The sequence below is a fragment of the Thermodesulfobacterium thermophilum DSM 1276 genome, from assembly GCF_000421605.1.
GTDB lineage: Bacteria > Desulfobacterota > Thermodesulfobacteria > Thermodesulfobacteriales > Thermodesulfobacteriaceae > Thermodesulfobacterium > Thermodesulfobacterium thermophilum.
This window is the reverse complement of sequence record NZ_ATXI01000012.1, coordinates 1-57,671: the sequence shown is the minus strand read 5'-3', so window position 1 is coordinate 57,671 and position 57,671 is coordinate 1. Positions and strand designations below refer to the sequence as shown.

Sequence of the window (57,671 nt, the reverse complement as noted above, 5' to 3'; positions counted from 1 at the left end):
AAGATAGGTTGTCAAGGATCTCAACTTAAGATTTTGAACAACGAACTTCCTTATGGGTATGTTGGTTCTCAATACAATGCTACAGTTTATGCCCAAGGAGGTGTTCCTTTTTTAGTAGGAAACGGGAAGTATAGATGGTGTGTGCAGGGGACGATACCTTCAGGGATTACAATAGATCCTAATGTTATTTCAAACGACTGTTTGAGTCTGGATGAAACATCCTGGGGACAAGCTGATGTTTTAACTTTAACAGGATCCCCTTCTCAACAGGGAAGTTTCTTTTTAACCATCTTTGTAAGAGATAACCAAGACCCTAACGGAGGTAACGATAACATCGCTCAAAAGGCCTTGGTGCTTACGATAAATCCGTCAACTTCTTCTACAGGAGGACCTCAAGGAGCTATGGTGTCTTTCGATAATAACATCAATCAATTTTTACAAACGGAAAACAACCAAAATGCAGTTAATGTAGTTGGTAATGTTTTACAATTGGGAGGTAATACATACTCATCTTATGGTTGTTTTTGGTTTCCTTCTTCCTATCAGCTTGATGGCAAAACGATGAGGACTTACTTTGAGTTTAGGTTCCTAAACCCTGATACCTCCTCTGATTCAAGAAATTACGCAGATGGTTTTACTTTTGCTGTGGTTGCTGATAGTATGCCTACAACTGCCTGTGGGGGTACTGGAGAGAGGTTAGGTTTTGATGGTTTGTCCTATGATTCTGTGGCGGTTGAATTTGATGTCTATCCGAATGGAGGAAGGAACGATCCAGGGACTTATAATCATATTGCCATCGTTAAAAGAGGTAGTGTGACGCACGGTGGTTCTACTCCGATGGGTACAAACCCTGTATGTAATAATCAAGATTCAGGGTGTCGTTATACCAGCAATCCTACCTGGTTAGAGGATGGTGTGAAACACTCGGTAAGGATAGAAATCCAAACAAAGTGTAATCCAAACTGTAATAATTGTGGTTCCAATCCTCAAAACTATGCCCTTATCAAAGCATGGGTTGACTGCATTAACTGTAATGATTTAACCCGTGATTACTCGTCAACCCCCACAATTTCTCATTGTTTTGAATTACCTACTTCTATGAGTTCGGTTAAGTTTGGTTTTACGCAGGCAACCGGAGGTAGCACTCAAACTGTTGAAATTAGCAATTTTGGGATAGGATTTTATTAAAGGTTCAGGAAGGTATGGAAAGAAAGCCTATAGGGCAGCTTCTTAAAGAGGAAGGGTTCATCACTGAAGAGTACATACAGTTTGCTTTACTTGAACAAAAAGCTACAGGAGAGAAATTAGGAGAGGTTTTAGTAAGAACCGGTCTGGTAACAGACCTTGAAATTGCTATAGTTTTAGCTAAGCAATCTCGACTACCCTTTGTAGATCTATCTCAGACTAATCCTTCTAAAGAGGCTTTAAATAGTATTTCACCTTCTTTTGCAAGAAAATATGGGGTTCTTCCGATAAGGATAACCGCAGACAGAGCCCTTGAATTGGCTATATATGACCCTTTTAACTATCAATTAATCGAAGCAGCATCAAGAGTTTCAGGATTAAAAGTCTCTCCGGTTGTTGCTTCTTCTGCACAGATTAATAAAGCTATAGAAAAATTTTATTATTTTTTAGAAAATCCGGTTGAAGCTCAGATTTCTACTATAGTTGAAAAATTAAAAGTTAATCCTCAAGCAGATTTTAATGCGGAAGAACTTTTAGAGAAAATTTTGATCTTAAGTATAATGAAAAGGGCTACAGACCTACATATCAGCCCTACAGAAAGAAGTGTTCGTATTTATGTTAGGATAGATGGGGTGCTTGAACCCTTGATAGTTTTCCCTAAAGCTGTATACGGTAAGTTGATAAACGTAATTAAAATAAAGGGTTTGATGGACATTGCAGAATCAAGGCTTCCTCAAGATGGAAAAATGCAGTTTTCTTTTTTAGGGGAAACTTTTGATATAAGGATTTCGAGTGTAAGAACTCCTTTTGGAGAAAATTTCGTTTTAAGGTTTTTACCTTCAGGAGCTTATGTCCAGCATCTTGCATATTTAGGATTTTCTGAGGATCAGGTTGAACTTATTAAAACGATAATGTCCTCTCCTTATGGGATGTTTTTGGTTACAGGTCCTACAGGTTCTGGTAAGACAACTACCTTGTTTGCTTGCCTTAGGACACTTAATCTTCTTGAGAAAAACGTACTTACGGCAGAAGATCCCATAGAATACGGGTTACCTTTAATAAGGCAGACCCAGGTACACGAGGACATTGGTTATAATTTTGCTAAAGCTATAAGACACTTTTTAAGACAAGACCCTGATGTAATCTTGGTAGGGGAGATAAGAGATGAAGAAACTGCTCAGATGGCAGTAAGGGCTGCTCTCACAGGTCATCTTTTCCTTTCTACCTTACATACCAACAATGCCCTTTCTACGATTTTTCGTTTGAGGGACCTAAACATCTCCTCAGACTTATTGGCCTCAACCTTAGTAGGTCTTTTAGGGCAAAGATTAGTTAGAAAAGTCTGTCCTTACTGTAAAGAAGAATATCTCCCACACCCTAAACTACTCGATTATTATGAGCTACCTAAAGAAGGTATTTATTATAAGGGTAAAGGGTGTGAAGCCTGTAGGTTTAAAGGATATCTTGGAAGAACGGTGATAACAGAAATTGTGTATATAGATGAAGATTTTATTAAACTTCTTTCTAAAGATGCTACTTTTCCAGAATTTTTAGAACTTATGAAGGCAAAAAATATTAAGACGTTACGAGAAGATGCCAAAAACAAGGTTTTACAAGGGATAACCACGGTTGAAGAAATAAGAAGGGTGGTTGGTTAATGCCAGTATATAAATATCAGGCTTTGAACCAGGAAGGGTTAAAGGTAAAAGGAGAGGTCGAGGCTTTAAATTTAGAAGATTTTTTCAATTATATTTCTAAAGAAGGGCTAATCCTTTTAAAATATAGAACAACCTTTTTAAGTGGAAAGTTTGCCTTTAAAAGGATAAAAAGGAAAGATTTGGCTGAGTTTTGTCATAATTTAGCTTTTTTAATCTCTGCTGGTGTCCCTGTTCTTTCTGCTCTTAAAGATTTGCAAGAAACGGTGGTTAATCCTCTTTTAAAAAGAAAAATAGCTCAAATCATAGCTGATATGTTAACAGGAACTCCTCTTTCAGAAGCAATAAGTAAAACACGTATCTTTCCTCCTGTAGTAATTTTTTTGGTTAAAATAGGAGAAGAGACAGGAAGACTTGGAAAAACCTTAGAGGATGCAGCTAAACATCTCTATAGGGTAGACGAAATCATTTCTCAGACCAAAAGAGCTATGATTTATCCTGTATTTGTCTTATTTTCTATTTCTTCAGCTTTTCTTTTCTGGTTACTCTATGTATTACCTAAAATTTTAGATATTTTTAAACAAATGCAGATTAAACTGCCTTATACTACCATTATCCTAATGAAAGTTGTAGAAATTTTTCAAAGGCACTATCTTTTGATTTTATCTATATCTGTGTTGTTAACTATGATGGCAATAGTACTGTATAAATACCATAAAACCCAAATATTTATCGAAAAATGTTTGCTTAAGATTCCTATAATAGGGTTTGTAAAAAGATCCAATTTTCTGGCTTTCTTTTTTGAATATTTTTCTTTACTTTTAGAAACAGGGATAGATATTTTAAGAAGTTTTGATTTAATGTATAATTCTTTAAGGACCCAGCTTACGAAACAAACAGTTTTAAGAGTAAAGGAAAAAATAACTGCTGGAATATCTTTAAGTGAAGCTTTAAAACAGGAAAAGATTTTTAATCCCTTTGATATTAGAGTAGTTGATGTGGGTGAAAAAACAGGAAGACTTCCTGAACAAATGAAAATACTTGCAGACTATTATTTTACCCAGATACAAAACTTAATTCAAACTATAAGTAAGGTTCTTGAGCCTCTTATTATCGGTATAGCTGGTATAGTTTTTTTGATCATAATCATCGCACTTATAGGCCCTATATATGAACTTATTTCTCAACTTGGGAAGCTTTAGGTTATATGATACTGTTTTTATTATTAGCAATTATCTTGATAGCTTTAGGGTATTTTTTTATTTTGAGTATCGACCCTAATTTAAGCTATGAAAAGGTGTTGTTTCAAGTTAAGACAGGACAAATTTGTGTAATTTTGGGGAGTTTTTTGTTAATATTCTATATTTATAGAAGATTGTAAGTATGAACTTTGGTACTAAGGAAGAAGAAATCTTTAACTATTTAACCTTTTTTGGGCTTAAAGAGCCTCCTTTTTCTCTTACCCCTGACCCAGCTTATTTTTTCCCTTCGTCTAACCATATGAAAATTATAGAAATCTTAAAATATGGGATTTTTAAAAAAGAGGGTTTTATAGTACTTACTGGAGCCCCAGGTCTTGGTAAAACTTTAATCATTAAACTTCTTTTAAATTTTTTACCTGAAGACTACCAAAAAGTTTTTCTCCTTACCCCTACTCTTTCGCCTCAAGAAATCATATCAGCCCTTTGTCGAGCATTAAACCTTTGTCTTGAGGAGGATTTTTCTCTTTCTAAAGAAACAACGTTGAACTTATTATATAAAGCCCTGAAAGAATTACAACAACAGGGTAAAACTTTGATTATCATCATAGACGAAGCCCAAAATCTTCCCATAGAAACCCTTGAAGAACTTAGACTTTTAAGTAATTTTGAGACAGAAAAGAACAAGTTAATACAGTTTTTTTTGGTTGGACAACCCTTATTAACTGATAAACTAAGGAATGATAAGCTATATCAACTATCTCAGAGGATTACCATATGGGAAAATTTAACACCCTTTAACTTAGAAGAAACCGGAGAGTACATCAGATTTCGCTTAGCTAAGGCAGGACATCCTGTGATAATTTTTGAAAGGGGTTTTGAAAAACTTTTATATAAAATGACTCAAGGTATACCACGGCTTATAAATAAGCTTATGGATAGAACCTTACTGGTAGCCTATGCAGAAAGGTCTCAAAAAATCAAGAAAAAACATCTTAAGATAGCCAGAGCCTCTTTCCCAGATGAAGTTTTCCCTATAAAAACAAGAACTTTTTTAGGGATAAGGATTAAATGAGTAGAAAAAATGTGTGGGTTGTAACACCTGTAAAAGAAGATTTGTTTGCAGGATTTTATTTTAGCAAAAAAACTAAACATTTTGAGTTTTTTCCTGAAATAGAGCTTATTCAACTGAAAAAACAAAAAGTTTATTTGGTGTTGGATTCTCAGGTTTTTTTTTGCAGACCTTTTAGACATTCCAGGTAAAGTATCTGAGTTTATTAAAGTACAAGCAGAGAATCGAGTTAAAGAGAGTGGGGTTTTTTTAACTACTCCCAAGGTGGTCTATAAGGTTGTCGAAACCTTAGAAACTACTTCAAAAGTCTTTGTTTTTGGTATAGAAGAAAAAGATATTAATAATTATTTGGAAAAGTTAAAAAATATTCATGCAAAAGTAGAATTAATTACCCATAAAGTTCTTTGTATTTTCTGTTGTTTTCAAAGGATTCTTTTTTCAGATAAGATGGGTTCCCCTGTATTACTGGTTATTTTTGATAAAACCAGAATTTGGTATATAGTAGCTTCTAAACAAGCTCTTCTTTATGTAAGGTTTACAGTAATAGATGAATTTTTTGGAATTTCTTCCCAAACTATTTTAGAAAATGTCTTGATGGTGAAAGATTATGTGTATAGATTTTTTCAGGAAGACTTAAAAGGATTAGCCTTTTTAGGCAAAGGGATAGAACAGGTAAACTTAGAGGAAATTTTAAGAGGAAGTAACTTACCTTTGATTAACTTTGACTCCAAACTTCCGGTTGAAGTCATGGAATATCCAGAATTTTTTGGAGCAACAGTATTAGACCCTGTTTTTAATTTTTTGCCTTTTTCAGAAAAACTATTTTTAACTCAAATAAACTGGGTTGAAAGGTTAATGCCTGTTTTTTGGGGATTAACAGGGATTAACCTTTTATTAGGACTATTCCTTTATAAACATAATTTAGAGTTACAAAAACATATCGATTCTGAAGTTTTGTCTGTAAAAAAGATAATCAACGAACTTAGTTATAGAATACCAGAAACTTCGCTTCCAAAAATCAAAACCTATCTTGAGTTAGAAAAAGAAAAAAGAACTACTTTAAGACTGGATGAATTTTTACTATGGCTTTCCCAAATCTGGGATAGTGACTTTATTTTAAAAAATGTAACAATAAGAAATAACAAAATTATAATAGAAGTTGAAATAAAAGGAGAGTTGATGATTGCCCAAAAAAGGGTAGAAGACTTAATTTCTCATTTTGAAAAACATTTTAAAACAGAAAAAAGTAGCTTTAACTTTTCAGGAAAAGAAAATAAGGGCATTTTAAAATTAGAAGCGGTTATAAAGAGATGAGAGAGCTGTTAAAAAACTATAAAAAACAAATTATTTTGTGGTATGTGAGCTTACTGCTTTTCTTATTTTCTTTGCTGTTTTTAAGTTATCAATTGGGAAGGTTATTAAATAATCAAAAAAAATATAACACCCTTATACAAAACAAACAAATTTTAACCTCTCAAGTTCAACAAGTTTACTTTCTTATGACTGAGATTAATCCAGAAAAGTTTATTGCTCTCCAGACTATGCCTATATCTGTCTCTATTGAGATAAAAAATCTTAATTCTTTACTTTCTATTCTTTCTTCTTTATCCTCTGAGAAGGGAAGCTTGTTTAGGATAAATGAAGCTACTATTTCCTCTTGTGAAAAAAAAGATAATGCCACCTTGAAGGATTGTTTTTATATAATGAACATTACTGGAGAAAAAATAAAATACATTTCAGATTAAGTTATGAAAGAGAAGTACAAGATATATCTAATTTTTTGGGGACCCTGTGTAGTATTGTTTTTGAGCTTTTTAATCTATTTACTTTCTACAAAGAAACAACTTGAGTCAGACCTATATCGTACAATTACTTTGTCTTCAACCTATATAGAGGTCATCCATGAGTTTAATAATCTACGCTATTTGACCCCGGTTAAATTAACAGAAAAATACACCATAAATAAAGATCCTTTTTTACTTCCATTCCAAGATCTTCCCAAATCTTCGTCTTTATATACGTCTTCGTATACTTTTGTTGAAAAATCAAAAATGACTTTAAATATGATTTATATAGAGGGGAAGAATAAAAAATGTGTAATAAACGGAGGAGTGTTTGCAGAAAAAAGTGAGATTAACAAGGATATAAAGGTTTTGAAAATAGGAGACTATTATGTGGACTTACAGGTTAAAGGACAAAATAAAAGGGTTTTTTTGGGAGAAACTGTTAGTTTTTAGCTTTGTTTTTTTAGTAAGTTGTGCGGCTAAAGACTATGAAGTGGAAAAAAACTCTTCTGATTTTTTAAAACTTCATTCTTTTAATGAAACTCAAAAACCTGCCTTTAATTTTTCTAATTCTTCGCAAACATCTTCAAAACAGAAAGTATTAACCCCGTTATATAAAGAAGTTTCTCCGCTTGAAACCAAGATGCTTACGGTTTCCTTTAAAGATGAGAACTTTGACAACGTTCTTTATTTTTTGGCTAAAGAAGCTGGTCTTAACATAGTGATTTCTCCTGAAGTATATAAATATGTTCCTCAGGAAAATAGAAAAATAACCTTTCAGTTCAAAAACCAACCATTAAAAAACATCTTAGAAGCTGTTGTTGAATCCTTAGACTTACACTATCAAATCAAAAAAGGAGTTCTTTATATTACTCCTTTCGAAGAAAGGACTTTTCATTTAGATTTTTTACATTTAGTTCAGGAAAGTGAGTTTAATTTAGGAGGAGATGTACTGGGTGGAACAACAGGGATGGGAACTTCTTCAGGCAGTTCTACCGGAGGAACTTCTTCATCTGGTAATTCTGCGTTGAAAGGAAAATACGAAATAAAAGGACAAGTAGAAAAAAAACATATAGATGTATATACCCAGATAGAGAATTCACTCCAAGATCTAATTAGTGAAGACGGACTTTATACCCTTAATAGACTTACAGGTACTTTATACGTCAAAGATAGATCGAGCCATCTTAAAATGATTGCCAATTTTATAGAAAACTTAAAAATAAAATATAAAAAACAAGTAGTTATTGAGGCAAAAATCATAGAGGTAGTATTGAATAAAGAACATAATCTAGGTATTGATTGGTTAGAAATCGCTAATTTACCTTTAGGTCAAAATTCGATACATTTGGACGAGCTAACCTCTCGTTTAACCACAAGAAATAACGAACCCACCATATCTCTTTCTTTTAGAGGGACACCTAATCTCAACCTGATTTTAAACGCGTTAAAACAGTATGGGAATATAAATCTCCTTTCAAACCCTCGTTTAAGAGTCATCCATGGACAACCTGCTTTGATAAGTGTAGGTAAATCTGTAGAGTTTGTAAAAGAAATTACCAGAAATTTGGTTTCAGCTCAACAAACCGCCCAGGTCCAAACTAACATAGAAACATCGTCTATTTTTGAAGGGGTTTTGTTAGCTGTAACTCCTTATCTTACAGAAAATGATGAGATTTTTCTTCACGTAGTACCTATAAAAAGTGACATCATTTCTTTAAAAAAAGAAGATTTTGGACAAGATACCTCTATAACTTTACCGGAAGTAAACCTTCAAGAAGCTACCTCTATAATAAAAGTAATCCCAGGAGATATAATAGTTTTAGGAGGACTTATTCTTGAAAAAGATATAACCAACGAGAAAAAAATTATAGGAATAGGGGATGTACCTGTTTTAGGAAACCTTTTTAAAACCAAACAGAGTTCTAAACAAAAAACTGAGCTGGTAATAATCATAAAAGTAAACTTAATATAAAAAATGAGTAAACTTTACGACATTTTACAAAAAATAAAAGACAGAGAAACTCCAAAGGAGGATTTAAACAGGCAGCCTTTAATAAGAATAAGGCAGTTTTTGAAAATAAGACCTATGTTTTTGGTCTTGGGATTCTTAGGATTAACCGTTATTTCAGGAATAGGACTACTTTTTTTAAGTCATTATATTAAATCTTCTCTTTCTTTAAACAAAACTAAGAACTATACTTTTGTCAATCAATTTTCTTCAATACCAAGAAATAACATCTATAATAACACAGACTCCTTATCGACAGACACAAATCCTTCTTCTATGATCAAACCCATACCCTCTAACCCCTCAGGAAAACCTAATAGACCATCTTCTATGATGAACAAACCTCAAAAAAAAAGTCTATAATTCTTATTCTTCAAGTCTTCCAAGCCTTTCCTATTCGTCTTTTTCTCAAAAACCGAATAAAGAACAACCTGTAGAAGGTTTTCTTTTGACCAAAGAGGATTTGTTGAATAACCTTTTAATTATGGCTGAAGAAGAGAGAAAAAAAGGAAATTATCGAAAAGCAATTTTTTATTACAAAAATTATCTAAAAGAAAAGAAGGACCCTTGGGTGATGAACAACGTAGGAGCTTGTTTGATCGAATTAGGAGATTTTGAGGAGGCAATAAACCTTTTTCGTAAATCCCTTTCTTTAAAAAATGAGCCTATAATACATTACAACTTAATAATAGCCTATTTTAAAAAAGGAGACACTACCAAAGCTTGCATAGAATTGAAAAAATTAGAAAACCATCCTGATTTACATCAGCAAATAGCCCCTCTTAAAGAATTTTGTCAAAATTAATCCCATTTAAAGTTCTTTGATTTCTTCCCAGGATAAAAGAGAGACCCCTTTTTCCTGTAATAAATCTATGGTTTTGTCTAAGTTGTTAGTTCTTAAAACTACCACCGCTTTTTCTCCAGATTTTTCTACAAAAGCATAGATATACTCTACATTTATGTCTGCATCGTAAAGATGTTTAAGTACTCCTGCCAAACCTCCAGGTTCATCTTTGATCCCTACGGCAACCACGTTGGTTATCTTAGTGGTAAACCCCGCTTCCTCTAAAACCTTTTTAGCCTCCTCAGGTTGTGGCACTATCATCCGGAGGATTCCAAACTCAGAGGTGTCAGCTATAGACAAAGCTCTTATGTTTATCCCGCGGTCTGCTATAGTCTTTAAAGCTTCATAAAGCCTACCTTTTTTATTTTCTAAAAACACTGATATCTGTTTAATCTTCATACTAGCCTCCCTTGTTTATTTAAGATTCCGTTTATCGATAATCCTTTTGGCTTTCCCCTCACTTCTGGGGATAGATTTAGGTTCAACCAACGTTACCTTAACCCTTACCCCAACCGTTTGTTCTATCTTTTTTTCTAAACGTTTTCTTAGGGTTTCTATCGTTTTTACGTCGTCTGAAAAGATTTCCTTAGACATCTCTACTTGTACCTCCACTTCATCCAGATAATGAGGACGGGTAAGGATGATTTGATAATGAGGTTCTACCCCCTGTACCTCAAGGATAGCCTGTTCTATTTGATATGGAAAGATCATCACCCCTCTTACCTTGATCATGTCGTCAGACCTTCCTTTAATCCGTTCTATCTTTGCCAGGGTCCTTCCACAAGCACATTTTTCTCTATGGAGGGTGGTGATATCCCTTGTCCTAAACCTTATCATCGGCATACCTTCTCTGGTTAAACTAGTTAAAACTAACTCTCCTTCTTGTCCTTCAGGAAGAGGTTCTCCTGTTTCAGGGTCTATGATTTCTGGGTAAAAATGGTCCTCCCACACATGAAGGCCTTGCTGAGCAGGACATTCATGGGCTACTCCAGGCCCGATAATCTCCGTTAATCCATAAACATTGTAAGCTTTAATCCCCATTCGTCTTTCTATCTCCTTTCTCATCTCTTCAGTCCACATCTCTGCGCCAAAACTTCCTATTCTAAGCTTTAAGGTTGAAAGGTCTATACCCATCTCTTCTTTTGCATACTCAGTCAGATAAAGAGCGTAAGAAGGTGTACAGGCTAAAAAGGTGGTTCCAAAGTCTTTCATCAGTTCTATCTGTCTTTTTGTATTCCCGGCTGAAGCAGGAACTACCGTTGCTCCTATTTTCTGAGCTCCATAATGAAAACCTAACCCTCCGGTAAACATACCGTAACCATAGGCTATCTGAACGATATCGTCCTTGGTAGCCCCTACCATAACCAAACAACGGGCCATTACTTCAGCCCAAAGGGCGATGTCTTTAACCGTATATCCGGCAACCACAGGTTTTCCGGTGGTACCACTTGAGGTATGAATTTCGACTATCTCTGAGAGAGGTACGGCAAACAATCCAAAGGGATAAGCCTCTCTCATATCAGTCTTACTGGTAAAAGGAAGGTGTTTAATATCTTCTAAAGACCTGATATCTTCCGGCTTAATCCCTGCTTCATCAAATTTTTTACGATAAAAAGGAACTTTTTCGTAAACTCGTTTAACTACCTCTTTTAACCTTTGAAGCTGAACCTCTCTTAATCTCTCTGGTTCTATACATTCTAACTGCTGGTCCCAAAACATCAGACTTTCCCTCCTTCAACACATGTTTTTAATATTAAACCAGCTTTAAAAGTTCAAATCCGTTGTCTTTTAGTTTTTCAAGAGATTCCTCAAAATTTTCTACCTCAAAGATAAAATAGGCTTTTTCCCTGCTTTCTGCTACATAAACCAAAGCATTTTCTATGTTTATTCCTTTAGAAGAAATAAACTTTACTACTTCATAGAGACCACCTGGTTTATCTTTCATCTCTATCCCTAAGGCAGGGTTTAAGGCTACCACAAACCCATTTTTTTTGAAGAGCTCATAGGCTTCTTTAGGTTTGTCTACTAAAAATTTTATGATACCAAAATCCCTGGCATCTGTGATAGAAAATCCAAGTATGTTTATATATGCCTCTGCCAGAAGTTTGGTAATTTTTTCAAGCTTACCAGGTTTGTTTTCCACAAATATAGAAATAATTTCTACCTTGTACATAAAAGCCTCCTAAATGTTTCAAAATTTATAAAGTCCTTTTATCTATAACCCTTTTAGCTTTACCTTCGCTTACAGGCAAGGTTCCAGGTTCTAATAATTCTACCTTAGGTTTAACCAAAATGGCTTCTCTCAGTTTTTCTACAATCTCTTCTTTTAGTTTGAGCAACCTTTCTATCCTTCCGTCAAAAAATTCTCTGTCTATTTCTACCCTTACTATCATTTCATCGTAGTTTTCAAGTACTATTTGATAGTTTTCAGCTACTCCTTTGATACCCATCAACACTGCTTCTATCTGCTGAGGGAAGATGTTTACCCCTCTGACGATGAACATATCGTCTGCACGTCCTAAAATCCTGCTAATTCTTCTATGGGTCCTTCCACAGGCACAAGGTTCTGTAAAGAAAAACGTGAGGTCCCTTGTCCGGTAGCGAATAAGAGGCATCCCCTCACGGTTAAGCGAAGTTAACACCAATTCTCCTATTTCACCTTCCTTAACAGGCTCTCCGGTTTCAGGATTTATGATCTCTACCAAAAAAGCGTCTTCCCATATATGTAGTCCCTCTTTATACACACACTCAAACCCTACTCCAGGGCCTCCCATCTCAGACAAACCATAACAATTGTAAACATCTATCCCTAAAAGGTCTTCTATCTTTTTTCTGGTTTCTTCAGTATAGGGTTCTGCTCCTAAATAGGCTCTTTTAATCCTCAGGTCCCTTCTTGGGTCAAGGCCTTTGTTTAAGATTACAGAGGCTACATAAAGGGCATAGCTTGGGGTCATGTGAAAACAAGTAGTACCAAAGGTCTTCATAAGTTCTATCTGTCTTTCCGTATTCCCAGGACCAGCAGGAATTACCAAAACCCCTAATTTTTCAGCTCCGTAATGCATTACCAAAGCTCCGGTAAAAAGTCCATAGGTCATAGAGTTTTGAAGCACATCTCCTCGAGTAGTACCTGTCATAACTAAATTCCTTGCGATCAACTCTGCTTGATCATCTATATCCTTTTTGGTAAAAAATAACGCCTTTGGTTTTCCGGTGGTACCACTTGAGGTATGTAATCTTACCACCTCTTCTAAAGGTACGGCTAAAAGCCCATAAGGATAGTCTACAAACAAGTCTTCCTTAGTGGTAAAAGGTAATCTCACCACATCTTCTAACGACTTTATGTCTTCAGGTTTTACCTTTGCCTTTTCAAATTTTTTGCGATAATGAGGAACCCTTTCATAAACTAACGTTACCACCTTTTTAAGTTTTTCTAACTGCAGAGCTTTTAGATCTTGTTGAGGCAGAGTTTCTATCTTTGGATCCCAAAAGTTTACTTCCACCTTTCTTACCTCCTAAGGGTTATCGATTTTTTAGTTTTCATAAATGATTTCTCCCATATGCCTTACGTCATATCCACCTAAGTTTACCACCATTTTTTTAAACTCTTCTTCATTTCTGATGATATCTAAAAAGGCCTGAACCATCTCTAAGTTTAAAAATTCCTTGGGGATAAGGATGTCATAACGTTCCTCTGCGACAGGTATAAAATCTAAATCTAAAGCCTTAGCCGCTGCATAAATCCCCAGTCCTACATCAGCCCTTCCACTTGCAACCGCCTGAGCTACTCCCATATGAGTATATTCTTCTTGGTCATAACCTCTTATCTGAGAAGGATTTATTCCTAAATCCTTCAAATGTTTGTCAAGAAGAAGCCTTGTTCCTGAACCAGCTTGTCTGTTGATAAACACCACATCTTCTCGAGTAAGGTCAGAAAAACTAAAGATGTTTTTAGGATTACCTTTTTTTACGATAAACCCTTGTATCCTGTAAACTAAGTTTATCAATACCACCGAACGTTCAGGTAAAATTTTTTTAATAAAAGGTATGTTATATTCTCCGGTTGTTTCATCTAAAAGGTGTGTTCCTGCAAGATGGGCTTCTCCTTTCTTGATGGCTATAAGACCTCCCATAGATCCTACATGAGCTGAAGAAAGAGAAATATGAGGATATTTCCTACGTAAGAAGTTGTAGACCACATCAAGGGTATTATCATGACTTCCTATACATACTAAGGTATAATCTATCTCTTCTTTATTTCTCCAAAGAAACACCTCCACCTCTTTCCCAGGAGAAATTCCTTCAGTACCTGATGGTATCCAAAGATAACCGTCTGCCCTAACCACTGACATTAGAAGTCCAGCTCCTCTGCCTAAAGGAGAAACTATATATTTTTCTCCTACCTTTCCTACCTTTACCCTTACAAATTCATCTACCCCTACAGGAGACGAAAGTTGGCGCGAAAGAAGGCCTTTTATCTTTTCTTCCTTAGGTAATTTAGCTCCTAAGTAAAGTTCAACAAGAGGCCTTACAAAAAGTTGATAACAAAAGATGGCTGAAACCGGATAACCAGGGATTCCTAAAACAGGTTTGTTTTTACAAAAACTTGCGATAAAAGGCTTCCCTGGTTTGATAGCTACCCCGTTAATTATAACCTCTCCTAACTCACTTAACACCTTATAGGTAAAGTCTTCCTTACCATAGCCTGAACCAGCATTTAGAAGTACCATATCATTCTCTATCAAAGCTTTTTCTATAGAAGATTTTATAGAAAACTCATTATCTTTAGCTATAGGATAAACTTTAACCTCAGCTCCGTCTTTTTCTAAAAGACCCTTCAAAACAGAAGAGTTATACTCTATCAAGCAGGGAGGGGTAAGACCTTCTTTTTCAGCCTCTTCAGGATTTAGCAATTCAGAACCTGTAGGAATGATACCTACCTTAGGTTTTTTTCTTACTGCAACTTCTAATATACCACTTGCCAGCATAGCCCCGATTTCAAAAGGTCTTATAAAATGATTTTCCGGAATGATCATTTCAGTAGCAACGATGTCTTCTCCCACAGGGCGGACGTCATGGTAAGGGGGATAAGATTTGTATATCTCGATAAAACCTTCTTTAACATTAACCTCTTCTACCGGAATAACTGCATCAAACCCCTCAGGTAAAGGGTCACCTGTCTCTATCCAGAGGGCTTGCTCTCCTATTTTTAAAAGCACAGGGTCTTTTTCTGTAGCGTTAAAGGTATCTTTAGAATGAACAGCATAACCATCCATCGCAGCTGAATGGAAATAAGGAGACGAACGTTTAGCAAATACAGGCTCTGCTGTGACCCTTCCTAAGGCTTCTTTAACCTTTATCTTTTCTGCAGGAAGAGGATGAAATACCCTTTGTTTAAAATTTTGGATCAAGCTGTGTAAAGCTTCCTCAAGACTTAAGATTTCATGAAAAACCTTTTTACCCATTACTTAAATCTCCCTTATCCCTAAAACGTTAGGAGACCTTCTAATAAAGCCACGTTCCTGGGCAACTACCTCTAAAGGAAGGCTTATCAGGTCTATAAGATAAGGGTCAGGATATTTTAAATACAGGGGAATGGTTTCTTTAAAACTTTTTACATAACTTTTGCAGTCCTTACAAAGTTCAACCCTTATTTCATCTTCATCTACCAAAAGGTCTATCTTTTCACAGATAGTATGACCACAATAACCGCATCCAATCCTTGGTCCTTCTTCTTTATAACCACAAACAGGACAAAGAAAATAACGTTTGTTGTTTTCATCTATAACCGATAAAGAATAAAACTCTCCACATACAAGGCATCTTTTCCGATCTTCTGAATTGGGCTTATTCTTTCTATCTTCTAAAGCAAGTTTTCTAAAAAGAGGCATACTTAACAAAAAGAGCATTCTCTTTATCTCTTCCTCAGAACTTTCTTCCCCAAAGAAGGTTATTTCCCATAATTTTTTAGGATAATACAAGACCTCTTCTTCTTTACCTTCTAACCCTTCTTTTAAAAAAGAAATAAATTCATAGGGTACCTCAAAGGTTTTTCCAAAAATCTCTAAAAGTTTATCCAGGCTTTTTACAGGATCCTCGGTTTTAAGAATTTTTTCACATTCTTTGTTAAACCCTGCTACCTTCTCATACAAACTTAAAACCTCTTTTAAATGTGGTTTTTCTGTGATAAGTTCTTCTATCCAAATTTTTAAATCCATCTTTTTCTCCTTCTTGTTTGGGATTAAATTTTTGACTACATTACTTCTATAATAACTTAAGATAAAAAAGAAAAAAGGGGGAGAAAACACCTCCCCCTTTCTGTACGATTTTAGCTTTTTCTTTTCTTACTCTATCCTTTTATCAACCCTATGTCTTTAAGCACAGAAGGTGAAAGGGCAACTCCTTTCTCGATGAGGGTTCTTAGCATCTGTCCCATAGCGATCAGGTTTTCAGGTTTTTTCGGGTTTTCTGCTAAGTTATACTCTTTAGGAGAGGCTTTTAGAGCATACACTACCCCTAAACCTCCTAACTCTGTTTCTCCGTAAAGTACAGAATATCCTTCTGCTTTAGCCTCTTTGATTATTTCTTCGCGGTTTCCATACTTGATGGCTCCGGTAGGACAGGTTTTAACACAAGCTGGACTAAGCCCAGCTTTAACCCTGTCGATGCAGAAATGGCACTTAGAAATCTTTCCGTTTTTATCATACCTTGGTATGTTAAAAGGACATGCGGCTTGACAGGCCTGACATCCGATACACTGGTTTTTATCATAATAAACTATCCCGGTTTCAGCGTCCTTTTTCAGAGCCTTCACAGGACAGATTTCTACACAGGCAGGTTCTCCACAGTGTAAACACCTGTGACTTACAAACAACCATTGAACTTCACCTTTTTCGTTCACTTTTTCGATAAACCTGATACGGTTATAGGTGTATCCGGTGAGGTCTGGTGGGTTTTCATGGGTTCCGTTGTTTTTAGTTTTCTCTGCTGGCAGGTCATTCCAGGACTTACAAGCCACCTGACATCCTCTACATCCTATACAAAGGTCTGGAGTTATTAATAAAGCTTTACGTGCCATACTTTTCCTCCTTTTAATTTTTTCAAGGAGGTAGGGGAACCTACCTCCGTTTTATTTGTTTATGCCTTTCTTATGTTTACCACAAAACACTTTGTTTCTTGTATAAAGGTATTCGGGTCAACCACATTAGGTGTAAGAAGGTTAGCACTATCCCCTCCATTCTTAGGGAACTTCCATCCATAATGCCAGGGGATACCTATCACATGACACTTTTTACCCTGAACGATAAGTGGGCTTATTCTTTCTGTAACTATAGCTATCGCCCATATTTCCCCTCTTGGACTGGTTATTATCACTTTATCTCCATTTTTTATTCCTTTTTCTTTGGCAAGCTCTGGGTCTATCTCTGCAAAAATCTGAGGTTCAAGCTCTAACAACCATGGAGTATGTCTGGTCATAACACCGGTCTGCCAGTGTTCGGTAACCCTGTAAGTGGTACCTACATAAGGATATTTAGGATCAGTACCTACTACAAATTTGTCATCTGGACTATCGTAAGTTCTGGCTACAGGATTAAAATAGACTTTCGGATAAAGTAGGTTCTTAAAAGGTGACTCTACCGGTTCATAGTAAGTGGGGAAAGGTCCGTCTGCCAAACCAGCTCCAAAGATAGTTCCTACACCTAAAGGTTTCATAATAAAAGGTAATACTCCTCCTTTCATCGCTAAAGGTGGTTGTGGGCCGTCAGGAACATCTCCAACCCATTTTTTATTTTGGGCATCCCATTTAATAACAGGTCTTTTCGGATCCCAAGGATTACCCATTGGATCAACACTTGCCCTGTTGTAAAGAATTCTTCTGTTAACAGGCCAGCACCAAGCCCAGTTAGAATACAGACCAAGACCTGTGGGGTCTTCTTTCCCTCTTCTTTTCATCATGTTGCCTGCTTCAGTAAAAGCACCAGAATAAAGCCAGTTCCCACAGGCAGTTGAACCATCATCCATTAAAAATACAAAGGAGGCAACCTGTTGCCCTTTTTTGTAAGCTTTTTTGTCTATAGGATGAGAAGCTACATCCTTGGTGTAGTAACCGTTTATTTCTTTGGCTACTTTTTCTATGTCTACATGTTTATCTCCATAATTCCAGTTAAGTTTGAGTATTGGGTCAGGGAAAACTCCACCTTGTTTTTGGTAAAATTCCTTAATCTTATGATAAAGCTCATTCATGATCTCGGCATCAGGCATACACTTTCCAGGAGGTTCAACGGCTTTATACCTCCATTGAGCTAACCTTCCAGAGTTGGTTATGCTACCTTGTTTTTCTACTGAGGAAGCACAAGGTAAGAAAAACACTTCAGTTTTGATCTTCTTAGGATCCATCCCAGGGCCTTTCCAGAAAGAAGAAGTTTCATTGTCCCAAAGGTTTACACAAACCAGCCAATCAAGGTTAGCCAAAGCCTTTCTGACCTTATTAGCGTTAGCACTGGAGCAGGCTGGGTTTTGTCCCCAGGCAAAAAATCCTTTAATCTTCCCTTTATACATAGCATCAAAAATATCGTACCAGCTATAAGTGCGGTTATCGTCAAGTTTAGGTAGATAGCTATAGCAAAAATCGTTTTCTTTGGTGGCATAATCCCCATAAAAAGCCTTAAGCAAGCTCACGATGTATTTAGGTCTGTTTTTCCACCAGTTAAGACTCTTAGGTTCTGCAGTTTTTGGGGTATTTACCTCTATGTAGGTTTTTAGATCCACCCATGAAGCTTTGGGAGTGGGCAAATATCCAGGCAAAATATGGAAAAGAAGTGCAATATCTGTTGAGCCTTGGACGTTACTTTCACCTCTTAAGGCATTAACACCACCTCCAGCCATTCCTATGTTACCAAGAAGTAGTTGAATGATAGACATCGATCTTATGTTCTGAACTCCTACGGTATGCTGGGTCCATCCCATCGCATAACAAATGGTAGCCGTTTTATTGGGTTTTCCGGTTGAAGCTATAATCTTATAAGCCTCAAGCACCTTTTCTTTAGGTGCTCCGGTAATCTCCACCACCATGTCTATGGTATATCTACTGTAATGTTTTTTAAGGAGCTGAAACACACAGTTAGGGTCTTTAAGGGTTGGATCCTTTTTAGGAACCCCCTTTTCGTCTAACTGGTATTTCCAAGTAGCTTTATTATATTTTCTGGTTTTTGGGTCATACCCTGAAAAATATCCATCTAAGTCTTCGGGACCTTTAAAGTTGGGGTCTACTAAATAAGAAAGGTCGGTATAGTTGATCACATAATCTTTGAAGTAGAGTTCATTATCTATGATATATTTGATAAGACCACCTAAGAAAGCTATGTCAGTTCCTGGACGGATAGGAACATATAGGTCTGCTTTAGAGGCTGTTCTGCTAAACTTGGGGTCTATGACTAAAAGTTTAGCTCCTCTTTCCTTTTTAGCCTCTAATATCCATTTCATCGATATAGGATGGTTTTCAGCAGGGTTACCTCCCATAACGATGATTACATTAGAGTTTTTAAGGTCAACCCAGTGGTTGGTCATTGCGCCACGGCCGAACGACTCTGCCAGAGCCGCCACGGTGGCGCTGTGTCATATTCGCGCCTGATGCTCGATGTAAACTAATCCTAAAGCCCTCATCAGTTTTTGTAAGAGATAACACTCCTCATTATCCAGGGCAGCCGACCCTACATGAGCGATAGCCTCAACCCTGTTTACCACCCGTCCTTTCTCATCTTTAAGGATAAAATATTTGTCTCTTGTAGCCTTCACCCTTTTTGCTATCTCAGAAAGAGCCCATTCCCAAGAAACCTTTTTCCATTCGGTAGCCCCTGGGGCACGATAAAGAGGTTCCATAACCCTGTAAGGATTGTTGGCCATTTGCAATAAAGAAGCACCTTTAGGACATAAGGCCCCTTGGTTGATAGGGCTATCTGGATCACCTTCTACCTGTACTACCTTGCCTCCCTTTGCATAAACAATCAGACTGCATCCTACAGAACAATAGGGACAAACAGAAGTACTCTCCTTAGCGTTTCTGATCTTAAGTTCTGTAGCTGCATAAGACTTAACAGGTGTAAGGTCTATTGAGATGGAACTTAAAACCAGAGAACCTAACGACAACTTTAAAAAGTTTCGCCTACTTATTCCACCCATAACATACCCTCCTTTTTATTTCCTTCTTTAATTATTTTAGTATGATTTTTTATTTTTAAAATCAAGGGTTATAATGAGCAATTATAGTTAATTTTTGAAAATAATTGTTTGATTTTTTTTAGTTTTTGTGTTAAAAAGCAATTTTTTATATATTTGCTTTAGTTATAAGTTAATGCGGTTCAACAACGATCTTTTTAACTTGCTTTTTAGAAGAAAACAAGCTAAAATAGTTATTAAATCTTAAAATAGGAGGATTCCTATGCTTTCAAAGATACCTTTTGACCTTTCAAAGATCGATCCAGAGGACTTAGATAGACAGATTCTCAGGATAGCGATCATGGCTGAGCTTGATGCCATCAACCTTTATGAACAGCTTGCTTCTTTAACTGAAGATGAAAACTTACAAGCCGTACTTCTTGACATAGCCAGAGAAGAAAAGACCCATGTAGGAGAGTTTTTATCGATGCTTTTAATCAAAGATGAAGAACAGGAAGAAGAGCTTGAGGCTGGGGAAGAAGAAATAAGTGAACTCTTAGAAGACGAAGAAGAAAACTAACGATCGTTTAGGATTTTTTACTCTAAAGCTATCTTTTATCATGGGCTTTCGGGTTAAGTTGATTTTTTCAAAGGTATTTTTATGGTTAATTTCGGTCTGCTTCTTTTTTGTCCCTGTTCAAGCTTTTGGTTCTGTTTCTAAACCTTTGGAGGTTACTGCTCAAAAGGTAGAAGCCTTTAATAATTTTAAAATTTTGGTAGCTGAAGGGGATGTGGTAATTCAGACTAACAGTATGCTCATCTGGGCTCAAAGGGTTAAATATGAAGTTTCTACCCGCTATTTAATCCTTTATCAGTATAAAATTTTCGATTTTACCAAAAATGCTATCCTTGAAGGAGATCAAGCCTTCTTAGACTTGAGAAACGAAGAGTTTTGGGGACAAAACATTTTTATGTTTTTGAAAAAAGAAGGGATCAGGATTAAAGCTAAAGATTTACATAAAAACGCCTTAAACGAATACTTGGCTAAAAGTGCCTTGGTTACCTCTTGTGAGTTTGACTGTGAAAACGAAAAAGATTTTCCTCCCTGGAGCTTAGAAGTTCGAGAGTTTGTTTTGACCCCAGAAGGGATAAGTACAGGAGAGGCTACCAAGTTTAAGATAAAAAAACAAACTGTGGTTTCTGTGCCTAAAACAGCCTATGTTCCCAAGGTAACCCTCCCGATGGTTCCTCAAAGAAGTACAGGTTTTTTATTTCCTAAAATAATTCAAGGAAATAGATTAGGGTTAGGCCTTCAACTACCTTTTTTCTGGCCATATACCGACCAGGTTGACTTTACCTTATCGCCTATGTTTCTGACCAAAAGAGGTTTGTTGTTAGATTTAGAAAGCCAGTTCAGGCTGATGGAACCTTTAGAAGGGGTTTTAAAGTTAAGATATTTAAAGGATAATAAAGAAACTTTACTTGGCGATACAGAAAAAGAGGAAGAGAAAAAACATAAATGGTGGGTTGCTGGGAAAATCGATTACACACCTAAACCAAACCTTGATTTTCATCTGGACATAGATGTGGTCTCCAATAAAGACTTTTTGGAAGAGTTTGATGTAGGAGAAAACGGGTTTTCCTCTTCAAAAAGTTTTTTTTTAGAAAGGTTTCATCGCACTTTAGAAGAAAAAAATCAAGAATATAGAACATCTCGTTTTTGGGCTCAATATTATCGTGGTAGTCTTTATTCAAGGATAGAAAGTTCTTATCTTGACTATCATGGCCTTTCTGACAAAGACACGGTTTTACAACCTCTTTGGGGTTTTCGTCTAAATTTGTTGCCTTTTAAGACCATAGGAAACCTTATGACAAACTTTAGTTTGGTACATAACTATAGCTTTAGAAAAGAAGGATATTATGGGCATAAACTAAGCTCAAACTTAGAGTTGGCTTATCCTTTTAGAACCTCTTTTTTGTTTAACGAGTTTAAGGCAAGTTATTTCCTAAACCATTTTATCCTTGACGATTCTACAGGTTTTTCAAAAAACAGTTTAAACAATCATTACTACGATGTTTCTTTTACCACCTACACTCAGATTTTTAAGTTTTACGAAATACCTCTACCTTTAAACCGCAATTTAACCTTCTTACATGTCTTAAAGCCATATGTAAGCTATTATTTTAAGAAAAAACCTTCTGAAACCAACCTACCGGTTTTTAACTATGAAGACCTTTCTCATGAAGAGATAAATACCTTAGAGTATGGGTTATGGCAACTTTTTAGACTTAAAAACCAGCCAGACTTTTTAAGAGTAAAGGTTTACCAGCAGTATCAGTTTAACGCAGAGGAAACTCCTACCGCTACCTCAAGTGAAAAGAGAAAATTTTCAGACTTAGGCCTTCAGGTGTTGTTAAATTACACCCCACATCTTTCTTTAAGATATGATGGAAGTTATAACTTTTATGGATTAGGTTTTAAAAAACACTCCTTTTACCTTGGGTTAACTGACTGGATGGTTGACCGTTTGGGGCTTACTTTTCAAGATGATAAAGCCTGGAATACAAGACAACTTACCCTTTCCCTTTCTCACCGATTTTTTCAAAGGTTGCAAACAGATTTTTATCTGAGTAGAAATTTAAGGCTTAAAGAAAATACCGAGATGAGGTTTGGTCTTTCTTATGTGCATGATTGCTATCTGTTAGGGGGAGGTGTTTCAGTCACCCCTAAGGACACAAAATTTTTCTTTAGGGTAGAATTAAAAGGTTTAGGAGGTTACGGATTAGAAAAATAAAGGTTTTAGCTCCAGGGCCTTTAAAGTTCAGTTTTATAGAAGAAGGAATTTCTTATTATGCCAAAAAAATTTCACCGCTATGTCCTGTAGAGGTATGTCTACCCAGGGTTAAAGGTGGGGTAGAGAAAAAGGAAGAAAGACTGAGGATAGAAAAAAAGGTATTAGAAAAGTATTTTACTGAAGACGAATTTTTGGTGATTTTAGATGAGAGAGGACAATTCCTTAATACCATAGAGCTTGCCTCTAAAATCGAAAAATGGCTTGAAGCCTCAAAAGATTTATGTTTTTTAGTAGGAGGTCCTGAGGGAATATCTCCCGAGTTAAAACATAAAGCCCATTTTCTTCTTAGTCTTTCTCCTCTAACCCTTAACCACGAAATAGCTATTTTGGTGTTGATGGAAGCCCTTTACCGAAGTTTTACCATATTAAAGAAAATTCCCTATCATAGGGCATAATAAATAAAAAATAAGATAAAAAATACAATTTTTAGCTAAAATCGTCGAAAAACACTCTTGACTTTTATTCTCATTATCGCTAAATACTTTAGCTAAGATGTCCTGGGTAGACCTTCGAGTATTAGAAAAATATGCAAATTTTTCAGAATTGGTGGTTAACTCTTTAGGAGATAAAATAGCCACGGTTGTTGAGGATGAAGAAGGACAAAGGTTTATTTGGGTTAATGGTAAGACCATAGATGGGCCTTTTGAAAGGGTAAATTTCCTTCAGTTTACACCTAACGGAGATTTGATAGCTTCTGTTCAAAAAGACGGATTGTGGACAGTTTGGAAAGAAGGTGTTTTATGGGAAGAGTTTTTTGAATATCTATGGAACCTAAAAACAGATAACTCAGGGCAGAAGGTCTTAGCTAACGTTAAAATCGACGGAAATTATACAGTCTGTGTAGACGGAGTTCCTTGGAGTCATAGTTTTTATGATACCAGAGATCTTTTTGTGTCTCCTACAGGGGCTAAAGTAGCTACTTATGTGAGGTTAGAAAACTATCCGGTGTTAGAGATTTTTAACTTTGCCAAAGGAATGTGGTCGCTTGCGGTAAACGACGTTTTTTGGGATAAAAAGTTTTTAGCCCTTTTTGGTTGTTGCTTTAGCCCTAAGGAGACAAGGGTAGCTACAGCTGTAAGACTTACTGACAGAAGCTTTACCATAGTGGTGGATAATGTGTGTTGGGAAAAAAGTTTTTACCAGGTTTGGGAACCAAGGTTTTTAGATGAGAATCAGGTGGTTGCTCCTGTAAAAACTTCTCGAGGATGGGAGTTATACTGTAATGGTAGTCCTTTTTGGGAAAGGTCTTTTACCCAGTTATGGAACCTTAAGGTTTTCCCTGAAAAAAAGAGGGTGGCAGCGATTGTGGCCTTAGAGCTTGGAAAGTGGACCTTAGCTGTAGATGGGAAGACTTGGAAGCCAACCTTTGGACAGATGGTGTTAGAGCCCCATTTTAGCCCTGATGGAGAAAGGATCGCCGCGGTAGTAAGACATCAAAACCGATGGGGGCTGGTGGTAAACGAGGTTTGTTGGGACCTTGTTTGGGAAAGGATAGGAGACCCTGTATTTAGTCCTAAGGGTGGCAAAATAGCAGCTAAAGCCGAAAAAGATGGAGGATATTATCTCCTGGTAGAAAATAAGGTTTTAGAAGGCCCTTATACCTATTTATGGGACCCGGTGTTTTTAGAAGAAGACACCCTTTTGATAAGAGGGATAAAGGAAAAAAGCTATTTTACAAAAGAAATTAAGGTGTAAATCTTATGACCTTTTTTGAGATAGTAAGGGGGCCCTTGGCTTGGGTGTCTTTTTTGATCTTCTTTTTAGGTTTAGTTTATAATCTTTATAACTTTTTTAAAAAAGCTAAAAAAGATAAGATACTTTATGGATATTTTAGTTTTAAACATACGATTAGGTCTTATCTTTTTTGGCTTTTACCTTTTGGTAGCTATAGCATGAGACAAAGACCTCTTTTTACCGCGATAAGTTATGTCTTTCATGTAGGACTTTTGTTAACTCCTATATTCTTTTTAGGTCATATCGAGCTGTGGAAGGAATCCTGGGGGATAAGCTGGTGGGCTTTACCTAATATTGTTTCTGATTTTTTAACAGTCTTAACCATTATCTGTGGAGTTATTTTACTTTTGAGACGTTTTTTGGTTAAGGATGTTAAGTATCTAAGCACCCCCGTAGATTATGCTCTTTTAGTTCTGGTGATCTTAGTTTTTTTAACCGGGTTTTTAGCAAGATATCAGCTGGTTTTTACCTATCAGGTTATAGCAGGTTTACATATTTTGTTGGGAGAGGTAATGTTAATTTTTATTCCCTTTACCAAGCTTTCGCATATCTTTTATTTTTGGTTGATTAGAGCCCATACTGCCTCAGAGTTTGGTGCAGTTAGGCGCTCAAAAGACTATTGAGGAAAAAAATGGAAGGCTTTGTAAGAAAACCGGTTTTTGATATAGGGATAGACAAAACGATAGAACGATTAGACAAACAAAAGATTAAAAGGGCTATCGAGAGGGTTTTAAACGAAGAGGCTACAGTAAGATTTAAGATCTTTTTAGAAACTTGTATGCGGTGTGGAATGTGTTCTGAGTCTTGTCATCACTATCTTTCCCATGACAGAGACCCAAGTTATGCGCCGGCCTCTAAAGTAAAGCTCACCTTAGGAGATTTAATTGCTAAAAAAGGTAAAATAGAAAAAGCCGATTTAAAGCGATATGCAAGGATTGCTTTTACCGAATGTAATCTTTGTCGCCGGTGTACTCAGTTTTGTCCCTTTGGGATTGACATTGCCTACTTGATCTCTTTGGTGAGAAGACTTTGTGGAGTTTTAGGAGTAGCTCCTCAGTTTATTCAGGACCAAGTCTACAGTCATATGTCCTCTTACAACATGCTCTGGTTTAAACAGGATGAATGGATAGACACGATACAATGGATAGAGGATGAGCTAAGGTATGAGATAAAAAATGCAAGGATCCCTCTTGGGAAAAAAGATGCAGACATTCTGTTGCTTATCCACGGTCTTGAAGCCAAATATATGACCCCTTTACTTTCTAACATGCTTAAGATTATGCTTGCCTCAGGGGTTGATTTTACTTTACCTGACACAGACGGTTGGGATTATACCAATAAGTCTCTCTATATGCATGATTTTGAGACGATGACGTTGGTAACCAAAAGGCATTACGAGATAGCCTCTAAACTAAGGGTTAAAAGGATTTTGATTACAGAGTGCGGACATGCCTATAGAGCAGCGCTTTATGAATCAGCAAGACTTTTAGGCTGGAAAGAGGCCCCTATACCTTTTATCCATGCGGTAGAGTTTTTCTATGAAATCTTAGTCCAGGGAAAGATAAAGATCGCTCATAAGGTTAAAGAAAAGGCTACCTTACAAGATCCTTGCAACATAGTGAGATACAGAGGGTTAGGACCAAAACTTAGGTTTATAGTTAGGCAACTTTGTGAAGATTTTGTGGAAATGACCCCTAATCAAGAATACAATTATTGTTGTAGCTCAGGCGGGGGGATGGTTGATGCAGGGCCTCCCTGGAAGGGGGCAAGGATAGAAGGAGGAAAAGTCAAGATAGAACAGATAAAAGAAACAGGGGCATCTTTAGTGATAGCACCTTGTCATACCTGTCATAAGGGGATAGAAGATTTGATTGAGCACTATAAAGTAGACGCTCATGTTAAATTTTTGGCAGACCTAATAGCAGAACATATGGAAATCCCTGAGAGGTTAAGACCTTAGGATGAAGAAAGAAACAGTCTTGTTGATTTTAGGGTTAGGTTTGACGGTTTTATTCTGGTGCTGTTTGAGTAATCCCTTGGCTTTAACTGAACCCTTTAGAAAAGTGGAAAAAACTTTAACTCCTACAGAGGTACAGAAAAATCTTCTTCTTATTAAACATCCTGAGGTTTTTGGGAGGTTAGAGTATGCCCCTGTTTTGTTTAACCACCTAAAACATGTTAAGGCGTTAGAAAAAGAAGGTTGTGGGGTTTGTCACCCGGTAGATAATAACAAGAATCTACGTTTTGTTTTTCCTAAGGAGTTTTTATCTGTGAAAGATCCAGAAAAGTTAAAAGACCTTTACCATCAAGCTTGCATTAAATGCCATCAACAGAAAAAGCTTGAGCAAAAACCTTATGGTCCGGTAAGATTTTCTTGTGGGGATTGCCATGTAAATATTTATGCGTACAAGGATATAAACTATCCTAAGTTTGATTTTGATTTTGTTTACCATGAAACCCATGTCAAAGAATTAGACCAAAAATGTGAGAAATGTCATCATACCTATGATTTAGAAGAACTTGATAAAGGGAAGGCTCTAAAATATATCAAAGGTAAAGAAGAATCTTGCTACTATTGCCATGATTTTACTAAGAAGAGAGGTCCTGAGTTAATCAAGATATTGAAGATAGCTCAAGAAAAAAGTTTAAATCTTTCTCAAGCCTTTCATGGGTTATGTTTGAACTGTCATGTAGAATTAAAAAAGGATGGGAAAAAGGGTGGTCCGATAATCTGCAGTGATTGTCATAAAGGAGAAAAAAGGTCTTTAGAAGATCTGTCTAAAGCTCCAAGGCCAGATAGAGGCCAAAAAGAGCTTTATTGGATGGAATTCCCTAAAGCTTCTAAGATGAAAGCAGTAGTGTTTAATCACCGAATTCACCAGTTTACAGCCCAGAAATGTAGAGATTGTCATCATGAAAGGCTTAAAGGGTGTCGGAATTGTCATACTCTAGAAGGTAGTCCTAAAGGAAATTTTGTAAATGCTGTCACAGCTTTTCATTCAGTGTTTTCAGACAGAAGCTGTCAAGGATGTCATCAGAAGGAAATAAATGCAAAAAAAGAATGTTTAGCTTGTCATCATCTTGACAAAAAAGAAACCTCTCGCACAGAAGTTGCTTCTGAAACTACTTGTGTTAAATGCCATACAGGTAGAGCGAGGTCTGATATTAAAAATTTAAAACCCTATTCAGGAGAGATAAAAACTCAAGTAGAAATAGAGGTTTTATCCAAGGAGTTTGAAAAGGCAACCATGCCTCATCAAAAGATAGTGAAAAGTTTGGTTGCTAAGACCTCAGGCAATAGACTTGCGGTATACTTCCACGATAAGGAAGAAACCCTCTGTAAAGGATGTCATCATAAAACGAACCCTGAAGGGAAAATAAAAGGACAAGAGGTTAAATGCAGTTCTTGCCATGGAATAGGTTTTGATGCTTTACACCCTGAAAGGCCAAGATTGCAGGCAGCTTATCATGGACAGTGTATTAAATGCCATGAGTATTTAAAGATAGAAAAGGCTATGAGTTGTGATAGTTGCCATAAACCTAAAAAAGAAAGAGGTTTATTCAGTTTTTAGGGAGAAAAAATGTACATATGGGAAAAGCTTTTTAGTTATCATGGTGCGGAATATGTGATTTCTGGAGCCGCGTTTTTTATGTTCATCCTGCTTTTTTTATGGTTTAAGCCTAAGAAAAAGTTTTAGGAAATGGGTATGAAGAGAAGGGATTTTTTGAAAGGTTTTTTGGGTTTACCTGGGATTTTGGGAATAGGTTCAGCCTCTAAATTTATCGAAGAAGAAAGAGCTTTTAAAACCACCCGTACCCAGGCCAACGCTAAGAACTGGGAGATCTACCTAAAAAGAAAAGAGAGCAAGTACGAACCTAAAGAAGGAAGTTATGGCGTACTTTTTGATGCTACTAAATGTATAGGGTGTCGTAGATGTGAATGGGCCTGTAATGAATGGAATAAAAACCCTAATCAGCCGATAGAAAATTTTGAAAGGTCAAGATTTGAAACCAATTCAGTTTTTGAAAAAATTAGAAGACCTTCTGCCGGTGCTTTTACGGTAGTAAATCGGTTTGAGGTTGATGGAAAGGTTATCTATGTAAAAAGACAATGTATGCACTGTTTAGACCCAGCCTGTGCTTCTTCGTGCTTTGTTGGGGCTTTTACAAGGACAGAAGAAGGGGCGGTGATTTATAATCCTACGGTATGTGTAGGATGTAGGTATTGTATGGTTGCCTGTCCCTTTGACATTCCTGCCTATGAATACTATGACCCTTTAACCCCACAGGTTACTAAATGCACGATGTGCTTTGACAGGATGGTTGAAGGCAAAGTACCTGCCTGTGTGGCTGTTTGTTCGGCTGATGCCCTTAAATTTGGGAAAAGAGAAGATTTATTGAAACTTGCCCATAAGCTGATAGCCGACAATCCAGATAGATATTTTCCTAAGGTCTATGGGCAGGACGATTTTGGTGGGACAAGCTGGTTATATCTCTCTCCGGTACCTTTTGAAAGGATAGAATTGCCTACTGGACTTAAAAAAAGTCCGGCGGTTTATACCAGAAACTATCTTTTTGCGGTAAAGGTGTTAGAAATTTTAGCCTCCCCGGTGCTGGTCTACTTAGCTTATAAGGCTATGTCTAAGAAGGGTAAAGACGAGGAATAAAGATGGAAAAGTTTGTTTTAAAGGGATTTAAACAAAAGTTGCTTTTAGCCCCAGATTTTAAGTCTTATGTTTTTGGACTTTTTACCCCGTGGAATGTGATAGCAGGTATAATTTTGCTTTTTGGTTTTTATGCGATGGTTTATAGGCTTATTTTTGGCCTTGGTCCTGCTACCAACTTAAACAACGACTATCCCTGGGGGCTGTGGATAGCCTTTGACATTTTAGCAGGTATTGCCCTTGCAGCTCCTGGGTTAACCTTAGGGACGGCGGTTTATCTTTTTGGACTGAAGGATTACAAGAGTTTTGCCAGACCTGCCATCCTTTCAAGCCTGTTAGGATATGTTTTTGCGGTTATAGCCCTTCTTTTTGACCTTGGAAGGTATTATCGGGTGTTTTATCCTATCGTTTGGTCCTGGGGTTTGGAATCAGTGCTGTTTTTAGTTGGATGGCATTTCTTTCTGTATGTCATCATCTGTGTGGTTGAGTGGTTTCCTGCCTTTTTTGAATGGTTAGGGCAAGAAAGGTTGAGAAACTTCTTTTCTTCCTTGGGGATTTGGGCTACGGCTTTTGGGGTGATCATAGCCGGTGGCCATCAGTCAGCCTTAGGAGCACTTTTTTTGATAGCTCCAACCAAGCTACATCCCCTCTGGTATTCTCCTTTGTTGCCTCTATTTTTCCTTATTACAGCAGTATTAGGTGGAATGGCTGTGGTGGTGATAGAAAGTTCGATTACTCATAGATATTTTAAACATCAGCTTAAGAGGTTTGACCCAAAGGAATTTGATAAAAAGACCCTTGGTCTTGGAAAAGCTTTGGCTGTGGTTTTGACGTTATATCTTCTTCTTAAAGGATTAGACCTTTTCCATCAAGAAAAACTAAACTACATAAGTTCTACCTATGGGGTACTTTTTGTGTTAGAACATTTGCTTTTTGGTGTAATTCCATTGATTTTACTTTTATGGGCCGTAAAGGAAGAAAAACCTTTTTGGGTTAGGATATTGTCTTTTTGGATAGCCTTAGGGATAATAGTTAATCGTCTGATCGTCTGTTTGATCGCCTATAACTGGTATATTCCTTGGTCTCAAAAATACTATCCCTCTTGGATGGAGGTTGCACTTTCTCTTTCGATGGTTGTGTTAGTCATCTTGTCTACCAGGTTTATGATAAGAAGACTTCCTATCCTTTCAGACTAATTGCTGTCCTTTTTGGGACAACCTGCAGTCCAAATAGGTAATCGGTTAGTAGAAAAAGTCTTTATTAGACAAGTAAGTTTGTTTCTGCTTTTAGGCATAAATTTTGTTATTAAACTCCATAAAAACTTGAGGTAAAAAGCAGGCAGGGGAGGGCATATGAAAAAACAGGTGTTTTCTGTATGTGGGATGTGTTCTGCAAGGTGTCCTATAAGGGTTGAGGTAACAGATGGAAGGATTACCTGGATAGAGGGTAATCCCTATGCAGCTGGTATCGAGGGTTCAATCTGTGCCAGGGGTTCTGCTGGGTTGGTTCACGTATATGATTTTGAGCGTCCTCAAGGTCCTATGGTAAGAGTAGGAGAGAGAGGGTCAGGAGAGTGGAAAAGGGTTTCCTGGGATGAAGCTTTGAACTATATTGCCAACAGACTTTCTGAGATAATTGGTAAGTATGGACCTAAGTCAGTGGCTCTTTTAGACCGAGGAGGTGGTCTTTTTGGAGAAATGCAAAGGGTTTTTATCAAGGCGATAGGTTCTCCTAACTATTTTAACCATGATGACCTGTGTAGAAAAGACGCAGATTTAGCTTTTCAAAGTTTAATCGGTATTCAGAGAAATCAAATAAGTTATGATTTTGCCAACGCCAGACATATAGTGTCTTTTGGTAGGGCCTTTTTTGATGCAGTGGTGGTTAAAGAGGCTAACAATGTGTTAAAAGCTTTAGAAAAGGGAGCTAAACTTACCTATTTTGACCCAAGGGTAAACGTAACTGCCACCAAGGCAACACGATACTTAAGAATCAGACCTGGGACAGACTATGCTGTAGTACTGGCTTTGATCCATCAAATTTTAAAAGAAGATTTATACGACAGGGATTTTGTAAATAAGTATATGTTAGGTATTACAGATTTAGAAGAATTTATAAAACCTTATACTCCTAAGTGGGCTGAGGCAGAGTCTGGAGTTCCTGAGTACCAAATCATAAAATTGGCAAGAGAACTTTCTGAGGCTAAGCCAAGGGTGATAATCTATCCTTACTGGTTTGGTGCAAGGTATACAGATTCTTTCTATTATGCCAGGGCAGTCTGGATATTAAACTTTTTACTTGGGAATTTGGAACAAAAAGGAGGTTTGATTTTAGCTAAATCTCCTAAAGAGGTAGGGGCTCAACCGTTAAAAAGTCTCTTAGACCCCATTCCAGCCCCTCAAGATAAACGAATTGAGGCTGAATTAGGTAAAGGATTTTTGTATGATGGAGCTGGCCATATCTTACATCTCTACAAAGCGATCAAAACTGAAGAACCCTATCCTATAAAAGCGCTTTTTGTGTATAGATATGACCCTTTTGCGGGGATGCCGTTAGAAGATATTAAGGAAATCACCAGGAAACTTGAACTTTTAGTCCATATTCCTGTAGATTACGGGACTACCAGTTGGTTTGCCGATGTTATCCTTCCAGAATCAACCTATCTTGAAAGGGATGACATCATTGGTTTACAGAGAGGGGCTAAACCTGCTTTTATTTTAAGAAGGAAGGCCATCGACCCGGTTTATGATACCAAACCCAGGTGGTGGATTTTTACCCAGTTATGTAAAAAGCTTGGTTTGGAAAAATACGTCCCCTATGAAAGTATTGAGGACATCTGGAATTATCAATTAGAGGGTACAGGGATAAAAATCGAGGACTTTGAGGCTAAGGGTTTTGTTTCGCTTTGTAAGGAGCAGGTTCTTTATTCTCGGGATCAGCTAAAGTTTAAAACTCCTTCCGGAAAGATCGAAATTGTTTCTTCCAAGATGCAAGAAAGAGAGGTACCAATCTTTTATCCTTATAAAACTCCAGAGAAACCTAAGGTAGAAGAGGGAGAGTTTAGACTTATTTTTGGAAGAGCAGCCATGCATACCCATGTTAGAACCCAGAATAATCCGTTACTAAATGAAATCAAACCAGAAAACGAACTTTGGATAAACGACGAGGTAGCAGAAAGATTAGGGATTAAGAATGGGGATTGGGTAGAGGTCTCCTCAGGAGACTATACAGGAAAGATCAAGGCCAAAGTAACTCCTTTTATCCATCCTGAGGCAGTGTTTATGGTAAGAGGATATCAAAACGACATTCCCTGGCTTAGCAGGGTTTATGGTAAAGGGCTTAACGAGGGAAGATTGCTTAAAGGAGCTTTTGATAAATTTGCATTAGGAAGCCATACAGGTGTTCTTTTTGAAAACTTTGTAAAAGTAAAAAAAGCTTAAGAAGGAGGGGAGTTATGAGCCTTTATTATATATATCAGAACCACAACAGATGTATCGGTTGTTTTGCCTGTGAAGTTCACTGTAAAACCAACAAAGGGTTAGGCCCTGGGCCAAGGCTTTGCAGGATCATCCCAACTGATATCAAAGCTATAAACGAACAGGTGGTTCAACGGTTTATCTTTATGCCCTGTTTTCATTGTGAAGACCCCTGGTGTGTAAAAGCCTGCCCCACAGGAGCCATGCAGAAAAGGGCTAAAGATGGAATAGTTTTTGTAGAACCAAATCTTTGTGTAGGTTGTAAAAACTGTATCACTGCCTGTCCCTGGGGTATTCCTCAGTTTAACCCAGAGACCGGGAAAGTAGTTAAATGTGATTATTGTAAAGACAGGATTGACCAGGGACTTTTACCTGCTTGTGTGTCTAAATGTACTACCCATGCTTTAAAATGGGTTTCAGCTCAAGAAGCTTCTACTATTAAAAGAGAAAAGTTTGTAAAGGAAGCCTATGCTAACCTCTATTAAGATGGAAAACCCTACGGTTGAAATAGCAGACGGGGTAAAGTTGGTAAAAGGGACTGATAGTGTCCTTCTCACCACCCTTGATAAACTCATAAACTGGGGCCGGGCAAATTCGCTTTGGCCCCTTACCTTTGGGCTTGCCTGTTGTGCTATAGAGATGATGGCAGCCGGTGCCAGTCACTATGATTTTGATAGGTTAGGGGTTCTTTTTAGAGCCTCTCCTCGTCAAGCAGATTTGATGATAGTAGCCGGAACGGTTACCTATAAAATGGCTCCGATTGTGAGAAGGCTTTATGATCAGATGCCAGAGCCTAAGTTCGTTATTGCGGTAGGTAGCTGTGCCTCAACCGGAGGAATTTTTCAAACCTATAGTGTTTTGCAAGGGGTAGACCAGATCCTTCCGGTAGATGTTTACATACCTGGTTGTCCACCAAGGCCAGAGGCTTTTTTCCAGGGGGTTATAAAATTACAACAAAAAATTTTAGAAGGTTATAACAAATGAAAGGGTATGTTTTAGAACAGATAGAACCCTCAAAGTTTGTTTTACAAATGGGTCCTCACCATCCAGCTACCCATGGAGTGTTAAAGCTTTTTCTAGAACTTGAGGGGGAAAGGGTTGCCCGCTGTAGGCCTGAGGTAGGGTATCTTCATCGAGGTATAGAAAAGCTTGCTGAGACTAAAACCTATCCTCAAGTTGTACCTTTAACCGATAGGTTAGATTACATCGCAAGCATGATAAACAACGTAGGTTATTGTGTGGCTGTTGAGAGACTTTTAGGAATAGAACCTCCTCCAAGAGCTAAGTTTCTTCGTACTATGGTCTGCGAATTGTCAAGGATTAGCAATCATTTACTTTGGTTAGCTACTCATGCCCTTGATATAGGTGCGATGACAGTTTTTCTATATTGTTTTAGAGAAAGAGAACAGATCCTCTGGTTTTTAGAAGAAATTTGCGGAGCAAGGCTTACCTTTAGTTATCCAAGAATAGGAGGAGTAAGGATTGATGTAGAAGAAAAAACCTTAGAAAAAATAGACAGGTTTATCGATGGATTTTTTCAAAAAATAGATGAATACGAGGGTTTGCTTACAGAAAACAGGATTTGGATAGCCCGTACCAGAGGGGTTGGAGTTATAAATCCTGAAGATGCTATAGCTTATGGTCTTACAGGTCCCAGTCTTAGGGGTTCGGGAATAAACTATGATGTAAGAAAACATTTCCCTTATGACGCATACAGTGAGGTAGATTTTGAGGTCCCGGTAGGAAAACACGGAGATACCTATGATAGATATTTATGTCGTGTCCAAGAGATGAGGCAATCTGCTAAAATAGTTAAACAATGTATTCAGAAAATGCCAGAAGGAAGTATCCTGGCAGAAAACGCTATAGAGTTAGACCTTCCCCCTTCTGGTAAAAAAAAGCTTCATCCAGAAGGTTGGTCTACCGGTGCTTTTATTTCTTTTTTAAAAGAGAAGGAACCTCTTTTACCTGAAGGGGAAATCTATTCAGCAGTAGAAGGGGCAAAAGGAGAACTTGGGTTTTTTATCATAAGTGATGGGTCAGGGAGACCTTACCGGGTAAGGATTAGGGTGCCCTCTTTTATACATATTTCAGCCATTCCTAAGCTTGCAGAGGGTCAGTTTTTGGCAGACGTGGTAGCCATCATTGGAACCCTTGATATCGTTATGGGAGAGGCTGATAAATGAAACAACTGTTAAAAAAGATTTTATTGATAGACCTTATAAAAGGGCTTTTAATCACCTTAAGAACCATTTTTACCCAGCCGGTTACCATAAGATACCCCAAACAAAAAAGGGAAATAACCCCAGGTTTTAGAGGAAGACATGCCTTAGTTAGAGACCCTGAAACAGGTAAAGAGAGATGTGTGGCCTGTTTAAGATGTGCAAGAGTTTGTCCTTCTCAGTGCATCTACATTGGATACAAGGAAGATGAAACCTCAGGAAGAAGAGTGCTTACTAAATATGAAATTGAGGCCTTTAGATGTGTTTATTGTGGATATTGTGTAGAGGTATGCCCTGTAAATGCTATCGTCCTTACTGAGTTTTATGAGTATGCAGCATACGATAAAGAGGAAAATTACTTTACCAAAGAAAAGTTACTTCAAAACTGGGATGAGTTTTTAAGCCTTTATAAGCATCAAGAATATTTAAACAAGTTCTGGTATCTAAGAGGGATAGAAAGGATAAGACTTCCTTATGAAAAAAGGTTTCCTAACCCTATCAGGATTAAACAGGAGGGTTAACCTGTGACCCCAGGCACTTACTTACCGATAAAATACTTGCCTGTTTTTTTGATGTTAATTTTGGCTACCATTTTTAGTGTGGCTGCGATTTTTATAAATCAATTGCTTAGTCCAAAGAAAAAGACCGCTGTGAAACTTATGGCCTATGAATCAGGTAATTTGCCTTCAGGAGAGGTAAGAGAAAGGTTCTTCATCGGTTATTATGTGTTAGCTATCCTTTTTGTGGTGTTTGACGTGGAGTTGGTCTTTCTTTTTCCTTGGGCCTTAACCTTTAATAGCCTTGGTTTTCTTGGTTTCTGGGGGATGCTGTTTTTTATCTTTCTTATTTTGTTAGGCTATTTTTATGAGATCAAAAAGGAGGCTTTGGAATGGTTGAAGAGATCTTAAAGGACCTTCAACAGCAATTTAAAGAAGAAATTTTAGAGATAGGAGAGTTTAGAACACAAAAATTCTTGGTGGTAAAAAAAGATAGGATTAAAGACATTTTAAGATGGCTTAAAGAGAATTGGAGTTTTAACCATCTGCAAGACCTTTTTGGGGTAGATTTTTTAGGGAAGATCCCTCGTTTTGCGGTAGTTTATCAGCTTTACAGCCTTCCTAATAAGGTTCAGCTTAGGATCAAAGCCCTTATCGATGAAGAAGACCTTACCATAGACAGTGTAGTAGACCTTTGGCCTGTTGCCAACTGGTTAGAAAGGGAATGCTATGACATGTTTGGGATCATTTTTAAAGGGCATCCAGATTTAAAAAGGATTTACATGCCAGAAGACTGGAAAGGTTATCCTTTGAGAAAAGATTTTCCTGTTAAAGGGGAAGGCCTCTGGGATGGAGTAAAGGACCTAATCCGTTAGACTTAGGGAGAAGGACAAACCATGGATAGAACTTTAGATTTTTATCAGTTTGGGTTTTTAGTTTTAAAAACTGTATTTATCTTTGCTATAACCTTGGTGCATGTGGCCTTTACCACCTATGCTGAAAGAAAGATAATCGGAAGAGCTCAGGCACGTTTTGGTCCAAAAGAAGTAGGACCTCATGGTATTCTTCAGCCTTTAGCTGATTTTTTAAAAATTTTCGGAAAAGAAGACATAATCCCTCAATCTGCCTATCAACCGGTATTTAAGATAGCTCCGATTATAGTTTTTGCTTTTACCGCGGTTAATCTTACGGTCATCCCTTTTGAGCAAGGTTTTATTTTAGCAGACCTCAACGTAGGAGTTCTTTTTATTCTGGCTTCAGCCAGTTTGGCAGTTTATGGTATTATCCTTGCAGGTTGGTCCTCTAACAGTAGATATTCCTTTTTAGGTGGACTAAGGTCAGCTGCTCAGGTGCTAAGCTACGAAATCGCTCTAACCTTAAGCTTAGCCTCGGTAGTTCTTATGGCAGGATCTCTTAAGCTGAGCGACATCGTCGTTGCTCAGCATAACTCCTTTTTTGGTTTTTATGCCATACCTCAGATAATAGGTTTCGTGGTTTTTGTGATCGCTGCCTTTGCTGAAACCAACAGAACCCCTTTTGACCTTCCTGAGGCAGAAACCGAGCTGGTTGCTGGATATCTAACCGAATATAGTGCTTTTAGGTATGCCTTGTTTTTCCTCGGAGAATATACAGCTATGTACATCATGGCAAGCCTGGCAGCGCTGTGTTATTTAGGTGGATGGACCGTTCCTAAATATGTGATTGCTATTCTTCCTTTTTTGAAGTGGATACCAGGATGGGTGTGGTTTTTGTTAAAGGTGTATCTTTTTATCTTTCTTTATATCTGGGTTAGGGCTACTTTCCCAAGATACAGGTTTGACCAGTTGTTAAGTCTTGGATGGAAAGTTCTAATACCTTTGGGATTTGTGAACCTTTTTATTACCATCTTGTTTAAAAAGTTGTTTGCATAGGAGAAAAGGATGGTTCTACAAGGTCTTTTTCTTTATTTTGCCTTGATGATTTTAGGGACAGGGATTTTAGGTATTACTCAGAAAAATCCTGTAAAAAGTTTGCTCTGGATTTTATTAACCTTTGTGCATTTAGGAGGGTTATATCTTTTACTTAATGCAGAATTTTTAGCGGTGGTACAGATTATAGTTTATGCAGGGGCGATCTTGGTGATGTTTTTGTTTGTCATCTTTCTGTTAGACCTGAAAGAGGAAGAAAAAGGTGAGGTGTTTTTAAAGTCTTGGCAGTTAAGAGTTTGGGCTATTCTTTTGCTGGTGTTTTTTTTAGTAATAGGTGGTTTGAATTATAAAATTTTTTATCAAGGTCCTTATACCATAGAGTTTATAGAAAAGGAAGGACACAGTAAAGCCTTAGGCTTGGTTCTTTTTAGCGACTATGTTTATCCTCTTATTTTGTTAGGGTTTATCCTTTTAGTACCCCTTATTGGGATAGGAATTATGCTTTTTGGGAGGAAGACTAATGGTTCCTCTTAGCTGGTATCTTATTGTAAGCTTTTGTCTTTTTGGGATAGGTCTGGTAGGTTTTCTTATCAGAAGAAACCTGATAATGTTACTTCTTTCTATAGAGATTATGCTTAATGCAGTCAATCTTTCTTTAGTGGCTTTAGGCCATTATTTACAAGACATAAGACCTCAGGTTATCGCGCTTTTTATCATAGGGTGTGCTGCTGGAGCTGTAGCTGTGGGTCTTATTCTCTTGGTTATAACCTATCGTAATAAAGCAACCTTAAAAGTAGACGAATTCAATTTATTGAGGGAAGACTAAGATGGTAGTAGAAACCTCTATCACACCTTTGCTCTGTGTGCTGGTTTCTCTTTTAGCTATACCCTTTATCATCGCTACCGGAGAAAGGAATCCTAACTTAAGAGAATTCTGGTCTGTTTTGGCAGGTATAATCAAATTTATCTTGGTTTTATCGATGGTCCCTGAGGTAGTTTCAGGAAAGATTTTAGAGTTTGAAGTTTTCTCTATACTTCCTGGTATTTCCTTGAAGTTTAGAGTAGATGCGATGGGACTGCTTTTTGCCCTTGGAGCCTCATTTTTATGGATCATTACTACGTTTTATTCTATAGGATACATGAGGGGGCATCACGAACAAAAACAAACTCGATTTTATGCTTGTTTTGCTGGTGCACTTTCTTCTACCATAGGGGTTGCCTTTTCTGCCAACCTTTTTACGATGTTTTTATTTTACGAAGCCCTTACCTTTGTAACCTATCCTTTAGTGGCTCATCATGAGACACAAGAGGCTCGAGCCGGGGCGAGAAAGTATGCCATTTATTTGATAGGTTCTGCTAAGCTGTTTTTGGTAGCAGCCATAACCATCACTTATCTTTTAGCAGGTACCCTTGAGTTTCAAAAAGGAGGAATCTTCCCTAACCATATAGTAGAGGCTCATCGAGGACTTTTAAGTGTACTTTTTCTTATGTATTTTTATGGATTTGCCAAGGCTGCTGCGATGCCTTTACATGGTTGGCTTCCTGCGGCGATGGTGGCACCTACCCCAGTTTCTGCTCTTCTTCATGCGGTAGCGGTAGTAAAGACAGGGGTTTTTACCGTGTTAAGAACTATATTTTTTGTGTTTGGTCAAGAAACGATGAAACTTCTTTATACCACGGACTTGGCACTTTTTATAGCAGCCTTTACCATTACCACTGCTTCGATCATCGCCCTTACCAGAGATAACTTAAAAGCAAGGCTTGCCTATTCAACCGTTAGCCAACTTTCATACATCTTACTCGGTGCTCTTTTGCTTACCTACCATAGTACCATCGGAAGTATCATTCATATCTCTAACCATGCCTTTGCCAAAATAACCCTCTTTTTTTGTGCTGGCTCTATCTATGTTTGTGCTCACAAAACCGAGGTTAGTCAACTTGACGGTATAGCCAAAAAACTTCCTATCACTATGGCTGCTTTTACGATAGGGGCTCTTGGTATGGTAGGTATCCCTCTGGTAGGAGGGTTTATTACCAAATGGTATCTCCTTCTTGGTACCATAGAAGCCCAAAATCTTTGGACCTTAGGTGTACTCCTCTTTAGTTCTTTGCTTAATGCAGGCTATTTTTTTCCCATAGTTTATAGGGCTTATTTTAAGGAATATAAGGGAGAAGGGCATGAAACCCATCACGTAGTAAGAGAAAATCCTTTTATGGCTACCACCCTTTTGATTACAGCTATCATCAGCGTTATTTTAGGCCTTTATCCGGACTTTTTAATAAACCTTGCTAAGGAGGTTATTAGGTGAGCTTGCCTCAGGAAAATGGAGCCCAAGAAAGACAAATACTAAAACATAATCCCTGGCCAGGATATAGAAAGGCCTTTTACATAGTTTTTAGCGTCGCCGTTTTATATTTAATTTTAATCTTTTATTTAGGATACAAGCCTCACTAAAGAGGGGGTTACCCTTATGCAACAAGAAAAAAAGGGTTTTTTTGATTATCAGGATAACGTTAAGAGGTTTTTAAGAGGGTTTTATCTATTTTTGGTGCTGGTAGTTTTAATAGACCCCTTTATCCACAAACATGCTTATTTTGGTTTTGATGGTTATCCTTCTTTTTATGGAACTTTTGGTTTTGTAGCCTGTGTGTTGTTGGTGTTAGCAGCAAAGCATATTTTAAGGCCTCTGGTAATGAGGAGGGAAGACTACTATGATGATTAACATACCCCCTGCACTCATCCTCATCTTTGGAAGTTTGTTAATTCCTTTTTTAAGAGGTAGGCTTAGGAGCGTTTATATAATAGGATTACCGCTTTTGACTTTTTTCTATGTAATTAGTTTGTCAGAGGGTATCTCATGGGTTTTTAAGGTGCTTGATTTAGAGCTTGTTTTAAAAAGGGTAGACAGGTTGTCTTTGCCTTTTGGGTATATTTTTTCTTTAATTTCGGTGATAGCTGCCATCTACAGCCTTCATGTTAAAGACAACCTTCATTTAGTATCTGCTTTTATCTATGCAGGTGCAGCTTTAGGGGTGGTTTTTGCAGGAGACTTGGCTACTCTTTATGTTTTCTGGGAGATTATGGCTTTAGCTTCAACCTTGGTCATCCTTACAGCCAGGACTAAAAAAGCTATCTCGGCAGGTATGAGATATCTGTTGGTTCATTTAGCCGGAGGTTTGTTGCTTTTAGGAGGTATAGTCCTTTGGTTTAAACAAACAGGTTCTCTTAAGTTTGATTATATCGGTTTAAATTATCAAGATTTAGCTTCTTGGCTTATCTTTCTGGGGTTTGGGATTAACGCTGCCTTTCCTATCCTTCATGCCTGGCTTCCTGATGCTTATCCTGAGTCTACCGAAACAGGAACGGTCTTCCTTTCTGCTTTTACAACCAAGACAGCAGTCTATGTTTTGGCAAGAAGTTTTTACGGGACAGAGCTTTTAATCTATATAGGGGCTTTGATGACCGCTTTTCCTATATTTTATGCTGTAATCGAAAATAATCTCAGGCGAGTGCTTTCCTATAGCCTTATAAACCAGGTTGGATTTATGATCACAGGTATTGGAATTGGGACCCAACTTTCTTTAAACGGTACAGTAGCCCATGCTTTTTGCCATATTCTGTATAAAGCCTTACTTTTTATGTCCATGGGGGCAGTACTTTACAGAACCGGAAAAATAAACGCTACTGACCTGGGGGGATTATATAAGTATATGCCTCTTACGACGATATTCTGTATCGTTGGTGCAGCTTCTATTTCTGGTGTTCCTTTAACCAGTGGTTTTGTTAGTAAGTCTATGATAGTTTCTGCCGCTGGTGAAGGAGGAATGCTATTTATATGGTTGACGCTTTTATTTGCTTCTGCTGGTGTATTCCATCACTCGGGGATTAAAATTCCCTTTTTTGCCTTTTTCAGCCATGACTCCGGCTTAAAACCCAAGGAAGCTCCTACTCATATGTTGGTAGCCATGGGAATAGCGGCTTTTCTATGTGTGGCTATAGGTGTTTTTCCTGGACTACTTTATTCCATCTTACCTTACCCTGTGGATTATCAACCTTATACCCCAGCCCATGTAATCGATCAAACACAGCTTCTTGCTTTTTCGGCCTTAGCTTTTACCCTACTTATGCTTTCAGGTCTTTATCCTCCTGAAATCAGATGTGTAAACCTTGATACTGACTGGTTTTATCGCAAGGCCACAGGTGGGTTTCTGGTTTTGGCAGAAAAGGTAATCGCTAAGATAGACTATCAGATAATCGGTGAGGCTTACGAAAAAATCTTTGTAAGAGGTATGTTAGCCTTAGCAAGGCTTTCTAAAAAGATTGATACTTCTGGGGTTGACAAAAGTTACCATACCTTAGCCAAAGGGTCTTTAAAGTTAAGTGAGATTATAAAAGTAATTCAAACAGGAAAGGTTTCTGATTATGCCTTTCTCATGATTATAGGTTTGATAACCCTTTTGTTAATTTTGGTTTTACCGATGCTTTCTTAAAGGGGTGAATAGATGGGTGAATTAGGCTTTCCAACCCTTTCTTTTCTTATTTTCTTTCCTTTGTTAGGGGCTGCTTTGATCTTTCTGGTTAAAAAAGATGGTTTGGCTAAGTTTATTGCCTTAGGGACTACCCTGTTAAACTTGGTCTTTGGTATTCCTTTGTGGACAAATTTTGACAAAACCAATCCACAGTTTCAATTTGTAGAAACCTTTCGGTGGATTCCTTTCTTAAACGCTTACTATAAGGTCGGGATAGACGGAATAAGTTTACTTTTTGTTATGTTAACCCTTTTAATCAGTGTTTTATGTGTGTTGTGTTCCTGGACAGCCATTAAACAAAGGGTAAAGGAGTTTTATGCCTTGCTTTTGATGATGGAAACCATCATGTTAGGGGTTTTCTGTGCGTTAGACATGTTTTTGTTTTATGTATTTTGGGAAGCGATGCTTATTCCGATGTTTTTACTTATAGGTATCTGGGGAAGTTATAACCGAATCTATGCCTCGGTTAAGTTCGTAATCTTTACCTTTGCTGGTAGTGTGTTGATGTTAATAGGGATTATCGTGCTTTACTATGCAGGAGGAAAGACCTTTGATGTTATAGAGCTTTCTAAAGTTCAATTACCTGTAAACCTTCAATACTGGCTGTTTTTAGCCTTTTTTGTAGCTTTTGCCGTGAAGGTTCCCATGTTTCCCTTCCATACCTGGCTTCCTGATGCCCACACAGAAGCCCCTACCGCAGGTTCTGTTATTTTAGCAGGTATTCTTCTTAAAGTTGGAGCCTATGGATTTTTAAGGTTTACCATTCCTTTCTGTCCAGAAGCAACCCTTGGCTTAAAAGAGATAATGCAAGTCCTTTCTATCACAGCGATCGTTTATGGAGCCTTAGTCACCCTTATGCAAACAGACTTTAAACGTTTGATAGCCTATTCCAGTATAAGCCACATGGGTTTTGTTACATTGGGTATTTTTACCCTGAATAAAGAAGCTATAGAAGGAGCGATCCTTCAAATGATCAATCACGGTATAGTAACTGGTGCGCTTTTTATGTGTATAGGTGCTATCTACGAAAGAACGCACACAAGAGACCTGAGTAAATATGGAGGACTTGGCAAAGTTGTTCCGATTTTTGTGTTTTTTTACACCCTTTTTTCTGCTGCAGCCATAGGTTTTCCAGGCACTAACTCTTTTATAGGGGAATTTTTGATAGCCCTTGGTGTTTTTAAAGACAGAATCCTTTTAGGAGCTTTTTTACCTCTGGGATTTGTCTTGGGAACCGCTTATATGGTTTGGCTTTATTATCGGGTTGTATTAAAAGAGGTGCCTGCTGAGATTAAAGACCAACTTTATGACCTCAACCTAAGAGAAGTGCTAATGTTTATACCTTTAGTGGTCTTGGTTTTTATGATAGGATTTTATCCTCAGGTGCTTTTAGGTGTGTTAAAAGACTCGGTGATACAAATCATCAATTTTCTAACTTAAGGCCTTTAGAAAGGGTTTTAGGAGGTAACCATGATAAACTTAACTCCGTTTTTTCCTGAACTTCTTTTTATAGGATTTACTTTGTTTTATTTTGTATTAGGCCTTTGGATAAAAAAAAGGGTGGTTCATTCCTTGCTGGTAATCGCTTTTTCTGTTTTAACTTTGCTTACGTTGTTTCAGGTTCAGGGAGAAGCCTTTAAAGGGATGTTTGTAGCCGATTCCTTTAGTCAAATCTTAAAACTTGTGTTTTTGATAAACTTGGGGATTTGTAGCCTTTTGGGTATGAATTACTCCCAGATAAAGGATGACCTCTTTTATGAGTTTAACCTTCTTCTTATGCTTAGCACCTTAGGGATGATGTTTATGGTTTCCTCCAAGGAACTTTTAAGCCTTTTTCTTTCCTTAGAGTTTATGTCCCTTTGTCTTTATCTTTTGGCTGGTTTTGTGGTAACAGACCCTAAGGCAAACGAGGCCTCCCTTAAGTATTATCTCTTAGGTAGTATGTTTTCAGCCTTGCTGATTTTAGGGATTTCTATCTTTTACAGTATATTTGGAGGAACAACCTTTAAGGTTATCGCTGAGAACCTTTCCTTGATTTCTCAACATTCTTTCTATCTTTTTACAGGAACCATACTGATCCTTTCTGCCTTTACTTTTAAGGCTGGGCTTGCCCCTTTTCATCAGTGGTCTCCTGATGTTTACGAAGGTGCTCCTACTCCGGTGACAGCTTTTATGTCTGTAGGCCCTAAGGTTGCTGCCATAGGGGCTATGGCAAGTTTTCTCACCGAAGCTTTGTCTCAAAAACCTGAACTATGGGTAGGCCCTTTGATTTTTGTAGCCCTTTTAACCGCGGCCATAGGTAATGTTTTAGCCTTAAGACAGGTCAATCTTAAACGTCTTCTTGCCTATTCTTCTATAGCCCATGCAGGCTATCTTTTACTTGCGGTTATAGCCTGCTCAAACTCAGGACTAAAAGCTATTTCTTTTTACGCTCTTGTGTATACCTTTATGAACCTTGGTGCCTTTGCTACTCTTATTTCTTTTCCTCAAGGAGAAAGGATAAATGGTTTTTTAGGACTTTCTCATGTTAATCTGTTTTTAGCTGTATCCATGTTAGTTTTCCTTTTTTCCCTGACAGGCCTTCCCCCTTTTGGTGGTTTTGTAGCCAAATTTTTTATATTTAAGTCTATCATAGAGTCTGGATATACCTGGGTTGCGGTAATCTGTATTCTTTTCAGCATCCTTTCAGCATACTACTATCTAAGGGTAGGTGTAAAGATGTTTTTTTATGAAGGGCAAATCTCTATGCCTTCTATGGCTATATCTTTAAGATTGGTACTTGTTGTTGCCCTATGCTTTACCATTATCCTCGGGGTTTTTCCCTTTTTACCTTAAAAATATCTGTAATATCTTTTTAATTTAAAACTATATTAAATATATAAGCTTAAAAAGAAGGGATTGGTATGGCAATCTTTCATTAATTAACCAGTTAAAAAAGAGACTTTTTTACATTTCATTGGTCTTCTTTTTGATAACCGGCTTCTTTTTGTATGTGGTTACCAAGCATTTTATCTATGCTAAAGATACAGAAAAACTTGTTGGGATTCTTGCAAACGCTTATAAGATAACCATTAAAGATGAAAGTGAAATTCTTGTCTCCTATGCGTCCTTGCTTGCTCAAACTAAATCGGTAAGTGAGGTTTATGTATCTCTTCTTAAAGAAGCTGGTACACTTTCTGAGGTAAATGATGCTAACAAAAAGATTTTTGAAAAGTATGGTCAAATCCTTCGTGAAACAGTAACTCCTCAGATTAAATCAGCTGGATTGAATAAATATCATATACATTTTCATCTCCCTGGCCCAAGGTCTTTTTTACGCTGGAACCGTCCTCAAGGGGAAGATGTAAACCTTGACGACTTATCCACATTTCGTTTTACTGTTGCTAAAGTGCAGAAAGAAAAATAACCTCTTTCCGGCCTTGAGGCAGGAAGAGATGGTCTTTTCCTTAGGGGTATTGCTCCTATAGTAAGAGATGGACAAACCCTGGGTTCTGTTGAATTGGGAATGAATCTTAGAGATTTAGTTAAAAATTTACAAACTACTTATAGTCAAATTTCCCATTATGTGATCCTTGTAAACAAGGACTTAGAAAAGATTATGAGCCCCTATCTTGCTAAGGGTAAGGCCAAAGTTTTAGACAAAGTAATTCTTTATGCTAAAACCGAAAACATCGACGAGAACTTACTAAAAAGCTTCTTAATGCCAAAAAATATCCTGTTGAGATTGGCTCTTTAGTTTTTAACGCCATCCCTCTTTATGATTATTCAAACAACCAAATAGGAGTTATCGTTATAGGGGCTAGCCGTGGAGAGATTATAAACCTTTTTCGTTTTAGCGGACTTATCTTAGGTGTTGTTGCCTTTGCGGTGTTTTCCTTTGGCTTTATGGTGATAAATAAATCCTTACAGAAAATCTCACAATCTTTGTCAGACACAACCAACATGGTAGAGGAACTTGGTAAAGGTGGAGGTGATTTAACCTTTAGGTTTGAGGTAAAATCCCAAGATGAGTTAGGAGTATTAGCCTCTAAATTTAACCATTTCTTAGAAACTTTAGCTTCGATAGTTAAAAACCTAATAGAAAAGGCTGAGGATTTGTTTAAACTTTCTAAAAAACTTCAAGACGATGTAGACACCACCTTTAACTCTGTTAAGGAGTTTACGGAAAAAGCAGACCTTATAAGTGCAAGTTCATCTGAGACCGTAGAGGTTATAAATAACGTGACCACTCAACTTGATGAGCTTACTAAAGCCATAAAAGAGATAAGTGAAAAAGCTCAGTTAAGCAAGTCAATCGTAGCTGATACTGCCAGAGAAGTAGATAAATCAAAAAATTTAGTAGGAGAATTGATTTCATCCTCTTCAACGATCATAGAAGTGGTAGACCTGATTAAAGACATCGCAGACCAGACCAATCTTCTTGCCCTCAATGCATCGATTGAGGCAGCACGAGCCGGGGAAGCCGGAAAAGGGTTTACCGTAGTAGCCAACGAAGTTAAAGAGCTTGCCAGACAAACACAAGTTGCTACAGAAAACATCAAGAAAAAGATTGACCTTTTGTTGCAAAGTAGCAATTCAGTTGCTCATTCTGTAGAAAGTATTGTAGAAATGATGAAAAAAGTAGAAGAGGCAGCGGTGGCTATCGCTGCAGCAGTTGAAGAACAGGCTATAGTTGTCCAAAACGTCTTTGAGCACATCACTTTTGCCAGAGACAAAGTGCTTTTAAACGAAGACCATGCTCAAGCCATAAAGATTGGTGTAGAAAAATTGATTGGCTCTTCTCAAAAGCTTAAGGCATCAGGTGAAGAAGTAGGAAGAATTGCTGAGGAGATTAAAAACATAGTTTCTCAGTTTAAGGTATAATCTTAGGTCAATTAGGCTCCCTCTAAAGGAGGGAGCCTATAGATTTATTTTATGTTTTAATCTTTTTCCTCCTCTTCCTGGTTAGAAATTCCAGGGAGAAGTCCATGGTGTTTCATCTTAGTCCTCAGTTGTTTTCTTGAGATACCTAACAACTGAGCCGCTTTAGTTTGGTTCCATCCGGTTTCTTCTAACGCTTTAAGGATAAGGGTTTTTTCCATCTCTAACAGGTTTAAGGTGTTCGAGGGAGAAATTTCTTTTTCTTTAGAACCTAAAATTCTTTTTGGTAGATGCTTTAGGGAAATTACTCCAGAGGTGGAAAGAATAACCGCTCTTTCTATCACATGTATAAGCTCTCTTACGTTACCAGGCCATTCATAGTTTATCAGCATTTCCATCACCTTAGGTTCTACCATCGGGATAGGACGATTGTTTTCCTGAGCAAATTTTTGGACAAAATGCTGGATAAGAAGAGGAATATCTTCTTTTCTTTCCCTAAGAGGAGGTAGATGCACCCTTACTACGTTAAGCCTCCAGTATAAGTCTTCTCTGAAAGAGCCTTCTTTAACCGCGTTTTCGAGATCTCTGTTGGTAGCAGCAATCACCCTTACATCAACCTTGATTTTGTTAAGTCCTCCCAACCTTTGAAATTCCTTTTCTTGCAAGAATCTTAAAAACTTTTTTTGGAGACTGATAGGTAATTCTCCTATTTCGTCTAAAAATACAGTGCCACCGTTAGCTAATTCTAAAAGTCCTATTTTTTTCTCTGTAGCTCCGGTAAATGCTCCTTTTTCGTATCCAAAAAGTTCGCTTTCTAAAAGATTTTCTGGGAGGGTAGTGCAGTCAACCACTATAAACGGACGGTCTTTTCTTCTGGAGAGTCGATGAATTGACCTTGCTATCAGTTCTTTACCTGTACCAGATTCTCCGGTGATAAGCACGTTAGAGTTACTATCAGCTACCATTTCTATTATATAAAAAATTTCTTTCATTACCGAACTTTTAGCTATGATTTCTGGGAATTTATGAGAGATGTCTTCGTCATAGTTTAATTTTTCATGTTTAGAAATGGCATCTTTGATAACTTCAACCAGAAGTTCAGGGTCAACCGGTTTTACCAGATAATGAAAAGCCCCTAATTTCATAGCCTCTACAGCTTTTTCGATCGTTCCATAAGCAGTAAGCATGATTACCGGCAACATGATGTGTTCTTTTTTTAGCCATCTTAACATTTCTATCCCGTCCATCCCAGGAAGCCTGTAATCAAGAAGTAGACAGTGAGGTTTATGTTTTCTAAGCTGTAAAATACCCTCTTCTACGGTTTGGGCGGTGATTACAGTGTAATTGTGTTTTTTGAGGATGGTAGAAATGGTTTTTAGACTGTTTATCTCGTCATCTATAAAAAGTATCTTATATTTCATATCTTATCGGGAGGAAAACCTTAAATTCTGTCCCTTCTCCTTTTTTACTAAAAACAGATACTTTGCCTCCATGTTCTCTAACGATTTTTTCTACACAAGCAAGTCCAAGTCCTGACCCTGTAACTTTAGTAGTAAAAAACGGTTCAAACACCTTATCTAACAGTTCTTCTGGTATCCCTTCACCCGTATCTTTTACAGAAATAACTACCAATCCCCCTTCTCTTTGTGTCGCAACCGAGATTTTATCCCCTTTTTTCGTAGCGTCTCCGGCGTTTACCAAAAGGTTTAACATCACCTGTTTGAGTTGATAGGGGTCAAAATAAAACTCAGGTATAGAAGGATCTAAGGCTAGTTCTATTTGCTTTTCTTCTTCTTCAAACTCAGGTTTAACCAAATTTATTATTTCTTTTATGATATTATTAATTTGCGTTTTTTCAAGTTTTAAAGGAACAGGCCTTGCATAAGTTAAAAAACCGGTGATCAGTTCATTTAATCTTTGGGTTTCTTTGTCTATGATAGAAAGAAATTCCTGCAAAACTTTACCTTTAAAGTTGGTTTTAAGGTAAGAACAAGCAGCCTTAATAGAGTTTAACGGATTTTTGATTTCATGAGCAACCACCATGGCCATCTCTGAAACCGCAGAATATTTTTCAAGCTTAATTTTTTCTTTGGTGGCTTTATCAAGTTGTTCCATATAAGACCTTAGGTCTGCTACCATCTTATTAAAACTTTCTATTACATAACCTAACTCATCACCACATGAATACTTATAAACAAAACAGTCTTCACACTCAATTTTTAAAACACTCTTACACCATTTTTTCGAATCTTCGTTAAGCCAACATCTGGTTTTTCCGTAAGAAGGGCATCGATAATCCTTGCACTGGTAGAAGTCTTTACATAAAATAAGTTTTTCATTTTCACAAAATTCAAACTTGTTAGCCTGCACTTTTTGAATGCTTTTTTTAAGTTTGTTTAGTGGTTTGGTTAGGGTGATAGAGATAAAGTACGCCACCACAAGCGCTACCAGCAAAAAAACTCCCGATATAAAAAGCATATAACGTTTCAGCGTATTTATAGAGTTTTCAATAAAATCATTAATGTCTGTTTCTGAAACTCCTATTCTAACCGCACCTAACGAAAAGTCTTCCTTGAAAACCGGACGGTTAAAGTGCTTTATCCCATTATTATCTAAACTTTCCCAGGTTTTGAAGGTAGAATCATTTACAGGAATAAATTGGCCTAATTTAGAAGGATTGGTATGAGCTACTATCCTTCCGTTTTTATCAACAACCATCACATATACTATTCCAGGAAGGTTTTTTAAAGAACTTACCTTTTCTTCAAGTTTAAGAGGGTCAAAAAAGACCAACCAGTCTACCACCTCCAAAGAAAAGTTTTCTAAGTTATGGGTTAGCCCTTCATAATATTGATTTTTTAAAGAATTTTTTTGGTAGTTTATTATCAAAAAATTTACGCTAAAAAGTAGTAAGGTTATCAAAAACAAAAAAGAAAGAAAGATTCTGCTTTTAATGCTAAAACTTCTTAAGAGTTTATAAAAAGTTGATAAAAAATCTTTACGGATTAACATATCTTTTTATAGGTTCAAATTCTTTATCTTCCACAGGTTTAAATTTTTTTACTTTCAGGTTTTTCAGGATAGAAGCAGGTAGATGAATGAGTGATTCTTGGACTTTTTTGGCAAGGTCCTTGTCTGCTTTAACCACCGCCCATGGCCAGTTTGGTAAAAACTCTGTTGGGGTCAAAACTTTTATCTGAGAAAGATCTACTTCTTTTCCAAAAACACCAAGAGCTGCCTCTCTTATGAACCCTGCGTCTGCTTCTTTTTTATACACCCCGATGATTACCCTTTCTTGCCTTTTTACATCTACTAACCGAAAATCTCGCCTTAAATTGTATCCTCTTTTTTCTAAATAAATTTTTTGTGAAAGAAAACCACCGGCAGAATAGGGAGAAACTATAAAAATTTTTTTGTTTTTTAAGTCCTCTATCTTTTTAATCGGGCTATCTTTTCTTACGATAATAACACCTCTAAACCTGTCTCCTCCACATACCTCACTTGGTTCATCTATACAATCTTCTCCTACAGTTAGGGCTATAGCCTTTGCATGCCCAGATTTCGACAGAAGAGCATAAACATAGGGATTTTGATAGGCAAAGTGTACTTCTTTTTTCTTTACTAAGGTGATAAATTCTTCGAAATTTTTAGGGATGACAATTTTAAACTCCTTTCCTGTCTTTTCTGAAAGATACTTCATCAAAGGATCAAACCTCTGATAGATAGTAAGCGGACTGTAAAGAGGTAAAATGGCAACCTTTATGGTATCAGGCCCGTATTTTATTAAATCCTTTCCTTTAAATAATTTTATCAGTACTCTTATGTAGTCAAAGTCTCTGTCTTCAGCAGGCACAAGTTTTTCTATCTGCAGGTTAGTTAAAACCTCTTTAGGAAGAGACACAAGGATTTCTTTTAATAACTGTTTCTCTTTTAAAGCAGAGGTTGAAGCAATCAAAAATACAGGCACTTTTTCAGAGGACTTTATTACTTTAAGACCTGAGGTTAAATAAGGTTTGGCTATCGATTCACTTAAGGCTCCTACCTCATAATCTCCTATCAACACGGAGAGAGCAATCCTTTTTTCCTGACCTAAAAAATCTACCTTAGAAAAGTCTTTTAGAGAAAGTTCTAAGTCTTTTAGCATGGACAAAGGGATTAGATAACTGAAAGAAGAATTTTTATCCCCTAAGGCAAGCCGTTTGTTAACAGCATCAAAAATCCTTTCTATTCCTGAATTTTCTTTGGTTACAAAAATGCTGCTTGCCTCTCCCTGTCCTCCCTTGGGCTTAACTAGAGGAAAAATCTTTTGAGGATAAAGGGCCTTTAATTCGCAGTAAAAAGCTGGGTCTATCATTAGAAGATGTAGTTTATCCTCTGCCACTTTTTGGGTTAGCTCTTCAAAGTTGGCTGAGATGTCTATCGAAACAGGTTTTTTAAGTTGATTTTCTAAATAGGTTTTTAAAGGATAAAGCTGTAAAAAGGTTTGTTGAGGAGAGCTTACGTTTAAGACCCCTATAACTAAAGGAGGTCCGTTTAAAACCTCCGAGGGCTTATTTTCCTGAGTTTGTCTTCCTTTGTCTTTAAAACACCCGGATAATAAAAACCCTAAGAAGATGGTTAAAAATAGAGCCCAAAACCTATTTCTTTTTAACATCTTCTAAATACTCTCTAACGCTAAGTGCGGCTACAGCGCCCTCACCACAGGCAATCACTATTTGCCTAAAGGGTTTACTAACGCAGTCTCCACAGGCAAAAATTCCCTTCTGAGAGGTTTCCATCTTTTTATCTGTAATTATAAAACCGTTAGGGTCTAACTCTACGAAACCTTTTAACCAAGAGGTATTAGGTTCATATCCTATAAAAATAAAGACCCCAGAAACTTCTAAATATTTTAGTTCTCCTGTTTTTTTATCTAAAACCTTTATCCTTTCTACCTTGTGTTTTCCTTCGATAGCCTCTACGGTCGAGTTCAAGATTATCTCAATCTTAGGGTTTTTAACAACCAAATTTTGCAAATAGGCCTCAGCCCTAAACTTATCTCTTCGGTGAATTAAAAAAATCTTTTTTACAAACTTGGTAAGTTCTAAGGCTTCTTTAAGAGCCGAATCTCCACCTCCTACCACAGCCACCACCTCATCCTTAAAAAAAGGTCCGTCACAGGTAGCACAAAAAGAAACTCCCTTGCCTATCAATTCCTTTTCCCCAGGAATACCTAATTTTTTAGGGGATGCCCCTAAAGCTAAGATCACCGCATAACTTAAAACGTAGGTCTTGTCAGAAAACCAGATTTTAAAAAGTTCCTGTTCTTTTTCTATACTAACGACTTCTTTTGATAATAAGTTCAACCCTAATCTTTCTACTTGCTTAACCATCTTTTCTATCAAGTCAAACCCTGATATACCTTCAGGAAATCCGGGATAGTTTTCTATCTGTTCTGTAAGGACTACCTGACCACCTAAAAAGTTTTTTTCTATAAGTAGAGTGTTTAGCATCCCCCTTTGAGCATAAAGATAGGCAGTAAGACCTGCAGGCCCTCCACCTATTATGGTTAGGTCATAAGTAGTTTGTTGGATCATTCTGGTTTTTTATTTTACTTTTTTTAGTTTTATATTATAATTTCTTTTTAAATTTTATTAAGAGGTGAAAAGATGTGTAAAGAATGTGGGTGTGGTTTGGTTAATCATCCTTCAGAAGGATCGGAAAAACATCATGAGCATCATCATGAACACCACCATGAACCCCACCATGGACATACCCATTCTAAGGAAACTTTGCAACTCCTTGAAGACATCATGAAATATAACGAGTTTCAGGCAAGACATAACAGAGAACACTTTGAGGAATACGGAATTTACGCCATAAACCTTATGAGTGCCCCAGGGTCTGGGAAAACTACCTTGTTAGAAAAAACGGTAGAACTTCTTTCAGGAAAGTTAAGGATTGGGGTGATAGAAGGGGACTTAGAGACAGAGAGAGACGCTGAAAGGATAAGGAAAAAAGGAGTCCCTGTGTATCAAATAACCACAGGCAGTGCCTGCCATTTAGACGCCTCTTTAATTCATAAGGCTATGCATAAACTTCCGATGGATCAGATCGACCTTCTTTTTGTAGAAAACATAGGGAATCTTGTTTGTCCTGCAAGTTATGACCTTGGCACCCATCTTAACGTAACCCTTCTTTCAGTGCCTGAAGGAGAAGACAAACCAGAAAAATATCCTCTCATTTTTAAAGTTTCTCAGTTGGTGGTTATCACCAAGATAGATTTGCTTCCCTATTTTGACTTTGACTTGGAAAAGGTAAAATCTCAGATCCAGAAGATCAATCCTAAGGCTCAGATTATCGCCCTTTCTGCCAAAACAGGAGAAGGGTTTGACCTTTGGGTCAAATTTTTAGAGGATTCCTATACTCAATATAAAAAATTTCTTAGATAGAGGAAAGGTTATGGGAGTTGAAAAACTTTTGTTAGCTCATGGAGGAGGCGGAGAGGAAACCTTATCTTTGATAAAAGATTTTATTCTGAAATATTTTACCAACCCTATTCTTGAGCCTCTTGAAGACGCAGCTTTATTAACCAATCAAATTTCTCGATTGGCTTTCACCATAGACGGTTTTACCGTAAAACCTATCTTCTTTAAAGGTGGCAACATAGGAAAACTTGCTGTAACTGGCACGGTAAATGATTTAGTGGTAATGGGGGCTAAACCTTTATATCTTACGGTAGGTTTTATCATCGAAGAGGGGTTTAAAATCAAAGATTTAGAAAAGATTTTACAGTCTATGCAAGAAGAGGCCATAAAAAACGAAATTTACATCGTGGCAGGAGATACAAAAATCGTACCTAAGTCAGAGGTAGACGGTATTTTTATCACAACCTCAGGTATAGGAGAGGTGATTTATTCAGGCATTTCTTGTAAAAACCTAAAACCAGGAGACGTTATCTTGGTTTCTGGCCCTATAGGAGACCATGGGGCCTGTATTTTGGCAGAAAGAGAAGGTATAAAAGTAGACATAGAGTTAGAAAGTGACTGCGAAACCCTTTGGCTTGTGTTAAAACCCCTTTTTGAAAGTGGGATTGAAATCCATGCGATGAGAGACCCAACCCGTGGAGGATTAGCCGCTACTCTTCATGAATGGGCTTATAGTTCTCAGGTAAATCTGGTGGTAGAGGAAGAAAAAATTCCTGTGAGGCCTCAGGTAAAGGCCTTTTGTGAGGCCCTTGGATTTGAGCCTTATCATTTAGCCTGTGAAGGAAGAGTAGTAATAGCCTTACCAGAAAAAGATGCCGAAAAGGCTTTAGAAATTTTAAGGTCTCATCCATCTGCAGCTGAAGCTAACATCATAGGACAGGTGTTGGACCATAGTCCCTCTCCTCAAGTATATCTCAAAACACTGTATGGCACTCATAGGGTTTTAGAAAATACCTCAGGAGAACTCTTCCCGAGGATTTGTTAGGTAAAGCCTATGCATGAGTTTTTTATCGTTCAAAACGTGATAAAAACCGTAGAAGACTTGATGGTTAATCACCCTAAGAAAAAAGTAGTAAAGGCGGTTTTGTTGATAGGAAGATTTTCTGGGGTTGAGCCTGAGTTATTACAAACTGCCCTTGATTTTTTTAAGCAAGGAAGCGTTTTAAAAGACGCAGAAATCGTGATAGAAATAGAAGACCTTAGGATGAGATGTCAGAAATGTCAGCAAGAATTTTCAAAAGAGAAATGGGATCTTACCTGTCCTTTTTGTGGCTCCTTTGAAACTGAGGTTCTTTCAGGAGAAGAGATGTTACTTAAAAGCTTAGAACTGGTCGATGAGGATTAGATACCGGATCAGGATAAACGGGGTAGTCCAGGGGGTTGGTTTTCGCCCTTTTGTGTATAACCTTGCTAAATCCTTAGGGTTGACAGGTTTTGTCAGCAACGATACCAACGGAGTTTTTATCGAGGTTGAAGGCAACGAGGATACTCTACAGGATTTTTTAGAGAGGTTAGTTAAAGAAAAACCCCGGCTTTCGCAAATTTACCGTGTGGTTCATGAAAAACTTCCCTCTGTAGGCTATGAAGACTTTTTGATTAAAAAAAGTCTCAAAGATGAAGAGATAACCTTAGACATCTTGCCTGATGTAGCTACCTGTGAATTTTGTTTAGAAGAGCTGTTTAATCCTTCAGACCGAAGGTATCGATATCCCTTTATCAACTGCACCCTTTGTGGACCAAGGTTTACCATCATAGAGAGTTTACCTTATGACCGAGAAAAGACGGTGATGAAAGAATTTACGATGTGTCCTGCATGCTTTGAAGAATATACCAATCCTGTTGACCGGAGGTTTCATGCCCAACCTATAGCTTGCCCGATCTGTGGCCCTCAGCTTGAATTCTATGATTTTAAACGAAACAAGCTGGCAGAAAAGGAAGAGGCTTTATATCAAGCCATAGAAAAAATAAAACAGAAAAAAATAGTAGCTGTCAAAGGTTTAGGAGGATTTCATCTTGTCTGCGATGCTACTGACGGTGAGGTGATAAAACTTTTAAGACAAAGAAAGAGGAGGTCTAAAAAGCCTTTAGCTGTGATGTTTAAGGATTTAGCCCAGTTAGAAGAATATTGTTTGGTTACCCCTCAGGAAAAAGAGCTTCTTTTGTCTCCTTCTCAGCCGATAGTCCTCTTAGAAAAAAAAGGCAAGCTTCTACCTGAGGAAATAGCCCCAGGATTAAAAAAAATAGGAGCTTTTTTGCCCTACACCCCTTTGCATCACTTAATTCTAAAAGAGATAGACCTTCCTTTGGTGGTTACCTCTGCCAACCTTTCAGATGAGCCTATAGTGATAGACAACGAAGAGGCCTTTAACAAGCTTTCTTCCCTTGCAGATTACTTGCTTCTTCATAACCGAAAAATCTTAAGAAGAGCCGATGATTCGGTGGTAAAGGTAATAGCCGGTGGTCCTGTGTTTATAAGACGGGCAAGAGGTTATGCACCCTTGCCGGTTTTTCTTCCCTTTAACGTAAAAAAGCGGGTGCTTGCGGTAGGCCCAAGGGAAAAAAACACCTTTGCCCTTGCCTTCCAAAACAAAATAGTGCTAAGTCAGCACATCGGAGACATAGAAACTTTAGAAGACCTAAAAGATTTCGAAAAAACCCTTTTAGATTTTATCAAGCTTTATGAGTTTGAACCAGAGGTCGTGGTAGCTGACCTCCATCCTCTTTATGAGACCACCAAATGGGCAGAACGTTTTGCCAAAGAACACAAGATTGAACTTATAAAGATACAGCATCATTTTGCCCACATCCTTTCTTGTATGGCAGAAAACGGAATCTTTGATGAGGTTTTGGGAATTGCCTGGGATGGTACAGGATACGGAGAAGACCATACCGTTTGGGGAGGAGAAATTCTGGTAGTAAAAGGAAATAAGTATCAGAGGGTTGGTCATTTTAAACATTTTAGATTGATAGGAGGAGAAAAAGCGGTAAAAGAACCTAAAAGGGTAGCCCTAAGTTTGATGTTTGAACTTTTTGGAGAAAAAACTTTCGACCTCTCCTTACCTTTTTTAAAAGAATTTACTCAACAAGAGTTGACCCTTCTTTATCAAGCCTGGAAAAAGGGTATAAACTCACCTCTAACCTCTTCTTGTGGAAGACTTTTTGATGGAGTGGCTGCGCTAACAGGTTTAAACTTTGTTAACCACTATGAGGGAGAATCTGCGATGCAGTTAGAAGACCTATTTTTGTATGATTTAAAAGATGATTATGCAATAAAAATAGAGGAAAAAGGGGATATCCTGATTTTTGACTGGAAAGAGATGATAGAAGAGATTACCTTTGGGAAAGAGCCTTTGCCAGTAAAGGCTACCAAATTTATCAATACCCTGGCTAAGGTTTGTGAGGAAATGGCTACAAAAATAGGGATAGAGAAGGTTTGCCTTTCTGGAGGGGTTATGATGAACAAGCCTCTGGTAGAAAGAATTATAGAAAGGCTCACCAAAAAAGGTTTTAAGGTCTATTTACAGACAAAAGTTCCTCCCAACGACGGAGGTCTTTCTTTGGGACAAGCTCTATACCCCAATCTTTAAGTTGAGAAACCACCGCTTCAATCAGAGGGATAAAATTAGCCTTTACTGAAGGAGAAAGTTCATATCTCATCTCAAGAATTTCAGGTTCTAAACCTAACACCACAAGGTCTTCAGGAGAAAAACCTCTCATCTCAGCCAAGGTTAGTATGTCTAAAAAGCTTACCTCATGAATTGAAAGTTTTTCAAGAACCTGTTTAGGCAGGGTGTCTTTAGTAAATTTGTGAAGGGTGCCAGGAGGACTTCCTTTTGCGATGGCATCTATTACCAAAAGTTTTTTAGCTTTTTCTATGTAAGGGAGAAGTTGGAAACTACCTACTCCTCCGTCAACAAGCTCCACCTTTTCATGAGGGATCTCAAAAAACTCTTCTAAAACCTTAACTGCTAAAACTCCTATTCCTTCATCTGCAAGCAAAACGTTTCCTATTCCTAAGACCACAACTTTATCCATCATCGATAAACTCTATCATTATTTTTTTTTGAGGTCTTAAAAATTTCAATATACCATAACATTTTTAAACTTAAATTATAAATTTTTAGATTTTCAGGTAAAAATAGTTATTAATTTAGGAAGTTGATCTGTATTAGCTCAAAATACTATGTCCCTGAAACAGGTATTAGTTAGATCATTATTCTCTCACTGAAAAAGTAACCTCCATCGTGTTCTGCAAAGTCTACTTCTATATAGCCTAACCCCCCTTGAGCATACTTCCCAAAATCAGCTGAAATCGGAACTTGATGATAGATGACCAGGAACTCTTTTTAGGGTTCCAAGGGAAATAGTTTTAGTTTCGTTGATAATATTGGTGAAATAATGTTTTAAGTGTCCTTCTTTGAGTAAAGTATCAATGGTAAGAGGGACAACAGGGTAAAGTCTTTTAGCACAGGGACAAAGGAGGATTTTCCAGCAGATTTTAATGATTTCTTGATGGAGGATATGGTATTTGGAAGCGTTTTTTAGCAGTTTTTTAAG

The 57,671-nt window shown here is 37.4% G+C and carries 54 protein-coding genes and 2 pseudogenes (1 of these 56 running past the window's edge); 42 read left to right on the top strand and 14 right to left on the bottom strand.

Translation table 11 applies throughout. The features are described 5' to 3' along the window. The 10 genes from H529_RS0106855 to H529_RS0106805 all read left to right on the top strand — a co-directional run. A protein-coding gene (locus tag H529_RS0106855; protein WP_022855783.1) for a prepilin-type N-terminal cleavage/methylation domain-containing protein crosses the window boundary here: on the top strand, positions 1 to 1,188 show its 3' portion. Its footprint begins 591 nt before the window's first position; 1,188 of the gene's 1,779 nt are visible here — the last part of the coding sequence; its start codon lies beyond the left edge, outside the window; the stop codon is at positions 1,186 to 1,188. Positions 1,189 to 1,202: 14 nt separating this feature from the next. Continuing rightward, the gene (locus H529_RS0106850; protein WP_022855782.1) at positions 1,203 to 2,843 is read left to right on the top strand and encodes a GspE/PulE family protein; all 1,641 of its coding nucleotides are present in this window, start codon (positions 1,203 to 1,205) and stop codon (positions 2,841 to 2,843) included. Beyond that, positions 2,843 to 4,042: a type II secretion system F family protein gene (locus H529_RS0106845; protein WP_022855781.1), complete on the top strand. Its 1,200-nt coding sequence runs from the start codon at positions 2,843 to 2,845 to the stop codon at positions 4,040 to 4,042. Before H529_RS0106850 ends, H529_RS0106845 begins: the two co-directional genes overlap by 1 nt. Positions 4,043 to 4,223: 181 nt before the next feature. Beyond that, positions 4,224 to 5,114, top strand: a complete 891-nt coding sequence (locus tag H529_RS10465) for an ExeA family protein (protein ID WP_022855780.1) — start codon at positions 4,224 to 4,226, stop codon at positions 5,112 to 5,114. Next, positions 5,111 to 5,302, top strand: a complete 192-nt coding sequence (locus tag H529_RS0106835) for a hypothetical protein (protein ID WP_022855779.1) — start codon at positions 5,111 to 5,113, stop codon at positions 5,300 to 5,302. The genes H529_RS10465 and H529_RS0106835 overlap by 4 nt, the downstream gene beginning before the upstream one ends. Positions 5,303 to 5,375: 73 nt before the next feature. Then, positions 5,376 to 6,425, top strand: a complete 1,050-nt coding sequence (locus H529_RS0106830; RefSeq protein ID WP_022855778.1) for a hypothetical protein — start codon at positions 5,376 to 5,378, stop codon at positions 6,423 to 6,425. Next, positions 6,422 to 6,856, top strand: coding sequence for a hypothetical protein (locus H529_RS11880; protein WP_022855777.1), 435 nt, complete (start codon positions 6,422 to 6,424; stop codon positions 6,854 to 6,856). Before H529_RS0106830 ends, H529_RS11880 begins: the two co-directional genes overlap by 4 nt. A gap of 180 nt (positions 6,857 to 7,036) precedes the next feature. Continuing rightward, complete coding sequence (locus H529_RS11720; protein ID WP_162138245.1) at positions 7,037 to 7,348, top strand: hypothetical protein; 312 nt, start codon at positions 7,037 to 7,039, stop codon at positions 7,346 to 7,348. Then, a complete protein-coding gene (locus H529_RS0106815) occupies positions 7,284 to 8,870 on the top strand; it encodes a hypothetical protein (RefSeq protein WP_022855775.1) in 1,587 nt (528 codons plus the stop codon). Before H529_RS11720 ends, H529_RS0106815 begins: the two co-directional genes overlap by 65 nt. Before the next feature lie 502 nt (positions 8,871 to 9,372). Beyond that, positions 9,373 to 9,711, top strand: a complete 339-nt coding sequence (locus H529_RS0106805; protein ID WP_155984470.1) for a tetratricopeptide repeat protein — start codon at positions 9,373 to 9,375, stop codon at positions 9,709 to 9,711. A gap of 6 nt (positions 9,712 to 9,717) precedes the next feature. On the opposite strand, the gene H529_RS0106800 is transcribed toward H529_RS0106805, so the two are convergent. The 8 genes from H529_RS0106800 to fdnG all read right to left on the bottom strand — a co-directional run bounded on the left by H529_RS0106800 (position 9,718) and on the right by fdnG (position 19,926). After that, positions 9,718 to 10,149, bottom strand: coding sequence for an ACT domain-containing protein (locus H529_RS0106800; RefSeq protein ID WP_022855772.1), 432 nt, complete (start codon positions 10,147 to 10,149; stop codon positions 9,718 to 9,720). A gap of 15 nt (positions 10,150 to 10,164) precedes the next feature. After that, positions 10,165 to 11,469: a phenylacetate--CoA ligase family protein gene (locus H529_RS0106795; RefSeq protein WP_022855771.1), complete on the bottom strand. Its 1,305-nt coding sequence runs from the start codon at positions 11,467 to 11,469 to the stop codon at positions 10,165 to 10,167. 34 nt (positions 11,470 to 11,503) lie between these two features. Then, complete coding sequence (locus tag H529_RS0106790) at positions 11,504 to 11,923, bottom strand: ACT domain-containing protein (protein ID WP_028843110.1); 420 nt, start codon at positions 11,921 to 11,923, stop codon at positions 11,504 to 11,506. Positions 11,924 to 11,948: 25 nt separating this feature from the next. Further along, the gene (locus tag H529_RS0106785) at positions 11,949 to 13,250 is read right to left on the bottom strand and encodes a phenylacetate--CoA ligase family protein (protein ID WP_022855770.1); all 1,302 of its coding nucleotides are present in this window, start codon (positions 13,248 to 13,250) and stop codon (positions 11,949 to 11,951) included. 30 nt (positions 13,251 to 13,280) lie between these two features. Then, a complete protein-coding gene (locus H529_RS0106780; RefSeq protein WP_022855769.1) occupies positions 13,281 to 15,212 on the bottom strand; it encodes a molybdopterin biosynthesis protein in 1,932 nt (643 codons plus the stop codon). Positions 15,213 to 15,215: 3 nt separating this feature from the next. Beyond that, positions 15,216 to 15,965 (bottom strand): formate dehydrogenase accessory protein FdhE domain-containing protein, encoded by a 750-nt coding sequence (locus H529_RS0106775; protein WP_028843109.1) that lies wholly within the window; start codon positions 15,963 to 15,965, stop codon positions 15,216 to 15,218. Between the two features lie 131 nt (positions 15,966 to 16,096). Next, positions 16,097 to 16,825 carry a 4Fe-4S dicluster domain-containing protein gene (locus tag H529_RS0106770; RefSeq protein ID WP_022855767.1) on the bottom strand — a complete coding sequence of 243 codons (729 nt, stop codon included), beginning with the start codon at positions 16,823 to 16,825 and terminating at the stop codon, positions 16,097 to 16,099. Between the two features lie 59 nt (positions 16,826 to 16,884). Beyond that, positions 16,885 to 19,926: a formate dehydrogenase-N subunit alpha gene (gene fdnG, locus H529_RS0106765; protein ID WP_081642276.1), complete on the bottom strand. Its 3,042-nt coding sequence runs from the start codon at positions 19,924 to 19,926 to the stop codon at positions 16,885 to 16,887. A 259-nt stretch (positions 19,927 to 20,185) separates the two neighbouring features. On the opposite strand from fdnG, the gene H529_RS0106755 reads away from it, so the two are divergent. From H529_RS0106755 to H529_RS0106610, 28 genes and pseudogenes are all read left to right on the top strand, one after another. Continuing rightward, positions 20,186 to 20,482 (top strand): ferritin family protein, encoded by a 297-nt coding sequence (locus tag H529_RS0106755; protein WP_022855766.1) that lies wholly within the window; start codon positions 20,186 to 20,188, stop codon positions 20,480 to 20,482. Between the two features lie 58 nt (positions 20,483 to 20,540). Next, entirely contained in the window at positions 20,541 to 22,697 is a 2,157-nt protein-coding gene (locus H529_RS0106750; RefSeq protein WP_155984469.1) for an LPS-assembly protein LptD, read from the top strand. Further along, the gene (locus H529_RS11475) at positions 22,661 to 23,152 is read left to right on the top strand and encodes a 23S rRNA (pseudouridine(1915)-N(3))-methyltransferase RlmH (protein ID WP_081642275.1); all 492 of its coding nucleotides are present in this window, start codon (positions 22,661 to 22,663) and stop codon (positions 23,150 to 23,152) included. Before H529_RS0106750 ends, H529_RS11475 begins: the two co-directional genes overlap by 37 nt. 97 nt (positions 23,153 to 23,249) lie before the next feature. Continuing rightward, the gene (locus H529_RS0106740; RefSeq protein ID WP_022855763.1) at positions 23,250 to 24,452 is read left to right on the top strand and encodes a TolB-like translocation protein; all 1,203 of its coding nucleotides are present in this window, start codon (positions 23,250 to 23,252) and stop codon (positions 24,450 to 24,452) included. A 44-nt stretch (positions 24,453 to 24,496) separates the two neighbouring features. Then, on the top strand, positions 24,497 to 25,114 hold the full coding sequence (locus H529_RS0106735) for a respiratory nitrate reductase subunit gamma (RefSeq protein WP_211209647.1): 618 nt from the start codon (positions 24,497 to 24,499) through the stop codon (positions 25,112 to 25,114). 8 nt (positions 25,115 to 25,122) lie between these two features. Then, entirely contained in the window at positions 25,123 to 26,451 is a 1,329-nt protein-coding gene (locus H529_RS0106730; protein ID WP_028843106.1) for a (Fe-S)-binding protein, read from the top strand. A 1-nt stretch (position 26,452) separates the two neighbouring features. Continuing rightward, the gene (gene hmcA / locus H529_RS0106725; protein WP_022855760.1) at positions 26,453 to 28,063 is read left to right on the top strand and encodes a sulfate respiration complex hexadecaheme cytochrome HmcA; all 1,611 of its coding nucleotides are present in this window, start codon (positions 26,453 to 26,455) and stop codon (positions 28,061 to 28,063) included. Between the two features lie 153 nt (positions 28,064 to 28,216). Continuing rightward, positions 28,217 to 29,158 (top strand): 4Fe-4S dicluster domain-containing protein, encoded by a 942-nt coding sequence (locus H529_RS10455; RefSeq protein WP_245540277.1) that lies wholly within the window; start codon positions 28,217 to 28,219, stop codon positions 29,156 to 29,158. A 2-nt stretch (positions 29,159 to 29,160) separates the two neighbouring features. Further along, positions 29,161 to 30,351 carry an NrfD/PsrC family molybdoenzyme membrane anchor subunit gene (gene nrfD, locus H529_RS0106710; protein ID WP_022855757.1) on the top strand — a complete coding sequence of 397 codons (1,191 nt, stop codon included), beginning with the start codon at positions 29,161 to 29,163 and terminating at the stop codon, positions 30,349 to 30,351. A gap of 156 nt (positions 30,352 to 30,507) precedes the next feature. Further along, entirely contained in the window at positions 30,508 to 32,595 is a 2,088-nt protein-coding gene (locus tag H529_RS0106705) for a molybdopterin-dependent oxidoreductase (protein ID WP_022855756.1), read from the top strand. A 14-nt stretch (positions 32,596 to 32,609) separates the two neighbouring features. Beyond that, the gene (locus H529_RS0106700) at positions 32,610 to 33,116 is read left to right on the top strand and encodes a 4Fe-4S dicluster domain-containing protein (protein ID WP_022855755.1); all 507 of its coding nucleotides are present in this window, start codon (positions 32,610 to 32,612) and stop codon (positions 33,114 to 33,116) included. A gap of 1 nt (position 33,117) precedes the next feature. Beyond that, positions 33,118 to 33,615, top strand: coding sequence for an NADH-quinone oxidoreductase subunit B (locus H529_RS0106695; protein ID WP_081642277.1), 498 nt, complete (start codon positions 33,118 to 33,120; stop codon positions 33,613 to 33,615). Further along, positions 33,612 to 34,817 (top strand): NADH-quinone oxidoreductase subunit D, encoded by a 1,206-nt coding sequence (locus tag H529_RS0106690; RefSeq protein ID WP_022855753.1) that lies wholly within the window; start codon positions 33,612 to 33,614, stop codon positions 34,815 to 34,817. The genes H529_RS0106695 and H529_RS0106690 overlap by 4 nt, the downstream gene beginning before the upstream one ends. Next, the gene (gene nuoI / locus H529_RS0106685) at positions 34,814 to 35,374 is read left to right on the top strand and encodes an NADH-quinone oxidoreductase subunit NuoI (RefSeq protein ID WP_022855752.1); all 561 of its coding nucleotides are present in this window, start codon (positions 34,814 to 34,816) and stop codon (positions 35,372 to 35,374) included. The genes H529_RS0106690 and nuoI overlap by 4 nt, the downstream gene beginning before the upstream one ends. A gap of 3 nt (positions 35,375 to 35,377) precedes the next feature. Continuing rightward, complete coding sequence (locus H529_RS0106680) at positions 35,378 to 35,761, top strand: NADH-quinone oxidoreductase subunit A (RefSeq protein WP_022855751.1); 384 nt, start codon at positions 35,378 to 35,380, stop codon at positions 35,759 to 35,761. Continuing rightward, complete coding sequence (locus H529_RS0106675; RefSeq protein ID WP_022855750.1) at positions 35,743 to 36,225, top strand: NADH-quinone oxidoreductase subunit C; 483 nt, start codon at positions 35,743 to 35,745, stop codon at positions 36,223 to 36,225. Before H529_RS0106680 ends, H529_RS0106675 begins: the two co-directional genes overlap by 19 nt. Positions 36,226 to 36,246: 21 nt before the next feature. Continuing rightward, on the top strand, positions 36,247 to 37,260 hold the full coding sequence (nuoH, locus tag H529_RS0106670; protein WP_022855749.1) for an NADH-quinone oxidoreductase subunit NuoH: 1,014 nt from the start codon (positions 36,247 to 36,249) through the stop codon (positions 37,258 to 37,260). Between the two features lie 9 nt (positions 37,261 to 37,269). Then, entirely contained in the window at positions 37,270 to 37,791 is a 522-nt protein-coding gene (locus H529_RS10450) for an NADH-quinone oxidoreductase subunit J family protein (RefSeq protein ID WP_022855748.1), read from the top strand. Continuing rightward, positions 37,778 to 38,083, top strand: coding sequence for an NADH-quinone oxidoreductase subunit NuoK (nuoK, locus tag H529_RS0106660; protein WP_022855747.1), 306 nt, complete (start codon positions 37,778 to 37,780; stop codon positions 38,081 to 38,083). The genes H529_RS10450 and nuoK overlap by 14 nt, the downstream gene beginning before the upstream one ends. A gap of 1 nt (position 38,084) precedes the next feature. Continuing rightward, entirely contained in the window at positions 38,085 to 39,566 is a 1,482-nt protein-coding gene (locus tag H529_RS0106655; protein ID WP_022855746.1) for a monovalent cation/H+ antiporter subunit D family protein, read from the top strand. After that, entirely contained in the window at positions 39,563 to 39,712 is a 150-nt protein-coding gene (locus H529_RS11590; protein WP_022855745.1) for a hypothetical protein, read from the top strand. The genes H529_RS0106655 and H529_RS11590 overlap by 4 nt, the downstream gene beginning before the upstream one ends. A gap of 16 nt (positions 39,713 to 39,728) precedes the next feature. Then, entirely contained in the window at positions 39,729 to 39,980 is a 252-nt protein-coding gene (locus H529_RS0106645; protein WP_022855744.1) for a hypothetical protein, read from the top strand. Further along, on the top strand, positions 39,970 to 41,748 hold the full coding sequence (locus H529_RS0106640) for a Na(+)/H(+) antiporter subunit D (RefSeq protein WP_022855743.1): 1,779 nt from the start codon (positions 39,970 to 39,972) through the stop codon (positions 41,746 to 41,748). Before H529_RS0106645 ends, H529_RS0106640 begins: the two co-directional genes overlap by 11 nt. Before the next feature lie 12 nt (positions 41,749 to 41,760). Continuing rightward, positions 41,761 to 43,227, top strand: a complete 1,467-nt coding sequence (locus H529_RS0106635; RefSeq protein ID WP_022855742.1) for an NADH-quinone oxidoreductase subunit M — start codon at positions 41,761 to 41,763, stop codon at positions 43,225 to 43,227. Between the two features lie 30 nt (positions 43,228 to 43,257). Beyond that, positions 43,258 to 44,622 (top strand): NADH-quinone oxidoreductase subunit N, encoded by a 1,365-nt coding sequence (locus tag H529_RS10445; RefSeq protein ID WP_022855741.1) that lies wholly within the window; start codon positions 43,258 to 43,260, stop codon positions 44,620 to 44,622. A gap of 157 nt (positions 44,623 to 44,779) precedes the next feature. Beyond that, positions 44,780 to 45,193: a hypothetical protein gene (locus H529_RS0106625; RefSeq protein ID WP_162138244.1), complete on the top strand. Its 414-nt coding sequence runs from the start codon at positions 44,780 to 44,782 to the stop codon at positions 45,191 to 45,193. Between the two features lie 12 nt (positions 45,194 to 45,205). Continuing rightward, positions 45,206 to 45,523: pseudogene (locus H529_RS0106620) on the top strand (cache domain-containing protein); the annotation flags it as partial. A 149-nt stretch (positions 45,524 to 45,672) separates the two neighbouring features. Further along, a complete protein-coding gene (locus tag H529_RS0106610; protein WP_081642274.1) occupies positions 45,673 to 46,650 on the top strand; it encodes a methyl-accepting chemotaxis protein in 978 nt (325 codons plus the stop codon). A gap of 56 nt (positions 46,651 to 46,706) precedes the next feature. On the opposite strand, the gene H529_RS0106605 is transcribed toward H529_RS0106610, so the two are convergent. The 4 genes from H529_RS0106605 to trxB are packed head-to-tail and all read right to left on the bottom strand — an operon-like array spanning position 46,707 to position 52,223. Beyond that, on the bottom strand, positions 46,707 to 48,068 hold the full coding sequence (locus tag H529_RS0106605; RefSeq protein WP_022855737.1) for a sigma-54-dependent transcriptional regulator: 1,362 nt from the start codon (positions 48,066 to 48,068) through the stop codon (positions 46,707 to 46,709). After that, positions 48,058 to 49,659: an ATP-binding protein gene (locus tag H529_RS0106600; RefSeq protein ID WP_022855736.1), complete on the bottom strand. Its 1,602-nt coding sequence runs from the start codon at positions 49,657 to 49,659 to the stop codon at positions 48,058 to 48,060. The genes H529_RS0106605 and H529_RS0106600 overlap by 11 nt, the downstream gene beginning before the upstream one ends. Continuing rightward, positions 49,646 to 51,301, bottom strand: coding sequence for a phosphate/phosphite/phosphonate ABC transporter substrate-binding protein (gene phnD / locus H529_RS0106595; RefSeq protein WP_022855735.1), 1,656 nt, complete (start codon positions 51,299 to 51,301; stop codon positions 49,646 to 49,648). The genes H529_RS0106600 and phnD overlap by 14 nt, the downstream gene beginning before the upstream one ends. Next, on the bottom strand, positions 51,285 to 52,223 hold the full coding sequence (trxB, locus tag H529_RS0106590) for a thioredoxin-disulfide reductase (protein ID WP_022855734.1): 939 nt from the start codon (positions 52,221 to 52,223) through the stop codon (positions 51,285 to 51,287). The genes phnD and trxB overlap by 17 nt, the downstream gene beginning before the upstream one ends. A gap of 72 nt (positions 52,224 to 52,295) precedes the next feature. Here trxB and hypB point away from each other — a divergent pair, with 72 nt between their 5' ends. The 4 genes from hypB to hypF are packed head-to-tail and all read left to right on the top strand — an operon-like array spanning position 52,296 to position 56,701. Beyond that, positions 52,296 to 53,078, top strand: coding sequence for a hydrogenase nickel incorporation protein HypB (gene hypB / locus H529_RS0106585; protein WP_022855733.1), 783 nt, complete (start codon positions 52,296 to 52,298; stop codon positions 53,076 to 53,078). A gap of 10 nt (positions 53,079 to 53,088) precedes the next feature. Continuing rightward, complete coding sequence (gene hypE / locus H529_RS0106580) at positions 53,089 to 54,099, top strand: hydrogenase expression/formation protein HypE (RefSeq protein WP_022855732.1); 1,011 nt, start codon at positions 53,089 to 53,091, stop codon at positions 54,097 to 54,099. 9 nt (positions 54,100 to 54,108) lie between these two features. Continuing rightward, positions 54,109 to 54,459 carry a hydrogenase maturation nickel metallochaperone HypA gene (gene hypA / locus H529_RS0106575; protein ID WP_000544228.1) on the top strand — a complete coding sequence of 117 codons (351 nt, stop codon included), beginning with the start codon at positions 54,109 to 54,111 and terminating at the stop codon, positions 54,457 to 54,459. Continuing rightward, positions 54,449 to 56,701, top strand: a complete 2,253-nt coding sequence (gene hypF, locus H529_RS0106570) for a carbamoyltransferase HypF (RefSeq protein ID WP_022855731.1) — start codon at positions 54,449 to 54,451, stop codon at positions 56,699 to 56,701. The genes hypA and hypF overlap by 11 nt, the downstream gene beginning before the upstream one ends. On the opposite strand, the gene H529_RS10440 is transcribed toward hypF, so the two are convergent. Together H529_RS10440 and H529_RS11875 are read right to left on the bottom strand one after the other, a co-directional pair. Beyond that, positions 56,622 to 57,152 carry a HyaD/HybD family hydrogenase maturation endopeptidase gene (locus tag H529_RS10440; protein WP_022855730.1) on the bottom strand — a complete coding sequence of 177 codons (531 nt, stop codon included), beginning with the start codon at positions 57,150 to 57,152 and terminating at the stop codon, positions 56,622 to 56,624. The two genes, hypF and H529_RS10440, sit on opposite strands and share 80 nt — an antisense overlap. A 264-nt stretch (positions 57,153 to 57,416) precedes the next feature. Then, a pseudogene (locus tag H529_RS11875) lies at positions 57,417 to 57,671 on the bottom strand (hypothetical protein); the annotation flags it as partial.

What these genes read in the sequence shown, in the direction of transcription:
- phnD (WP_022855735.1), bottom strand. Translation starts at nt 51,301, where the DNA reads ATGTTAAAAAGAAATAGGTTTTGGGCTCTATTTTTAACCATCTTCTTA.
- nuoK (WP_022855747.1), top strand. Translation starts at nt 37,778, where the DNA reads ATGGTTCCTCTTAGCTGGTATCTTATTGTAAGCTTTTGTCTTTTTGGG.
- H529_RS10445 (WP_022855741.1), top strand. Translation starts at nt 43,258, where the DNA reads ATGATAAACTTAACTCCGTTTTTTCCTGAACTTCTTTTTATAGGATTT.
- hypF (WP_022855731.1), top strand. Translation starts at nt 54,449, where the DNA reads ATGAGGATTAGATACCGGATCAGGATAAACGGGGTAGTCCAGGGGGTT.
- H529_RS0106740 (WP_022855763.1), top strand. Translation starts at nt 23,250, where the DNA reads ATGTCCTGGGTAGACCTTCGAGTATTAGAAAAATATGCAAATTTTTCA.
- H529_RS0106815 (WP_022855775.1), top strand. Translation starts at nt 7,284, where the DNA reads ATGTGGACTTACAGGTTAAAGGACAAAATAAAAGGGTTTTTTTGGGAG.
- H529_RS0106845 (WP_022855781.1), top strand. Translation starts at nt 2,843, where the DNA reads ATGCCAGTATATAAATATCAGGCTTTGAACCAGGAAGGGTTAAAGGTA.
- hypB (WP_022855733.1), top strand. Translation starts at nt 52,296, where the DNA reads ATGTGTAAAGAATGTGGGTGTGGTTTGGTTAATCATCCTTCAGAAGGA.
- H529_RS0106655 (WP_022855746.1), top strand. Translation starts at nt 38,085, where the DNA reads ATGGTAGTAGAAACCTCTATCACACCTTTGCTCTGTGTGCTGGTTTCT.
- H529_RS10450 (WP_022855748.1), top strand. Translation starts at nt 37,270, where the DNA reads ATGGTTCTACAAGGTCTTTTTCTTTATTTTGCCTTGATGATTTTAGGG.
- H529_RS0106755 (WP_022855766.1), top strand. Translation starts at nt 20,186, where the DNA reads ATGCTTTCAAAGATACCTTTTGACCTTTCAAAGATCGATCCAGAGGAC.
- H529_RS11880 (WP_022855777.1), top strand. Translation starts at nt 6,422, where the DNA reads ATGAGAGAGCTGTTAAAAAACTATAAAAAACAAATTATTTTGTGGTAT.
- H529_RS0106675 (WP_022855750.1), top strand. Translation starts at nt 35,743, where the DNA reads ATGGTTGAAGAGATCTTAAAGGACCTTCAACAGCAATTTAAAGAAGAA.
- nuoI (WP_022855752.1), top strand. Translation starts at nt 34,814, where the DNA reads ATGAAACAACTGTTAAAAAAGATTTTATTGATAGACCTTATAAAAGGG.
- H529_RS0106775 (WP_028843109.1), bottom strand. Translation starts at nt 15,965, where the DNA reads ATGGATTTAAAAATTTGGATAGAAGAACTTATCACAGAAAAACCACAT.
- H529_RS0106705 (WP_022855756.1), top strand. Translation starts at nt 30,508, where the DNA reads ATGAAAAAACAGGTGTTTTCTGTATGTGGGATGTGTTCTGCAAGGTGT.
- hmcA (WP_022855760.1), top strand. Translation starts at nt 26,453, where the DNA reads ATGAAGAAAGAAACAGTCTTGTTGATTTTAGGGTTAGGTTTGACGGTT.
- H529_RS0106800 (WP_022855772.1), bottom strand. Translation starts at nt 10,149, where the DNA reads ATGAAGATTAAACAGATATCAGTGTTTTTAGAAAATAAAAAAGGTAGG.
- H529_RS0106780 (WP_022855769.1), bottom strand. Translation starts at nt 15,212, where the DNA reads ATGGGTAAAAAGGTTTTTCATGAAATCTTAAGTCTTGAGGAAGCTTTA.
- hypA (WP_000544228.1), top strand. Translation starts at nt 54,109, where the DNA reads ATGCATGAGTTTTTTATCGTTCAAAACGTGATAAAAACCGTAGAAGAC.
- H529_RS0106700 (WP_022855755.1), top strand. Translation starts at nt 32,610, where the DNA reads ATGAGCCTTTATTATATATATCAGAACCACAACAGATGTATCGGTTGT.
- trxB (WP_022855734.1), bottom strand. Translation starts at nt 52,223, where the DNA reads ATGATCCAACAAACTACTTATGACCTAACCATAATAGGTGGAGGGCCT.
- H529_RS0106790 (WP_028843110.1), bottom strand. Translation starts at nt 11,923, where the DNA reads ATGTACAAGGTAGAAATTATTTCTATATTTGTGGAAAACAAACCTGGT.
- H529_RS0106605 (WP_022855737.1), bottom strand. Translation starts at nt 48,068, where the DNA reads ATGAAATATAAGATACTTTTTATAGATGACGAGATAAACAGTCTAAAA.
- H529_RS0106795 (WP_022855771.1), bottom strand. Translation starts at nt 11,469, where the DNA reads ATGTTTTGGGACCAGCAGTTAGAATGTATAGAACCAGAGAGATTAAGA.
- H529_RS0106635 (WP_022855742.1), top strand. Translation starts at nt 41,761, where the DNA reads ATGGGTGAATTAGGCTTTCCAACCCTTTCTTTTCTTATTTTCTTTCCT.
- H529_RS10465 (WP_022855780.1), top strand. Translation starts at nt 4,224, where the DNA reads ATGAACTTTGGTACTAAGGAAGAAGAAATCTTTAACTATTTAACCTTT.
- H529_RS10440 (WP_022855730.1), bottom strand. Translation starts at nt 57,152, where the DNA reads ATGATGGATAAAGTTGTGGTCTTAGGAATAGGAAACGTTTTGCTTGCA.
- H529_RS0106835 (WP_022855779.1), top strand. Translation starts at nt 5,111, where the DNA reads ATGAGTAGAAAAAATGTGTGGGTTGTAACACCTGTAAAAGAAGATTTG.
- H529_RS0106600 (WP_022855736.1), bottom strand. Translation starts at nt 49,659, where the DNA reads ATGTTAATCCGTAAAGATTTTTTATCAACTTTTTATAAACTCTTAAGA.
- H529_RS0106640 (WP_022855743.1), top strand. Translation starts at nt 39,970, where the DNA reads ATGATGATTAACATACCCCCTGCACTCATCCTCATCTTTGGAAGTTTG.
- H529_RS0106850 (WP_022855782.1), top strand. Translation starts at nt 1,203, where the DNA reads ATGGAAAGAAAGCCTATAGGGCAGCTTCTTAAAGAGGAAGGGTTCATC.
- H529_RS0106690 (WP_022855753.1), top strand. Translation starts at nt 33,612, where the DNA reads ATGAAAGGGTATGTTTTAGAACAGATAGAACCCTCAAAGTTTGTTTTA.
- hypE (WP_022855732.1), top strand. Translation starts at nt 53,089, where the DNA reads ATGGGAGTTGAAAAACTTTTGTTAGCTCATGGAGGAGGCGGAGAGGAA.
- H529_RS0106770 (WP_022855767.1), bottom strand. Translation starts at nt 16,825, where the DNA reads ATGGCACGTAAAGCTTTATTAATAACTCCAGACCTTTGTATAGGATGT.
- H529_RS0106730 (WP_028843106.1), top strand. Translation starts at nt 25,123, where the DNA reads ATGGAAGGCTTTGTAAGAAAACCGGTTTTTGATATAGGGATAGACAAA.
- H529_RS0106695 (WP_081642277.1), top strand. Translation starts at nt 33,118, where the DNA reads ATGGAAAACCCTACGGTTGAAATAGCAGACGGGGTAAAGTTGGTAAAA.
- nrfD (WP_022855757.1), top strand. Translation starts at nt 29,161, where the DNA reads ATGGAAAAGTTTGTTTTAAAGGGATTTAAACAAAAGTTGCTTTTAGCC.
- nuoH (WP_022855749.1), top strand. Translation starts at nt 36,247, where the DNA reads ATGGATAGAACTTTAGATTTTTATCAGTTTGGGTTTTTAGTTTTAAAA.
- H529_RS0106610 (WP_081642274.1), top strand. Translation starts at nt 45,673, where the DNA reads ATGGTGATAAATAAATCCTTACAGAAAATCTCACAATCTTTGTCAGAC.
- H529_RS0106645 (WP_022855744.1), top strand. Translation starts at nt 39,729, where the DNA reads ATGCAACAAGAAAAAAAGGGTTTTTTTGATTATCAGGATAACGTTAAG.